Here is a 57184-nt window from a genome sequence, read left to right as displayed (position 1 = left end):
CGCCGACACCGACGACGAGCATGCCGCCGTACGCCGCGCCGAGCGCCCGCCACCGGGCACGGACCCCGAGCACCACGTGGCGGACGAGGATCGGCGCCAGCAGCAGCGCTGCACCGCCGACCGGCTCACGCCAGTCGACGATGGTGTCAAGCAGTAGTAGAACGACAGCGATGATCACGATGAGTAGTGCCGGGCCGCCGACTTCGGCCAGCACCCACCACGACGCGCGCGGCGGCCCAGCGTCCGGCTCGCGCGACCCGGCGGCGGCCGGTGGCCCGGGCGGCGGCTGCGGTCGAGCCGCCACCTGCGGCCGTTGCGGTGCCGGTCCCGGCGCGCTGACCTGCTGCTCGTCGCCCGCCGAGCGGCGGGAGGCAGCACCCGACCGGCCATCGGCACGTGGCCGCCGGCTGCGTTTCGGTGCTTGGTGCCGTCCGCCCATGGGGTCCATCTTGACGGGTACGGCGGGAGCATGGGCGGAGAGGGTAGAACTGGGAGACACAAGGTCGCAGTCAGCTGGCATACTCCGGCGGTATTCATCGCTGCGGGGAGCGCGGAGGTGGCAGGTGCACGTGGGGAGCGCGAAGCGGCACGCGCCGTGCGGGCGGCGGGCCGTCGCACACCCGGCAACGACCCCCGCGGATGCGCTGGCTTGAGGCGTGGGCACTCGACTGGAGCCGATGGACGCGGCTAGCGCGGAACCCGCCGGCGAGATCCCGCGGGCGCTGGCCGACGGCGTCCGCGCGTACCTCGACCACCTAAGCGTCGAGCGCGGGCTCGCGCGGAACACCCTGCAGTCGTACCGGCGCGACCTCAACAGGTACCTGGAGGTGCTCGCGGCCAGGGGAGTGCGCGACCTCCGTTCCGTCGACCGGGAGGACGTCGCCGCGTTCCTCATGGCGCTGCGCGAGGGCGACGACGTGCACCCGGCGCTCGGCGCCAGCTCCGCCGCGCGTGCCGTGGTGGCCGTACGGGGGCTGCACAAGTTCGCGATCGCCGACGGCCTCGCCGACATCGACCCCGCCCGCGAGGTACGCCCGCCGACGCTGCCGAAGCGGTTGCCGAAGGCGATCTCCGTGGCCGACGTGGAGAAGCTGCTCGCCGCCGCCGGCGGGCTCGGCGCCGACACCTCGCAGGCCGACGACCCGCTGCGGCTGCGCGACCGCGCGCTGCTCGAGCTGCTGTACGGCACCGGCGCCCGGATCTCCGAGGCCGTCGGGTTGGACGTCGATGACATCGACGTGGCCGGCGGCTCGGTACTGCTGCGCGGCAAGGGCGGCAAGGAACGGATGGTGCCGATCGGCACCTACGCGGCCGCCGCCATCGAGGCGTACCTGGTGCGCGCACGCCAGGTGCTCGCGGTGCGGGGGCGCGGCACGGGCGCACTGTTCCTCAACGCCCGCGGCGGCCGGCTGAGCCGGCAGAGCGCGTGGACGGTGCTGCAGCGTGCGGCCGAGCGCGCGGCGCTCAGCGGTATCTCGCCGCACACGCTGCGCCACTCGTTCGCGACCCACCTGCTCGACGGCGGCGCGGACATCCGCGTCGTACAGGAGCTGCTCGGACACGCGTCGGTGGCGACGACGCAGGTGTACACCCTGGTCACCGTCGACAAGCTGCGCGAGGTGTACGCACTCGCGCATCCCCGCGCGACCGACTGAGCGCGTCCGGTCTGGCGGTGGCAATTTGTCGACAGGGAAACTTCGCGACACGCCGCGCAACCTTCCCGCTCGAGGCGTGCCGGCTCTCTAGCCTGCTTGCAGGTTGAACACCTAGGCCCCGTCGACGACGACGGTGGGGCCACGCAGGGATCGCCCCCGAAGCACGCGCATCTGGAGGGTGAAGCATCTTGACCGATTCGAGCCGCGCACTCCCTAGCTCGCCGAGCAACGTCGCCGACGACATCCGTCGTGCCGGCCTGCCCGATCCGAGCCAGGTACTGCCGCCAAGCCCGCACCGGCCAGCCGACCCGGTGCTCGACGCACCGGCGATCAAGGCGCCTACGCTTCCGGTCGAGCCGGAGGACGAGGCGTTGATGACGCCCGCCGAGGACGACAAGCCGCACAAGTCCACCCGGACGGGCCCGACCGGCCGGCCGATGCCGAAGTTCCCAGACCCGCCGCCGCTGACCCAGCACGGGCCGGCGCGAATCGTCTCGCTGTGCAACCAGAAGGGCGGCGTCGGGAAGACGACGACGGCGATCAGCCTCGGCGCGACGATCGCCGAGTACGGGCGCAAGGTGCTGCTGGTCGACTTCGACCCGCAGGGCGCGCTGTCCGTCGGCCTCGGCGCGAACCCGATGGAGCTGACCAGCACCGTCTACAACCTGGTGATGGAGCGGCACGTCGCGATCGGCGACATCGTGCGGCCGACGAACATCGCCGGGCTCGACCTGCTGCCGAGCAACATCGACCTGTCCGCGGCCGAGGTGCAGCTGGTCGGCGAGGTCGCGCGGGAGCAGGCGCTGTCCCGCGTACTGGCCGACGCGGTGCCGCACTACGACGTGATCCTGATCGACTGCCAGCCGTCCCTCGGCCTGCTGACGATCAACGCGCTCACCGCCAGCCACAGCGTGATCGTGCCGCTGGAGTGCGAGTTCTTCGCGCTGCGCGGTGTGGCCCTGCTGATGGAGACCATCCAGCGGGTGCAGGAGCGGCTCAACCCCGACCTGGCCATCGAGGGCGTGCTCGGCACCATGTACGACTCGCGCACGCTGCACACCAGGGAGGTGCTCACCCGGTTGGTAGAGGCGTTCGGCGACACCGTCTTCCACACGGTGGTCAACCGCACCGTCCGGTTCCCTGACGCCAGCGTCGCGGGCGAGCCGATCAGCGTCAACGCGCCCAACTCGAACGGCGCGAAGTCGTACCGCAACCTGGCGAAGGAGGTGCTGGCCCGGTGGCACGCCGAGTGAGCCTGCCAGGCGCAGACGAGTTCTTCGGCTGCAACGGCGTCGGCCAGGCCGAGGCCGCAGGCGCCGAGGGCACCGCCCCGGTGCGGCTGGTGCCCGGCACCGAGCGCGCGCCCGACCTGCAGCCGGCCCAGCCGGCGACCAACCGGCGCGGGAGCGGCCGGGAGAAGCACGACGAGAAGATCACCGTCTACGTGTCGTCGGACGAGCTGTTCGACCTCGAGCACGCCCGGCTCGTGCTGCGACGGCACCACGGGCTCACCGCGGACCGCGGCCGCATCGTCCGCGAGGCGGTGGCCGCGCTGCTCGAGGATCTCGAGGAGCACGGCGGCAACAGCGTGCTCGTCCAACGTCTCCGCGACGGCCTCTAGGGCCGTGCCTCCCGGCGGGCGGGCCCCTGGCGGTAGCCACGCCACGGGGCCCGTCGGCGGTGCCCGTACCCTTGCTAGCTGGACGACCGTCCGGCGCCGGGGGAGCTGCCACCGGCGCGGCAGAGCAGAGATCGAGGTCAAGTGTCAGCCGTGACTGACGAGCCAGCCACCTCGGGCGAGATCCCAGGCGACGCCGAGGTGGTGCCTGGCACGCCGTCCGACGACCCCGTCGTGCCGATGGCCAGGCCGCAGTTCGAGGTGCACCTGGACGTCTTCGACGGCCCGTTCGACCTGCTGCTCGGCCTGATCGCGAAGCACAAGCTGGACGTCACCGAGGTGGCGCTGGCCAAGGTCACCGACGACTTCCTCGCGTACATCAACGCGTACGGCTCCGAGTGGGACCTGGAGCAGACCACGCACTTCCTGGTCGTCGCGGCGACGCTGCTCGACCTGAAGGCCGCCAGGCTGCTGCCGCAGGCCGACATCGATGACGAGGACGACCTCGCCCTGCTCGAGGCACGCGACCTGCTGTTCGCCCGGCTGATGCAGTACAAGGCGTACAAGCAGGTGGCCGCGGAGTTCGCCGGCCGGATGGCGGAGGCGAACCGTATCTACCCGCGCAGCGTCACGCTGGAGCCACGGTACGCGGACGTGCTGCCCGAGGTGGTGCTCGCGGTCGGGGCGGAGGACCTCGCCAGGATGGCGGCGGTCGCGCTGGTCCCGAAGGAGCCGGAACGCGTCGGGGTGGAGCACATCCACCACCCGGCGGTGAGCGTCCGCGAGCAGGCGGTGCTGCTGGTCGAGCGGTTGCGCAAGTGCCGGCAGTCGAACTTCCGTACCTTGACCGCCGACTGCGCCAACTCGATCGAGGTGATCGCCAGGTTCCTGGCGCTGCTCGAGCTTTTCCGGGAGTCCGTGGTGTCGTTCGAGCAGGTCACCCCGCTCGGCGAGCTGAACGTCCGCTGGACCGGCAGCGACGACCAGGACGTCCAGGTCAGCGACGAGTACGACCGGCTCGGCCCCACAGCCCCGGCCGGCGGCACCGCTCCGGACGCGGAGGCCGGCGGGCCAGACCCCAGTGACCAACCCAGCGGTGGAGGACAGCAGTGACCGGCATGACACCGGACCACGACCCGGTGACCGAGGCGCCCGCCGACCCGGCCAACCACCCCGACGACCCCACAGCCGACGAGGCCCAGCCCGGCGAGCAGGCCGACCTGACCGCCGCCGACCAACCGGCCGCCGACCCGGACCCCGCCGAGCAGGCCACCGGGGACCCCGCCGCCGAGCAGGCGGAGCCGACCGCTGCCGAACCGGCAGTGGCCGACCAGGAGCCCGGCGAGCAGGCCGACCTGACCGCCGCCGACCAACCGGCCGCCGACGAGGCGCAGCCGACCGACGGAGCCGCGGCCGAGGCGGAGTCCGGCGATGTCGCGGTGCAAGCGGCGGCCGAGGAGCCCGACCTCGCCGAGACCGCCGGGCACGGGCCCACCGACCTGGCCGGGGGCGACTCCGACGACGCGCAAGCCGCCGCCGACACCGAGCCGGCCGTCGAGGCGGGCGAGCACGCCGACATTCCCGCCGGTGGGGAGCCGCACGTCAACGGGAACGCGCCCGTCGATGCCGGTGAGGAGCATGCGGACGGTGGGCCGTCCGGGGTGCCCGATCTGGCCAGCGCCCTGGAGGCGGTGCTGATGGTCGTCGACGAGCCGATTCCTGCGGTGCAGCTGGCGCAGGTGCTCGAGACCCCGCGGGTCGAGGTCGAGGAGACGCTACACCGGCTCGCCGCGGAGTACACCGAGGCCGGGCGCGGCTTCGACCTGCGCGCCGTCGCGGGCGGGTGGCGCTTCTACAGCCGGCCGGAGTGCGCCCCCGTGGTCGAGCGGTTCATCCTCGACGGGCAGCAGGCCCGGCTGACCCAGGCCGCGCTCGAGACGCTCGCCGTCATCGCGTACCGCCAGCCGGTGAGCCGCGCGCGGGTCTCCGCGATCCGCGGCGTGAACTGCGACGGCGTCGTGCGCACCCTCGTCAACCGCGGGCTGATCGCGGAGGCCGGCACCGAGCAGGAGAGCAACGCCCTCCTCTACCGCACGACCACGTACTTCCTGGAGCGGCTCGGCCTGCAGAACCTGGACGACCTGCCGGACATCGCTCCGTACCTCCCCGAGGTGGACGAGCTCGACGACGCCGAGGAAGTCGCGGGTTGACCGACGACACCGGCGCTGCGGTCCGGCTGCAGCGCGTGCTGGCCCAGGCCGGCTTCGGCAGCCGCCGGGCCTGCGAGGACCTGATCGCCGACGGCCGCGTCACCGTCGACGGCGTCGTCGCGGTGCTCGGCGCGAAGGTCGACCCCGGCGCGGTCATCGTGCGGGTGGACGGCCTGCGCATCCCGTCCGCGCCCGACCAGGTCTACCTCGCGCTGAACAAGCCGCCAGGGGTGGTCAGCACGATGGACGACCCGGAGGGCCGCCGCTGCCTGGCCGGCTTCGTCCACGAGGTGCCCGCGCGGCTGTTCCACGTCGGCCGGCTGGACACCCCGACGGAAGGCCTGCTGCTGCTCACCAACGACGGCGACCTCGCGCACCGGTTGGCGCACCCGTCGCACGGGGTGCAGAAGACGTACGTCGCCGAGGTGCGCGGCAACGTGCCCAACCGGCTGGGGGAGCGGCTGCGCGAAGGCGTCGAGCTGGAGGACGGCATGGCGCGCGTGGACGAGTTCACGGTGGTCGAGCGCAACCCCGGGCGTACGCTCGTCGAACTGGTACTGCACGAAGGACGCAACCGGATCGTCCGGCGGCTGCTCGCGGAGGTCGGCCATCCGGTGCAGCGGCTGGTGCGGACGAAGTTCGGCCCGGTCGAGCTCGGCAACCTGCCGCCGGGACGCACCCGCGACCTCACGACCGCGGAAGTGGGTTCCCTCTACCAGGAGGTTGGCCTGTGACCAGCACACCAGGGGACGGCCAGGCCGCGATGCCGTCGCGGCTGCTGGTCGTCGGCACCGGCCTGATGGGCACCTCCGCCGCGCTCGCCGCACGCGCCGCGGGCGCCGAGGTGTTCCTGCACGACACCGACGAGGAGAACCTCGCGTGGGCAAGCCGGCTCGGCGCCGGCGAGGTCTACGCCGACGGCGTCACCGTCGACCTGGTGCTGCTCGCCGTACCGCCGCACCTGGTCGGCGCCGAGCTGGCGCGCTGGCAGGAACGCAAGGTCGGCATCGCGTACACGGACGTCGCGAGCGTGAAGGCCCGGCCGCGCGCCGACGCCGCCCGGCTCGGGTGCGACCTGTCCAGCTACGCCGGTGGGCACCCGCTCGCCGGTCGGGAGCTGTCCGGCCCGCGCGCCGCCGCCGGTGACCTGTTCCTCGGCCGGCCGTGGGCGATCTGCCCGGGCACGGCGAGCCCGGCGGTGCTCGCCACCGTGCGCGCCTTCGCCACGGCCGTCGGGGCGACGCCGCTGCTGATGAGCGAGGACGAGCACGACGCCGCCGTCGCGATCGTGTCGCATGCCCCGCACCTGCTCGCGTCCGTGATGGCCGCGCAGCTCGCCGACGCGGACACCCGGCTGGCCGGGCAGGGCGTCCGCGACGTGACCAGGGTGGCCGACGGCGACCCGCAGCTGTGGACGTCCATCCTCACCGGCAACGCGGCCGCCGTCGCGGACGTGCTCGACGGCGCCGCACACGACGCCAGGCAGGTGGCGGCGGCACTGCGCGCCGTGGCCGCCGGCGACGAGGCCGCGACCACCGAGGTGCACGCGCTGCTCACCCGCGGCGTGGCCGGCCGGCTCGCGCTGCCAGGCAAGCACGGCGGCCCGACCCGCATCTACGCGGTCGTCACCGTCGTGCTGCCGGACGAGCCCGGTCAGCTGGCGCAGCTGTTCCACGACGCCGACGCGGCCGGCGTGAACGTGGAGGACATCTCGCTGGAGCACGCTCCCGGCGCACTGGTCGGCGTGGTCGAGCTGAGCGTCCGTCCGGAGAGCAGGGACGCCCTCGTGGCGGGCCTACGTGCGACCGGTTGGGACGTCTCCGGATAGGCTGCCTGCAGAACGTGGCGACCCGCCGTGGCGCGTACGGACGTTCGGTACATCCCGGGCAAATCGCCCATCCAGCGAAGAGGAGCAGGAGTTGTCCGCGGAACAGGGCAGCGCAGTCGTCGCGGTCGACGGCCCGTCCGGCAGTGGTAAGTCCAGCGTCGCGCGTGCTGTGGCGGCGAAGCTTGGCCTGCGGTATCTCGACACCGGCGCCATGTACCGGGCCGTCACCTGGTGGATGCTCGAGCACGACGTGCCCGTCGACGACGCCGGCGCGGTGACCGCGGCCATCGGCCGCCCGGTGCTCGAGGTGACGGCGGACCCGGCGGAGCCGAGGTTCACCGTGGACGGCGTCGACGTCGACGAGGCGATCCGTACCCGCGAGGTCACCAACGCGGTGAGCGCGGTGTCCGCCGTGCCGGCCACCCGCGAGCGGCTGGTCGCCGAGCAGCGCGCGATCATCGGGGCCGGCGGCATCGTGGTGGAGGGCCGCGACATCGGCACCGTCGTCGCACCCGACGCGACGGTCAAGGTCTACCTGGTGGCCGACGAGGAGGTGCGGGCCGCGCGCCGGGTCGGCGACAGCAACGCCAGGCTCGGCACCGACGTGACGGTGACCCGCACCGAGCAGGCGCGCAGGGACGCGGCCGACGCCGCCAGGAAGTCGTCGCCGCTGGCGAAGGCCGACGACGCCGTCGAGGTCGACTCGACCGAGCTGGGCTTCGCCGAGGTCGTCGACCGGGTGCTCGACCTCGTACGCGAGGCGACCGAGCGGCATGGCTAGCAGCGCAGGCGCCGCCGCTCCGACGCCGCCGAAGCAGACCGCGCACCCGCTGGCGTTGCGTCCAGGCCGGTTGTTCGCCGGCGCACTGTCCGCCGGCCTGTTCAAGCTGCGTGTGCACGGCAAGGAGAACGTCCCCCGTACCGGCCCGGTGCTGCTCGCGATCAACCACCGCGCGTTCCTCGACGGCCCGGTCGTGTACGGCGTCTGCCCGCGACCGGCACGGTTCCTGGTGAAGGCGGAGATGTTCCGCGGCCCGTTCGGCACGCTGCTGCGGCAGGTCGGCCAGATCCCCATCCGCCGCGGCACCCCGGACCGCGGCGCGCTCGCCATGTGCCTGCGCTGGCTGCAGAAGGGCGAGGTGCTCGGCGTCTTCCCCGAGGGCACCAGGGGAGCCGGCGACTTCGGCGAGGTACGGCACGGGCTCACCTGGCTCGCCCTGCGCGGGCGCGCGCCCGTCGTGCCGGTGGCGTGCTTCGGCATCGTCGAGTCGAGCGCCGGCCGGAAGCTGCCGAAGCTGCGTGCGAACGTGGACGTCGTGTTCGGCGAGCCGTTCGACGTGGGCGCGTTCGGCGACCGCGCGTCGCGCCGGGTGCTCGCCGAGGCCGGTGAGCGGGTGAGGGAGCTGCTCGTCGCGCACCACAGGGACGCCGCACGTACCGCAGGGTGGGCATCATGACCGAGTCGGCGACCCAGGCACCACCGTGGACACCGGTCGTGGCCGTCGTCGGCCGGCCGAACGTCGGCAAGTCCACGTTGGTCAACCGCCTCCTCGGCCGGCGGGAGGCGGTCGTCGAGGACGTCCCTGGGGTCACCAGGGACCGCGTCGCGTACGACGCGGAGTGGCGCGGCCGCCGGTTCGTGCTCGTCGACACCGGCGGCTGGCAGCCGGAGGGCCGCGGGCTGGCCGCACAGATCACCGAACAGGCGCAGCTGGCCGTCGAGACGGCCGACGCGGTGCTGTTCGTCGTGGACACCACCGTCGGCGCGACCGACGAGGACGAGGCCGTCGCGCGGCTGCTGCAGCGCTCGAAGAAGCCGGTCGTGCTGGCCGCGAACAAGGTCGACGACCACCGGCTGGAGGCGGACGCCGCGGCGCTGTGGAACGTCGGCCTCGGCGAGCCGGTCCCGGTCAGCGCGCTGCACGGCCGCGGCAGCGGCGACCTGCTCGACCTGCTCTTCGACGCGCTGCCCGCGCCGCCGCCCGAGGAGGCGGAGGAGGAGGGCGGTCCGCGGCGGGTCGCCCTCGTGGGTAAGCCGAACGCCGGCAAGTCGAGCCTGCTCAACCAGCTCGCTGGCACCACCCGGGTGCTCGTCGACGCCGTTGCGGGCACCACGCGGGACCCCGTCGACGAGCTGATCGAGCTCGACGGCCGCACCTGGCAGTTCGTCGACACGGCGGGCATCAGGCGGAGGGTGAAGGAGTCGTCCGGCAGCGAGTACTACTCGTACCTGCGCACCGAGCGGGCCATCGAGGCGGCCGAGGTCGCCGTCGTACTCCTCGACGCCGGCGAGCCGCTGAGCGAGCAGGACCTGCGCATCGTCAGCATGGTCGCGGACGCCGGGCGCGCGCTCGTACTGCTGTTCAACAAGTGGGACCTGCTCGACGAGGAGCGCAGGGAGCGGCTGGACAAGGAGATCGACCGGCAGCTCGTACGGGTTCCTTGGGCGCCCAGGGTGAACGTCTCCGCGCTCACCGGCTGGCACGTGAACCGGCTCACCAGGGCCATCGACACCGCGCTCGAGGGCTGGCAGACCCGCGTCGGCACCGGACGGCTGAACGGCTGGCTGAACGAGGTCATCGCCGCGACCCCGCCGCCCATCCGCGGCGGCCGCCAGACGAAGGTGCTGTTCGCCACCCAGGCCGCCACCGCGCCGCCGCAGATCGTGCTGTTCACCACCGGCACCCTCGAACCCGGCTACCTGAGGTTCCTGGAACGCCGGCTGCGCGAGGAGTTCGGCTTCGTCGGTTCACCGGTGCAGATCTCCGTCCGCGTACGCGAGCGCCGCACGAAACGCTGACCACCGACGGGCGGTAACCGGTGCGCGCCGGCGCACCTCGCTACGGTAAGCTGCGGACGTTCCATCACGGGCTGTGGCGCAGTTTGGTAGCGCACCACACTGGGGGTGTGGGGGTCGTGGGTTCAAATCCCGCCAGCCCGACCAAACATTACTGGATCACGATCGGCGAGCCGCGCACGTGCTGCTGCAACTGTTCTGCCGGGCTTCGGCAGGCGTTTGTTGGTGTGGCCACATCCGCTTCCTAGCGTGAGTGACGACCCCGGGGGGTCACCACCACAGCAGGGAGTCGACATGACGGACACGGACAACGCAACTGGCGAGACGCGTTGCGTCGCCGGGCGTCGCCAGTTCCTCCGTGGCAGCCTGATGACCGCCGCCTCGTTGGTGGCGCTGGGGCCGTTGGAGGCACTCGGTGCCCGTACGGCCGGCGCCGCACCGATGACCAAGCGCCCGAACAGCGCCGGCTACGGGCCGCTGCGTCCGGTGAAGGACCAGACGACCGGGCTGGAGCTGCTCATGCTCCCGCAGGGGTTCGAGTACATCTCGTACGGCTGGACCGGTGACGAGATGTCCGACGGCAAGCCGACGCCGAGCGCCCACGACGGGATGGCGGCGTTCCACCGGCGCGACGGCAAGGTCGCCCTCGTCCGTAACCACGAGCGCGGCACGTTCGACGGCGCCTTCACCGAGCCGGCGTACAACCCGATGGCCGGCGGCGGCACCACGAACGTGGTCTTCGACCCGAGGGCAGGGAAGTTCGTCGAGTCCTGGGCGAGCCTCTCCGGCACGATTCGTAACTGCGCCGGCGGGCCCACACCGTCAGGAAGCTGGCTCACCTGCGAGGAGACAACCGTCGTCGGGGACGACGGCACCCGGCACGGGTACGTCTTCGAGGTGCCGTATGACAAGCCGGGTGACCCGCGTCCGATCAAGGGCATGGGCAGGTACAGCCACGAGGCCGTGGCGGTCGACCCCGGCACCGGCATCGTCTACCTGACCGAGGACGACACTCCGGCCGGCCTTTACCGCTACCTGCCCAAGTCGCGCAACGACCTGAGCGCGGGCGGGACGCTGCAGATGCTGGTCATCGAGACCGAGGACGGATCGTCCTACTCGACGTACGAAGACCCGACGGGTACTGAGTACTCCACGTCGTGGGTCACGATCCCCAACCCGGACTACGCTCCCGGCGAGCAACGGCCGGCCGAGCAGGGACAGTCGCTCGGGGCGGCCGTGTTCCGGCGGCTTGAGGGCGCGTGGTGGGGCAACGACCGCGTGTACGTGGTGTCCACAAGCGGCGGCCCGACCGGTCAGGGCCAGGTCTTCGACTACGACCCGGCGACCGAGCGGATGCGCGTGCTGTTCGCGTCTCCGGACGCGGCCGTGCTGAACAACCCCGACAACATCTGTGTCAGCCCGCGCGGCGGCATCGTGCTGTGCGAGGACGGCAACGAAGGCGAGTACCTGCACGGACTGACCACCGACGGCGAGATCTTCCCGTTCGCCCTCAATCAGGTGGTGATCCCCGACGGCGGCGTGCCAGGCAAGTCCGTGCAGCCCGGCGACTACAGCGGCTCGGAGTGGTGTGGCTCGACGTTCGAGCCACGTAACGGGAACTGGCTGTTCGCCAACGCGCAGAGCCCCGGCATCACGTTCGCGATCACCGGTCCGTGGCAACGCGGGCCACTCTGATACTCACCGCGTAGGGTCCGGCCACAGCTTCGCCGCGAGGACGAGGCCGAGCGCGCTGCCGTAACCGCAGCACCCATTGCTCAATCGCTTCGCGCGTCAGAGCCGCCCCAACGAGTCTGCCGCGATCGAGCCCGTGCACCGTCGAAGACAGCTGGCTCGACAAGGGCGCGAGACCCGCGACCGCGTCGTCGGTCACTTGCCGCAACGGCTCCACTGCAACGCTCACGACCACAACCTACGCGGCCTGCCGTTGGGCTGGGGTCAGTGGAGCAGTGGCGCGGCGGTGTTGGCGACGCGGTCGCCGGCGAGTTTTGCCACGCGTTCCAGCTCGGTGGCTACTGCGGCTACGGCGGGGGAGGAGCGGGCACCGCTGCGGGTGCAGGTGAGGAGCTTGCGGCGCGGGCCGGGGTCGCCGCACAGCGGGACCCGCACCAGGGGCAGGTGCGGGGCGAGGTACGCCAGGCGGGGCACCAGCGCTATGCCGAGGCCGTACGCCACGAGGTGTGCGATCGCATGCCATTCCAGTGCGTGGTGCGCGATCGTCGGGGTGAAGCCGGCGGCCGTGCATGCGGAGACGATCTGTCCGTGGCAGGCGCTCGCCGGCAGCGACATGATCCACGGCTCGTCGGCCGCTTCGGTCAGCGCGATGCCGTCGCGCCCGGCGAGGCGGTGCTCGGCGTTCACGACCAGGTCGAACGGGTCGTCGAGCAGCGGCTGCTGGTCGAAGCGGGTGTCGCCCATGGACGGGTTCGACGTCGTCACCTCGATGATCGCGAGGTCGAGGGTGCCCTCGAAGAGCTGGTCGAAGCCGACGTCGGGCTCCACCTCGCGGACCTCCACCGTCAACCGCGGGTGCGTGGCCTGCGCGGCGGCCACCGCGGGCGCGAGCAGCATGGAGACCGCGGTGGGGAACGCGCCGACCCGCAGCTGGCCGGCCGGCTCGTCACCGGCGGAGCGCAGGTCGATCTCCGCCTGCTCCCACTGCGCCTCGATCGCGTCCGCGTGGGCGAGCAGGCTCCGCGCGGCCGCGGTCAGCTGCACCCGCCGGCCCTGCGGCTCGAGCAGCGTGACGCCGAGCTCGCGGCCGAGCTGCCGGAGCTGTTGGGACGCCGCGGACGGCGTGAAGTGCAGTGCCTTGGCGGCGCCGGTGACCGTGCCGTAGTGCGCGACGGCCCGCAACACGCGGAGGCGACGCAGATCGATCATTAAGCTCACGCTTCACAAGAACGTTCGGAAAGCCAACCTAGACGTGAACGATAGCAGAGCCGAGGCTGTACGTGACAGATCCAACCGAGAGGAACAGCACTCATGTCCGGCCTCGCCATTGTCTTGCTCGTCCTGCTCGCCCAGGTGGTCCTCGGCGTCATCGCCGCGGTCGTCGGCGCGAGGTGGTTCGCCGCCCGGCAGGCACGAAGGGACCACCCCGGCGGTGGCCTGCGCCGGGAGAACCCGCCGCTGCCGCCGTACCCGTCCGACGACCGGGCCGACCGTGAGCTCTACGCGATCGACCGCTGAGCAAGAACGCTCGACACGACCAGGCCGCTGGCCGAGCTGGCAGCCGGCCGTGCCGAGCTCGGCTACTGGACGGTGCCGTACAGCCGGGGGCAAGGCGTCGCCGGCGCCGCCCTCACCGCCGCCAGCGACTGGGCGGCGCACGAGCTGCACGTCGCGCGGCTGCTGCGCAGTCGGCGACGAACGGCGCGACTTCTACGTCTACAGCCGCGTCGCCTGACCCGCGGGCGGGATGTTGTGGATACGCCCGAACACGTTGTCCGGGTCGTGCACCGCCTTCAGCGCACGCAGCCGCCGGTAGTCGGCGGGTGTGTACGCGTCGGCCGTCCGCGACATTTCGTGCAGGAAGTTCAGGAACGAGCCGCCGGTCGCCGCGCCCGCCACCGGCGCTAGCGCGGACACCGGGCCGTGCACGGTCGCGGAGAACGGCACCTCTCGGTGCCCGACGGGGCCCGCGCCCGCTGCCGGCTGCGCCATCGCACCGCCCCAGTACCTGACCTCGACCGCCTCCACCGCGGAGTGCTGCGGCAGCTCGGCGAGTACATCCGGCGGCGAGGTGAACAGCTCGAACTGGCGCGACGGCGTGCCACCGATCTTCGCCACGTCCGCGTACGGCCCCTCGACGAAGGTGTCCGCCAGCGCGCGGCCGGCGACCCGCCGCAGCGGCGCAAGCGCGCCCCGGCCGGCCGCCTCGCTGCCGACGTACGCGCCGCGGATCGCCAGCACCGGGCCGGGCACGTCGACGGGCGGCTGCCGCATCACCACCAGTGACGTGGACAGCTCCGCAGGCTGCGTCGCCGCCCAGCCGCGGTAGTGGTCGAGCACGTCGGCGGCGCGCTCGAGCGGGTAGTACGCGGCGCCGGCGTAGACCCGGGAGACCGGGTGCAGCCGGAACTCCAGCGAGGTGACCACGCCGAAGTTCGCGCCCGCGCCGCGCACCGCCCAGAACAGGTCGGGGTACTCGTCGGCGCTCGCGGTCACCAGCCGGCCGTCGGCCGTGACCAGCTCGACCCGCACGACGTTGTCTCCCGCGAAGCCGAAGCGGCGCGACAGCCAGCCCATCCCGCCGCCGAGGGTGTAGCCGGCCACGCCGACCGAAGAGGAGGTACCGGACACCGGCGCCAGCCCGTACGGTTCCGCGGCCGCGATCACCGCGCTCCACCGGACGCCGGGGCCGACGGTAGCGGTACGCGCGGCGGGGTCGATCCGCACCGCGTCCATGCCGGCCGTCTTCACCAGCACGCCGCCGTCGCACGGCAGGTAGGTGCCGTGGCCGGTGGACTGCACGGCGAACGGCAGGTCGTGGGTCCGCGCCACCAGCACCGCAGTCCGGATGTCCGCAGCCGTCGCCGCGAGCACGACGGCCGCCGGGCGCGGGTCGATCGCGCCGGCCCAGGTGGCCCGCTGCTCGTCGTAGCCGGCGTCGCCGACGGCGAGCACGGGCGCGGCCACCGCGGCCCGCAGGTCTCGCAGGACGGCGGTGGTCGTCGGTGTCGGGAGGGTCTGGATGCCCATCGGTGTCTCCTCTGCCGGTCCGAGACCACCGATGCTCCTCCGGCTACCGCCGGACCACGTCCGTACGACGACGGCACTACCGGTACGCCGCAGGACGTAGCCGCGCCCGCGCCCGTACGGCGGCGGGCGGCCTCAGCCCTCGGCGAGGATCGACGCGTACACGGGCATCGCGATGTTGCGCCCGGACACCACGGCGACCGTGGTGCCGTGCCCGGGCACCTTGCCGGCGAGCACGGCGGCGACCGGTGCGGCGGCCGCCCCCTCGGCGACCACGCCGCGTTCCGTGGCCAGGTGGCGCAGCGCCGACCGCAGCTCCTCCTCGGTCACCGTGACCATGCTGTGCACGTGCTCGGCGACCAGGCCGACCGTCACCGAGCCCCGCTCCAGGTTGCCCTCGAGGCCGTCGGCGAGCGTCTCACCGACGGTCACCTGCACGTCGTGCCCGGCCGCGACGGTCGCGGACATCGCCGTCGACGCGGCCGCCTCCACACCCACCACGCGCACGTCGGCGCGGGTCGAGGCCCACAGCCCCAGGCCGCTCGCGAGCCCGCCGCCGCCGAGGCCGCAGACCACCGTAAGCGGCCCGCTCAGCTGCGCGTCCAGCTCGTGTCCGATGGTGCCCTGGCCGGCGATCACCAGCGGATCGTTGTACGACGACAGGTAGTACGCACCCGTCTCGTCGACCAGCTCAAGGGCACGCGCCTCCGCCTCGTCGTACGACGTGCCCACCTGCACCAGCTCCGCGCCGAGCCGCCGCAGTGCGGCGACCTTCGGCGCGGCCGCCGTCCCCGGCACCACGATGGTGGCGGTGCGGCCCAGCCGGCCGGCGGCGTAGGCGACGCCGAGGCCCGCGTTACCGGCGGACGCCGTGACGACCGGGGTGTCCGCGGGCAGGTTGGACAGCGCGTTGAGCGCGCCCCGAACCTTGAACGCGCCGGTCGGCTGGCACGTCTCCAGCTTCAGCAGCAGCTCGCCGTCGGCTCCCACGACCGGCGTGGGCGGCAGCAGCCCGCCGATCAGGTCGGCGGCGGCCCGCACGTCCTCGGCGCTGGGGGTACGGACGGTGCGCAGCTGAGCGGACACGGGATCCTGCCTTTCTGTGGCGAGCTGGCGTGCGGGAAGCAGCCTCGCACGGCTACGACTCCAACAGCCGCCGCGGGCCCGGACCGTGCTCGGCGAGCTGGTCCTGTGGGTTGGCCAGCCCGCACGCGTCGATGGACAGGCAGCCGCAGCCGATGCAGCCGCTGAACTCGTCGCGCAGCTGCTCCAGGCGGTGGATGCGCTCGTCCAGCCGGTCCCGCCACTGCCGCGACAACCGCTGCCAGTCCTGCCGGTTCGGGGTGCGCCCGTCCGGCAGCTCGGCCAGCGCCACCTTGATCTCGTCCAGCGGGATACCGACGCGCTGTGCGACCCGGATCATCGCGATCCTGCGCAGCATGTGTCTGCGGTACCTACGCTGGTTGCCGGACGTCCGCCGGCTGCTGATCAGGCCCTTGCGTTCGTAGAAGTGCAGCGCAGAGACCGCGACGCCACTGCGGTGCGCCAGCTCACCGACGGTGAGCTCCTTGTGCTCCCATCGGACGGTATCGGACTGCTTGGCCATGTGTGGTTCACCGATCACAGGACAGGTACGGGACGGCGCCCGCATCCTAACTCCGGTGCGGGGACGGCCGAGCCGAGAGACAATGACCTGGTGGACGCACATCTGGTCATCGGTTTCGTACTCGCCGCCGCACTGCTCAGCATCGTGCCCGGCCAGGACATGCTCTTCATCATCTCCAACGCGGTGGTCGGCGGCCGCCGTACGGCCGTCCTGTGTGCGGTGGGAGTGTCGACGGGCATTGCCGTCCACACCGTCGCGGCCGCGTTCGGCCTGAGCGCGCTGATCGCCGCGGCACCTGCCGCGCTCGACGTCATCAGGTGGGCGGGCGCCGCAGTGCTCGTGTACTTCGCGGTGAGCACCTGGCTGGCCAGTCGCCGGCACCTCGCGGCGGTCACCGACGACCAGCCGGTGCCGCCGCCGCGGTCCGCCGCGCGCACGTACGCGATGGCGGTGCTGACGAACGTCGCCAACCCGAAGGTGATCATCTTCTACCTGGCCTTCGTGCCGCAGTTCGTCACCACCGGGGCGAGCAGCTGGCCGGTCGCGACCCAGTTCCTCGCCCTCGGCGGCCTGCTGATCGTGGTCGGGCTGACCGTGGACAGCACCGTCGGGTTGCTCGCCGGTACCGCCGCCGAGCTGATCCGCAAGCACCGCCGGGTGCGCTGCTGGCTGGACCGCGTGTCGGCAGCGGTGTTCGGTGCTCTCGCGGCGCGACTGGTCGCGGACAGCTCGTGACGGCGGAGGCGGGACACCACTGGGTAGGACGGGCGCAATCACCCCGTCACTCGTTAGAGTCAGTAGGGGGCGGCGAGGGACCGGTGGACGAGTGGCCTCGCCCGTCCCGGCCTGGGGACTCGCCGCTAAGCCGGCCAGCGTTCCCGGCCAGGAGATGTTCAGGGGAGGGGCGCATTGGTCGCAGTGGACGGTGAGCCACCGCTGAGGGTACTCACCTGGCCTAACCTGCTATCCGGACTCCGGCTGCTCGGAGTGCCGCTGTTCCTCTGGCTCGTGCTCGGCCCGGAGAGCGACGGCTGGGCGGTCGTCGTGCTCGCCGTCTCGTCCGTCACCGACTACCTGGACGGCTGGCTCGCCAGGGTCCTGAACCAGACCAGCAGGCTCGGTCAGATGCTGGACCCGGTGGCCGACCGGCTGTACATCTTCGCGATCGGCATCGGCCTGATGCTGCGTGACGTGGTGCCCTGGTGGCTGGTGGCCGTCCTGGCGCTCCGCGAGGTCGTGGTCGCCGTCTGGATGCCCGCGCTCTACAGGCACGGTTACGGCCCACTGCAGGTACACATCCTCGGCAAGGCCGGCACGCTCTGCGTGCTCTACGCCTTCCCGGTCCTTTACCTCGGCGTCGCCGTACCTGTCGTGGAAATCTACGCCAACGTCATCGGTTGGGCGTTCGCTCTTTGGGGTATTGCTCTCTACTGGGTGGCCGGGGTGCTGTACGTCGAGCAGGCCCGGCGTCTCATCCGGGACCAACGGCAGGGCCGCGGGCCCGGTAGGCCGGAACTGGATCGGAGCGAGGCAGGTGCCTGACCTGATCGGCCTCGACCGTCGCCAAGCACAGGAGGTGACATGCGTGCAGTAGTGATGGCAGGCGGCGAGGGGACGCGACTGCGACCACTCACCGCGAACACCCCGAAGCCACTGCTCCCCGTCGTCAACCGGCCGATCATGGAACACGTCCTGCGGCTGCTCCGCAGGCACGGCTTCACCGAGACGGTGGTGACCGTGCAGTTCCTGGCGTCGCTGATCCGGAACTACTTCGGCGACGGCGAGGACTTCGGCATGTCCCTGCAGTACGCGACCGAGGAGGCGCCGCTCGGCACCGCGGGCAGCGTGAAGAACGCCGCGGAAGCGCTCACCGACGACACGTTCGTCGTCGTCTCCGGCGACGCGCTCACCGACATCGACCTGGAGAAGCTGGTCGCGTTCCACCAGGAGAACGGCGCGCTCGCGACCGTCTGCCTGGTGCGGGTGCCGAACCCGCTGGAGTTCGGCATCACCATCGTCGACGACGAGGGCAGGATCCAGCGGTTCCTGGAGAAGCCGAGCTGGGGCCAGGTGTTCTCCGACACCGTGAACACCGGCATCTACGTACTCGAGCCCGAGATCCTCGACCACGTGCCCGCCGGCGAGGTCGTGGACTGGTCCGGCGACGTCTTCCCGAAGCTGCTCGAGGCCGGCGCCCCGCTGTTCGGCTACGTCGCGGACGGCTACTGGGAGGACGTCGGCACCCACGACAGCTACCTGAAGGCGCACGCCGACGTGCTCTCCGGCCGCACCGGCATCGAGATCGACGGCTTCGAGATGGCGCCAGGCGTGTGGGTCGGTGAGGACGCCGAGCTGGACCCGGACGCCGTACTCCGCGGCCCGCTCTACATCGGCGACTACGCGAAGGTGGAGAACGGCGTCGAGCTGCGCGACGGCACCGTGCTCGGCAGCAACGTGATCGTCAAGGACGGCGCGTTCTTGCATCGCGCGATCGTGCAGGACAACGCGTTCATCGGCGGCCAGACGAACCTGCGCGGTTGCGTGATCGGCAAGAACACCGACGTGATGCGCAGCGCACGGATCGAGGAAGGCTCGATCGTCGGGGACGAGTGCGTCATCGAGGAGGAGGCGTACGTCTCGTCCGGGGTGAAGGTCTTCCCGTTCAAGACCATCGAGGCCGGCGCCGTGGTGAACACCAGCGTGGTCTGGGAGTCGCGCGGCCACCGGGGGCTGTTCGGCACCCGCGGCGTCAGTGGGCTGATCAACGTGGAGATGACGCCGGAGCTCGCGGTGCGGCTGGCGAGCGCGTATGCCAGCACGTTGCGCAAGGGCGACGCGGTCATCGTCGCGCGCGACCACTCCCGCGCCGCGCGCACGCTGAAGCGCGCCGTGGTGAGCGCGCTCAACGCAGGCGGCATCGAGGTGCGCGACATCGAGCTCAGCCCGGTGCCTGTGGCCAGGTTCGAGACGTCCCGGGGGGACGTGTCGGGTGGCATCCTCATCCGCACGTCACCCGGCGACGCGCAGAGCGTCGACATCATCTTCCTGGACGAGAACGGCGCCGACCTCACCGCCGCCGCACAGCGCAAGCTGGAGCGGCTGTTCTCCCGGCAGGAGTTCCGCCGCGCGTTCCCCGGCGAGATCGCCGACCTCACCTACCCGCCCCGCACGGTCGAGCTCTACGTGCAGGAGCTGCTGTCGTGCGTGGACACCTCCGGCATCAGGGAGGCCGGGCTGAAGGTCGTCGTCGACTGCGCGGGCGGCTCCTCGTCGATCGTGCTGCCGCAGCTGCTCGGCGCCTGCGGCGTCGACGCCCTGACCGTCGGCAGCGGTCTCGACGAGGCCTCGCCGACGGAGACGCTCGCGGACCGGATGCGCGACCTGGAACGGCTGGCGACGCTCGTGTCGTCGTCGCGTGCGGCCTTCGGGGTGCGCTTCGACCCGGTCGGGGAGCGGATCAGCCTGGTGGACGAGCGCGGCTCGCTGGTGCCGGACGACCGGGCGCTACTGGTCTTCCTCGACCTGGTCGCCGCCGAGGTGCGGCAGGGCAAGGTCGCGCTGCCGATCACCACCACGAGGCTCGCCGAGCGGATCGGCCAGACGCACGGCGTCGGCATCGAGTGGACGGCAACCGGCGCGCCCGCGCTCACCGCCGCGTCCAGGGACGGCGTCATCCTCGGTGCGGACGGCAGGGGCGGCTTCGTGATCCCGGCGGTGAGCCCGTCCATCGACGGCGTCGCGGCGTTCGTGCGGTTGCTCGGCCTGGTCGCGCGCGACGACATCACCGTCAGCGAGATCGAGGCGCGCATCCCCGAGATGCACCTGCTCCGCCGCGCGGTGCCGACGCCGTGGGCCGGCAAGGGCCAGGTCATGCGCACGGTGCTCGAGGCCGCGGGCGACCGGCCGGTGGACACCACCGACGGCCTGCGCATCATCGAGGGTGACGACCGGTGGGCGCTGATCCTGCCGGACCCGGCCGAGCCGGTCACCCATATCCTGGCCGAGGCGCCAGACGACGACGCCGTACAGGATCTGCTCGACGAGTGGGCCGAGGTCGTGGAGGCTGCTGCGCCGGTGACCGGCGACTGACACAATGCAGAGCCGACCAGAGTGGACGACGTCGCGGGGGTGACCGATGGCATCGGATCGTCTCAAGGCGGCACCCCAGGGCAAGCAGCCCGAGCGTGCCAAGCGCCTGGACGCGTCCATGTCCATGATCAACGACCTGCTCCAGGAGCGGATCGAGGACGACTACCGCGCGGCCAGGAAGCTGCGGGTGGGGTCGCCGCACGCCGCGCGCCCGCGGCTGTCAGTGCGCGTCGTCAGGCGCACGGCGTTCTTCGCGCTGCTCGTGGTGTGCGCACTGCTGGCCACCTCCGGGGTGCGCCAGCTCGCCGTCGACGCGCCCAAGTCCGCCGTCGACCACGACGCCCTGGTTCAGGAGGCGCGGGACCGGTCGGCGAACGTGGCCGCCCTCGAGCGGAAGCTCGCCAAGACCCGGCAGCAGTACGGCCGCGCGCAGCGGCAGGCCCTGGCCAAGGACACCCGCGGCGCGCAGCAGGTGCAGCAGCTGAAGGGACTGCAGGACATCACCGGGTTCAACGCGGTGCACGGCGACGGTGTGCTGGTCGTCGTGGACGACGCTAGGGGCGACGACCTCGACGACCAGGACGTCGGCGGCAGGGTGCTGGACCGCGATCTCCAGCTCCTCGTCAACGGCTTGTGGGCGGCGGGCGCCCAGGCGATCGCCATCAACGGGGTACGGCTGACCGCGCTGACGGCCATCAGGGAGGCCGGCGACGCAGTGCTGGTGGACTACCGCCCGCTCGCCCGCCCGTACCGGGTGCGGGCGATCGGTGACCCGAACTCCTTGCAGGCGTCGTTCGCCGAAGGTCCTGCGGGCAGCTACTTCAAGACCCTGCAGACCAGCTTCGACATGCGGTTCGAGATGAGCGACCGGCGCGACATGCGGCTGCCGGCCGCGTCTTCCGTGACCCTGCAGTACGCACGCGGTAAGGACAATCCATGATCGCTGTCGTCGCGCTGGCCATCGGGATCGTGCTCGGGCTCGTCCTGCACCCGACGGTGCCCGGCTGGCTGCAGCCGTACCTCCCGATCGCGATCGTCGCGGCGCTCGACGCGGTGTTCGGCGCGTTCCGGTCGATCCTGGAGGGGCTGTTCGACGACAAGGTGTTCGTGGTGTCGTTCGTCTCCAACGTGCTCGTCGCCGCGTTGATCGTCTTCCTCGGCGACCAGCTGGGGGTCGGCGCGCAGCTGTCCACCGGTGTGATCGTCGTGCTCGGCATCCGGATCTTCACCAACGTCGCCGCGATCCGGCGCGGCCTGTTGAAGGCGTGACGATGGTCCCGTCCCATGTCGTCGAGCTCACCGAGGGGGAGTGATGAGCAACCGACCCGACCGTCCGGCCGACGACCGCGACGACGAGCCCGCTGACGACCTCGACGAGCCCACCGAGCCGACAGCGGCGGACGAAGCCGACGCGGCGACCGACGACGAGCCCACCGCGGAGGACGCGGCCAACGGCGACGAGCCCGCCGACGGCGACGAGCCCGCCGAGGACGAGGACGACGAGCCGGCCGACCAGGATGCGGCGGCCCGCGACGACGAGCCAGCCGAAGACGACGCGGCGGCCAGCGACGAGGAGCTCACCGAGGAGAAGGAACCCGCCGACGGCGACGAGCCCGCCGAGGACGAGGACGACGAGCCGGCCGACCAGGATGCGGCGGCCCGCGACGACGAGCCAGCCGAAGACGACGCGGCGAGCGACGACGACGAGCCAGCCGAAGACGACGCGGCGGCCAGCGACGAGGAGCTCACCGAGGAGGAGGAACCCGCCGACGGCGACGAGCCCGCCGAGGACGAGGACGACGAGCCGGCCGACCAGGTCGCGGCGGCGTCCGAGAGCGCGGAACGTCCCTCGCGCGGGCAGCGGCGCGGGGCCCACGCCAGGAAGGTGACCCCGCGGGAGCGGCTGCGGGAGCTGATCGCACCGCAGGCGAACCGCACCCAGGCGCTCATCGCCGTGGCCTGCCTGATCCTCGGCTTCGCGCTGTCCGTGCAGGCCAAGTCCACCTCGCAGGAATCCTCCTTCTCCAGCCTGCGGCAGTCCGAGCTGGTGGGGCTGCTCGACCGGCTGAACAAGCGGCAGGAGGACCTCCGCAAGGAGGTGACCCGGCTGGAGCAGGAGAAGGCCGCACTGGAGAGCGACGACAGCCAGACCGCGCGGAAGGCGGCCCAGGAGCGCCAGCACACGCTGGCGATCCTCGCGGGCACCGAGCCGGCGACCGGCCCCGGCATCGAGCTCGTGGTCAGCGACCCGGACCGCGGGGTCACCGCAAGCGACCTGCTCAACGCCGTGCAGGAGCTGCGCGACGCAGGCGCGGAGGTGCTGCAGATCGGCAACGTGCGGCTGGCCGTGGACAGCTACTTCACCGACGGCAAGGACGGGGTGCTCTTGGACGGCAAACAGCTGGAGGCGCCGTACCGGATCAAGGCCATCGGCGACCCGCACACGCTCGCCACGGCGATGGACATCCCAGGTGGCGTGCTGGAGACGTTGCACCGGGCCGGCGCCGATGGCACGGTGACGAAGAGCCAATCGGTGGCGGTCACCGCGGTACGAAAATCCTGACCGCGCCCGACACCACAGACCGGGCGAAGGCGTCTTCGGGCGGCCGGATACCCTCCGTCTACACAGCGCAGAGCCAACGCGAGGAGGAACCTCCTGTGTACCCGGACGACCTCAAGTACACGTCCGACCACGAGTGGGTCAGCACGCCGGACGGCGACGTCGTACGCGCCGGCATCACGCAGTACGCGCAGGATGCGCTGGGAGACATCGTGTTCGTCTCGTTGCCCGAGGTCGGCGAGGAGGTCGAGCCCGGCCAGGCGATCGGCGAGGTCGAGTCGACGAAGAGCGTCTCGGACATCTTCGCTCCGCTGGCCGGCACGATTGCCGCCCGTAACGAGGCGCTCGACGGCCAGCCGGATCTGGTCAACTCGGATCCCTACGGTGAAGGCTGGATGGTAGAGATTCGGGTGCGCGACCGCAGCGCAGTCGACGCTCTGATGGACGCCGACGCATACGCGAAGACACTGGAGTCATAGCGCGAGCAAGCTGCCAGGTGGCGGCCGCGCTAGCTGAGGAGGGCAACGTCGATGGCCACCGTGTACTGCACCCAGTGCGGGCACGCGAACCCGCAGGAGTCGCGCTTCTGCGCGAACTGCGGCACCGCGTTGACGCATGCCGGTGACCCCGTGGGGGAGCCGGGCGCGACGACGTCCACGTTGACCTGGCGGGTCGCCGACCTCGGCGAAGGTGAGGACGAGGCGCCCACCGAGGACGTGGCGACGGTCGAGGCACTGCGGCCGGGCACGGCCATGCTGGTCGTCCGCCGGGGGCCGAACGCCGGCAGCCGGTTCCTCCTCGACCGCGACGTCACCACCGTCGGCCGGCACGCCGAGAGCGACATCTTCCTCGACGACATCACCGTGTCGCGCCGGCACGCGGAGTTCCGCCGCACCGGTACCGACTTCTCCGTCGCCGACGTGGGCAGCCTCAACGGCACCTACGTGAACAAGGACCGCATCGACACCGCATCGCTGACCGGTGGAGACGAGGTCATGATCGGAAAGTTCCGGATGGTCTTCTTCGAGGCACCGGAGGTTGGTCAGGAGTGAGCTCCGCGCTCCCGAACCGGTCGTACATGACGATCGGCGAGGTTTTGGCCAAGCTCCGTCCTGAGTTCTCCGACATCACGATCTCCAAGATCCGTTTCCTGGAGTCCGAGGGGCTGGTGGAGCCGGACCGCACGCCGTCCGGCTACCGGAAGTTCACCCACACCGACCTGGAGCGCCTGCAGTACATCCTGGCCGCGCAGCGGGACCACTACCTGCCGCTGCGGGTCATCAAGGACCAGCTCGACGCCCTCGACAACGGCCAGCCGGTCACGTCCGCGCCGCAGGGACCGCAGCCGCCGGTCACCGCCGGCCTGCCGGGGGCGAAGCAGTTCGGTGACGAGGCCGGCGCGCAGACCCGGCTGAGCCGGGACGAGCTGCTCACCGCGAGCGGCCTCACCGAGGAGCACCTGGACGTGCTCGAGCAGCACGGCCTCGTGCTGCCGATGCCCGGCACCGTGCGGTACGACGCGGACGCGCTGCTGATCGCACGGACGGTGACCGAGCTCAGCTCGTACGGCATCGAGCCGCGGCACCTCCGCGGGTTCCGCGCCGCGGTGGACCGCGAGGTCGGGTTGGTCGGGCAGGTCCTCACCCCGTTGCGCGGCCAGCGCGAGGCCGACGGCGGCGACACCGCGGACGAGACCGGCCGGGCGATCGCGGCGCTCTTCGTGCGGCTGCACGCGACGCTGGTCAAGTCCCGCCTGGATCGACTCTGATTCGTTATCCGCGCCGCGCCCGGCCAACGGCCGGCATTCACAAGGTCACGCACAGGCGTAGCAGGGCTTTCGCCACCCAAATCGGTCCCCCGAGGCATCCTGACCGCGTCCGTCGAGGCGTGTAGGTTTGGGTAAGGAAGTGATGCCCTCTCCTCGAGAATCGCAGGCGGTGAGCGCACGATGAACCGCATGGCCGTCGTAGGGGTCCGTGTCGAGATGCCCTCGCAGCAGCCCGTACTCCTGCTCAAAGAGGAGGAGGGCGAGCGCTATCTGCCGATCTGGATCGGCCCCGTCGAGGCGAGTGCGATCGCGTACGCGCAGAACGGCATGACGCCGCCGCGGCCGCTCACCCACGACCTGCTCCGCAACCTGCTCGAGGCGTTCCAGGTCAGCCTCGCGGAGGTACGGATCGTCGAGGTGCGCGACGGCACTTTCTACGCCGACCTGGTCTTCTCCAACGGGGTCGAGCTCAGCGCCCGGCCGTCCGACTCGGTCGCGCTCGCGCTGCGCACCGGCGCCACCATCGTGTGCAGTGAGGACGTGCTCGCCGCCGAGGGAGTGGGCATGCCGGGGGAGCAGGAGGACGAGGTGGAGAAGTTCCGCGAGTTCCTCGACACCATCTCGCCGGAGGATTTTGGCCGCCACCTGGGTGACACGCCGCCGGGGTCCGGGTCCGGATAGACCGTCTAGACCCTCGACCTCAACTTCAGGGTGAGATTTCCGAGCGACGCGCCGTCCCGTTGGTTGACCGGCCCACACGAACGGCATACCTTCACAGAAGTGGCTACTACACGCCTGTAGTTACATCGGTGGGTCTGCTCGGTTTCGCCCTAGGTCCGGAGGTCGGAGTGTCAGCAAGCGGCGACAAGGTGGATGGTGTCGTCAGCCCCGAGGCGCGCCGTCGCGCCGCCGAGCAGGGACTGCTGTTCGAGGAGCTCGACACGAGCATCCCCGAGGAGATGGGCTTCCGTGGCCCGGCCGCCTGCAGCGCCGCCGGGATCAGCTACCGACAGCTGGACTACTGGGCGCGTACCGGCCTGGTTCAGCCGACCGTCCGCACGGCCACCGGCTCCGGCAGCCAGCGGCTCTACGGCTTCCGCGACATCGTCGTGCTGAAGGTGATCAAGCGGCTGCTCGACGCGGGCGTGTCACTGCAGCAGATCCGTTCCGCCGTCGAGCACCTGCGCGAGCAGGGCATCGACCACCTCTCCCAGGTGACGTTGATGAGCGACGGCGCGACCGTGTACGAGTGCACCTCGCCCGACGAGGTCGTGGACCTGTTGCAGGGCGGGCAGGGCGTGTTCGGCATCGCGCTCGGCCGGGTACGCAGCGAGGTCGAAGGCACCCTGGCGGAGCTGCCAGGTGAGCTGCCCGTCGAGGAGGACGACGACGGGGCACACCCGCACGACGAGCTCGCCCGCCGGCGGGCCACCAGGCACGCCAGCTGATGACCCGCGGCGCCCGCGACACGCGGGCTGACCCGGGCTGATTACGCCACGCCGCGGCAGTGGCCGACCCGACCGGTCAGGTTGGGTATCGTGGGACCCGGTCAACGACTCCACGTGGGAGAGACTGGCCGGCACCAAGCCAGGTGGGCGGGCGGCGCCGAAGGGGCAACCATCCCCGGAAACTCTCAGGCACCCACGACCACGTGCGAGGGACCGCTCTGGAGCCGTACTAGCTCACCACGGCGGTGGGCGCACGCGGTGACAGATCGGGGACGCCAGGAGATTCGCGCTGGTGACCCCGAGAGTCACTGGGCGCGACCGAGCGGGAGGAGTTCCTCGTGACCGACCGTCCCTCACTCGCCGACCTGCACACCGGTTGGCCGTTCGTGGACCGGCACGTCGGCATCGACGTGGACGCGGAGACCCGGATCCTGAAGGCCCTCGGCTATCCCAGTGCCGACGCCGTCGTGACGGCGACCATCCCCGAGGACATCCGCGACACGACCGGCCTTGACCTGCCGCCGGCGGTCTCCGAGGCGGAGGCGCTGGCCGAGCTGCGGGCGCTGGCCGCACGCAACCAGGTCCGTACCGCCATGCTCGGGCTCGGCTACTACGCCACCATCACGCCGCCGGTGATCCGCAGGAACGTGCTGGAGAACCCGTCCTGGTACACCGCGTACACGCCGTACCAGCCGGAGATCTCGCAGGGCCGGCTGGAGGCACTGCTCAACTTCCAGACCATGGTCGCCGACCTGACGGCGCTGCCGGTCGCGAACGCGTCGCTGCTGGACGAGGCGACCGCGGCCGCGGAGGCGATGTCGCTGGCGAAGCGCAGCGTACGCCGCGGCGACGCCCTGCTCGTGGACGCGGACTGCCTGCCGCAGACCCTCGCGGTCGTGCGCACCCGCGCCGAGGCGGTCGGCATCGACGTGACGGTGGCCGACCTCGCCGGCGGTGAGCTGCCCGAAGGCGACTTCTTCGCCGTGCTGCTGCAGTACCCGGGCGCCACCGGCGGGGTACGCGACTACGCCGCCACGATTGCCGCCGCCCACGACCGCGGCATGCTCGCGATCGTCGCTGCCGACCTGCTCGCGCTGACGCTGGTGCGCGCACCCGGCGACTTCGGCGCGGACATCGCCGTCGGCAGCACCCAGCGGTTCGGCGTGCCGATGGCCGGCGGCGGCCCGCACGCGGGCTACATCGCCGTCCGCGACGGACTGCAGCGGTCGCTGCCCGGCCGGCTGGTCGGCGTCTCCGTGGACGCGGACGGCAACCCGGCGTACCGGCTCGCCCTGCAGACCAGGGAGCAGCACATTCGCAGGGAGAAGGCCACCAGCAACATCTGCACGGCCCAGGTGCTGCCCGCCGTGCTGGCCAGCATGTACGCGGTCTACCACGGCCCCGAAGGGCTGCGCCGGATCGCGCAGCGCGTGCACAGGTACGCGGCGGTGTTCGCGGCCGGGCTCGCCGACATCGGTGTCGAGGTGGTGCACGAGCACTTCTTCGACACCGTGCTGGCCAGGGTGCCTGGACGGGCGGCGGCCGTCGTCGAGCGCGCCGCGGCGCTCGGCGTCAACCTCCGGCTGGTGGACGACGACCACGTCGGCGTCGCCTGCGACGAGGCCACCGTCGCCGCGCACCTGGACGCGGCGTGGCAGGCGTTCGGCGGCACCGGGCTTTCGGTCGAGGCGCTCGACCCGTCCACCGAGGACGCCGTGTCCGCCGCCCTCGCGCGGACGTCCGCGTACCTCACCCACCCGGTCTTCAACAGGTACCACTCGGAGACCGCGATGCTGCGCTACCTGCACCACCTTGCGACGAAGGACTACGCGCTCGACCGCGGGATGATCCCGCTCGGGTCGTGCACCATGAAGCTCAACGCGACCGCGGAGATGGAACCCATCACCTGGCCGGAGTGGGCCGAGATGCACCCGTTCGCGCCCGCCGACCAGCAGGCCGGCTACGCCGAGCTGGTCGAGCAGCTGACCACCTGGCTGGCGGAGATCACCGGCTACGACACCGTGTCGCTGCAGCCGAACGCCGGCAGCCAGGGCGAGCTCGCCGGGCTGCTCGCCATCCGCGGCTACCACCGGGCGGCCGGCGACGACCAGCGCGACGTCTGCCTGATCCCGTCGTCCGCGCACGGCACGAACGCCGCCAGCGCCATCATGGCCGGCATGCGGGTGGTCGTGGTCGGCTGCGACGACGGCGGCAACGTCGACCTCACCGACCTGCAGGCGTTGCTCGACGCGCACGCCGGCCGGGTCGCCGCCATCATGATCACCTACCCGTCCACGCACGGCGTCTACGAGAGCACCGTCGCCGAGCTGTGCGCACTCGTGCACGAGGCCGGCGGCCAGGTGTACGTCGACGGCGCCAACCTGAACGCGCTTCTGGGACTGGCGAAGCCGGGCAAGTTCGGCGGCGACGTGAGCCACCTGAACCTGCACAAGACGTTCTGCATCCCGCACGGTGGTGGAGGTCCCGGGGTCGGACCGGTCGCCGCGCGCAACCACCTCGCGCCCTACCTGCCCGGCGAGGACACCCCGGTCGCCGCCGCCCCGCTGGGGTCGGCCGGCATTCTGCCGATCACCTGGGCGTACATAAGGATGATGAGCGGCGCGGGCCTGACCAGGGCGACGAAGGCCGCAGTGCTCACCGCGAACTACGTGGCCAGGCGGCTGCAGCCGCACTACCCGGTGCTCTACACCGGCCGCGACGGGCTGGTCGCGCACGAGTGCATCGTCGACCTGCGGGAGCTCACGAAGACGAGCGGCGTCACCGTCGACGACGTCGCCAAGCGGCTGATCGACTACGGCTTCCACGCGCCGACCATGTCGTTCCCGGTGGCCGGCACGCTGATGATCGAGCCGACGGAGAGCGAGGACCTCAGCGAGCTGGACCGGTTCTGCGACGCGATGATCGCGATCCGGCAGGAGATCGACAGGGTCGCCGCCGGCGACTGGCCGGCCGACGACAACCCGCTGTGCAACGCGCCGCACACCGCCGTCTGCCTGACGGGGGAGTGGCAGCACCCGTACACACGGGCGGAGGCCGCCTACCCGGCCGCCGGCGCGGGCGCGTCCGCCGAGGCGACCGCGACGAAGTACTGGTCACCCGTACGCCGGATCGACCAGGCGTACGGCGACCGGAACCTGATGTGCTCCTGCCCGCCGATCGAGGAGCTCGCCGAGGCCTGAGGCCGGCGGTGTCGAGATCCGGCCGGCCGTCTCGACCTCTGTGGTGACGGACCCAGTGTGGGTACCGTGCCGGAGAGGAGCGAGATGAAGTACCTGCTGATGATCTACACCAACCAGGAGAACTGGGGGCACCCGTCCTTCCTCGGCACGCCGCAGGCGCTGGCGATGTCCGACGGCGAGCGGGCGGAGCTGAGCGCGCAGTTCGAGGCGCTGCTGACGGAGATCACGGAGTCCGGTGAGCTGGTGGCGGGCGTGCCGCTCGCCGACCCGAGCACGACGAAGACGGCACGCGTGCGCAGTGGGGTGCCGGCAACCACCGACGGCCCGTTCCTCGAGGCGTAGGAAGAGCTCGCGGGCTACTTCGTCGTCGACTGCGAAAGCCAGCAGCGGGCGGTGGAGATCGCGACCCGGTTCCCTGACGCCAGGTTCGCCGGCGTCGAGGTGCGACCGATCATGGGCGACTCCGGCCAGGAGATGTGACCACCCCGGCCGCACTCGAGGACCTGCTGCGCGACCTGGCGCCGCAGGTCCTCGCCGCGCCGCTTCGGCACCGGCACGAGTTCACCGCCGCCGAGGACACCGTGCAGGAGGCGCTGCTCGCCGCCGTGACGCAGTGGCCGGCCGAGGGCGTGCCGGACAGCCCGCGCGGCTGGCTGATCACCGTCGCCAACCGCCGGCTGACCGACCAGCTGCGCAGCGAGCAGCCGAACCGGCGCCGCGAGCCGCGGCTCGCGGCGCAGGAACCGGACCGGCAGGGCGAGGACCCCGCCGACGGCGACCTGGCGGACGCGGACGACACGCTGACGCTGCTGTTCCTGTGCTGCCACCCGTCGCTCACCCCGGCGTCGCAGATCGCGCTGACGTTGCGCGCGGTCGGCGGCCTCACCACCGCCGAGATCGCCAAGGCGTTCCTCGTGCCGGAGACGACCATGGCGCAGCGCATCAGCCGTGCCAAGGCGCGGATCAAGGCTGCCGGCGCTCACTTCCAGCCGCCGCCTGTAGGGGAGCGTCCGGCCCGGCTCGCCGCGGTGTTGCACGTCCTGTACCTGGTCTTCACCGAGGGGCACACGGCCACGTCCGGCGCCGCGCTCTACCGCAGCGACCTGACGGCGGAGGCGATCCGGCTCACCAGGACGTTACGCGCACTGCTGCCCGACGACGGCGAGGTCGCCGGGTTGCTCGCGCTGATGCTGCTGGTGGACGCGCGCCGTGCGGCCCGTACCCGTGCCGACGGCAGCCTGGTACCGCTGGCCGAGCAGGACCGTAGCCGCTGGGACACCGCGGCCATCGCCGAGGGTCTCGCGCTGGTGGGCGACACCCTGACGCGCGCGCCCGTCGGCCCGTACCAGGTGCAGGCCGCCATCGCGGCCGTGCACGCGGAGGCCGCCCGTGCCGAGGACACCGACTGGCCGCAGGTCGTCGGCCTGTACCGGCTGCTCGAACGGCTCGCACCCGGCCCGATGGTCACGCTCAACCACGCGGTGGCCGTCGGCATGGTGGACGGCCCCCGCGCCGGCCTGGCCATGCTGGAGTCGCTCGACGACACGCTCGGCGACCACCACAGGCTCACCGCGGTACGGGCCCACCTGCTGGAGCGGGCCGGCGACGCCGAAGGCGCACTCGCCGGGTACCGGGAGGCGGCCCGGCTGACGACGAGCATCCCGGAACAGCGGTACCTACAGGCACAGGCGGACCGACTCGGCCAGCTGTAGCAGCTATGCCCGGCCAACCCCGGGACCTCGACGGCGACGGCAACCCGGAGCTCGTCGTGCCCGCTGGTCGGCGGCGACCAGCGGGGTGGTTCGGCCCGGGCGACGCCGGTATCGAACCGAAGAAGGCGGAGTTCGGTCGCCGACCGGCCGGGCCACTCAGCGGTTACGCACACGGATGTTGACCGGCGAACTGGTCGACATCCGTTCTCGGGCGCACGAGAACGGCGCTCCTGGGGACGCGTACGACACTGAGGTCGGGGCAGTGTGTGGTTCTCGGGGCTGTTCCCCGCGCAGCTACGCGGCGGGGGCTTTCGGCCCGCCGGTCGGTCGGTGTGGGGCGACGACCTGACCGCTGGGCAGTAGTTCGCCCGTGTCCTCGAAGAGGACGACCCCGTTACAGAGCAGGCTCCATCCCTGCTCGGGGTGGCTGGCCACGGTGCGTGCCGCTTCGCGCTCGGAGGTGTCAGCCTCCGGGCACCGTGGCTGGTGGGCGCACATCGTCGTGTTCCTCCGCAACTGTTTCGGTGCCTGTTGTGACCTTCACAACAGGTCCATTGTGGCGCACTTCACCCTACGCCGGCGGTTATCCTCCGGCGTGTTCAGGGGGTGATCCTCCGTATCCGTCCGATCCGGCATCTGGAAGCGGCAATTGCCTTGCGACATATCGCGTCTCGGGTATAAAGGGTGGTGTGGACAACACCCCAGGTCGAGCCCGACCGGGTACGCCGCCGGCGCCCCGGTACCCGGCACACCACCGGCCGCCGGCGCGGCGCCCCGACGCGGCGATGAGCGCGGACCTGCACGCGGCCCTGGACGCCCGCCGCGAGCTCGGCCCCGAGTACGAGGGCGCGCTGGTCGAGGGCTTCCTCGAACGGCTCGAGCAGACCATCGACGCGCGCATCGACAGTCGGCTCGCGCAGCAGCCGAGCCGCCCGGCACGGCAGGGCATGGACGGTGGCCAGCTCGCGCTCGGCATCGTCACCACGGCCCTGGGCGTCCCGCTGACCGGAATCGCCGTCGTCGCGGGGAACACCGGCGTGGTGGGCCTCATCATCGTCTGGCTGGGCATCCTCGTGGTGAACCTCGCCGCCGCGGTGAGCCGTCGGCGCTGATATAAACAGACCGTGCCGATTGCCAAGCCGTCGCGCCGTGCCGCCGCGCAGGCGCGCGAACAGTACGCCGCCGACCAGCAGCTCGCCGACCAGTTCGACGAGCTGCTCGATGCCGCCGACGACGCGCTCGACCGGCTGCGCCGGGCGACCGCCACCAGCCGCGACGCCAGGCTCGCCGCCGAGCGTGGCCTGCTCGACGCGATCAGGTCCGCCGAGGCCGCGGAGCGCGCGACGGCTGGCCTGCACACGTACGGCGACCGGATCGCGTTCCGCAAGGCCAGGGCCAAGCCCGAGGTGGATGCCTGGGGCCGACGGCTGCTCGACCTGCGGACCCGGCGGGAGGCGCTCAAGCTGCGCAACCAGTCCACCCCGGGCACCTTGGTCCCCCGCGCCGTGCAGGTGCAGTCGACCGAGGCCTACGGCCCGCACGTCTTCGGCCTGGAGGCGCTGCCTGGCACGCTGCGCGCCGGCGTGAACCTGAAGCAGGCCGTCGACCGCTGATCGGTGCCGGTTTCGTCGCCGATCGATCGAAGTGTTACGTGCTGTACCCAGGGTAGGCCGAGGGTAGTGCACGGCGGGCGGGTCCGGCCAACTCGGCCTGTCCGGCGTCCACGAGCGACTAGATTTGGCTCCGAGACCGCTGCCGGCCTGGAGGTGGACCTCGTGGGGCGAGATGTCGACGGCGCAACCTTTTCCCGAGAGGACCGGCAGCAGTATCGGCAGAAGGTACGCCGCTGCCTGGACGTCCTCGCCCGGATGCTGTCGGACTTCCGGTTCGAGCACGAACGGCCGATGACCGGGCTGGAGATCGAGTTCAACCTGGTCGACGCCGCGTACCAGCCGGCGATGCGCAACGAGCGTGTGCTCGAGCTGATCGAGAACCCGTCGTTCCAGACCGAGCTCGGTCAGTTCAACATCGAGACCAACGTCGAGCCGCGGCAGATCGCCGGTGCCGGGTTCACCTCGTACGAGGAGGACGTGCGCGCCAGCCTGAACGCCGCGCAGGACCGGGCGACGAAGGACGACACCCACATCGTCATGGTCGGCATCCTGCCGACGCTGATGACCGAGCACATGGGGCCGGACACGTTCTCAGGTAACCCGCGCTACCGACTGCTCAACGAGCAGATCCTCGCCGCACGCGGGGAGGACGTGCACATCGACATCAGCGGCGCGGAGCGCCTGCAGATGTACTCCGACACGATCCTGCCCGAGGCCGCATGCACCAGCGTGCAGCTGCACCTGCAGGTGTCACCGGAGACGTTCGCCGACTACTGGAACGCGTCCCAGGCGATCGCGTCGATCCAGCTCGCGCTCGGCGCGAACTCGCCGTTCCTGTTCGGTCGGCAGCTGTGGCAGGAGACGAGGATCGCGCTCTTCGAGCAGGCGACGGACACCAGGCCGGAGGAGCTGAAGGCACAGGGCGTACGGCCGCGGGTGTGGTTCGGCGAGCGCTGGGTGACGTCGATCTTCGACCTGTTCGAGGAGAACGTGCGCTACTTCCCTGCGCTGCTGCCGATCTGCGACGACGAGGACCCGGTCGAGGTGCTTGAGCACGGGGACACGCCCGAGCTGTCCGAGCTGCGGCTGCACAACGGCACCATCTACCGGTGGAACCGGCCGGTGTACGACGTGGTGCTCGGGCGCCCGCACCTGCGCGTGGAGAACCGGGTGCTGCCGGCGGGGCCGACCGTCGTCGACATCATCGCCAACGCCGCGTTCTACTTCGGGCTGGTCAACCATCTCGCGCAGGCGGACCGGCCGGTCTGGTCGCAGATGTCGTTCAGCGCGGCGGAGGAGAACTTCCACTCCGCAGCGAGGAACGGCATCGACGCTCGCGTCTACTGGCCCGGTGTGGGCGAGGTGCACGCCACCGAGCTGGTGGTGCGCCGGCTGCTGCCGTGGGCGGCGGAGGGCCTGGACGCGTGGGGTGTGCAGCCGCAGATCAGGGACCGGCTGCTCGGCATCATCGAGCAGCGCTGCCTGACCGGCCGCAACGGCGCGACCTGGCAGCGCGACACGCTGCGGCAGGTCGAAAGGGATCGCAACCTGGACCGGCCGGAGGCGCTGGCGGAGACGCTGCGGCTGTACTCGGCACACATGCACACCAACGAGCCGGTGCACACCTGGCCGGTCGGCGAGTAGACCGCCGGCCGCCACGTTGCGGCACTGCTACCGCAACGTGGCGGGTGGGGTCGGCACCGGGGGCAAGTCAGGCAGGTCAGCTGTGCTTGGCGATCTCGGCGTCGAGGTCGAGTGGGCGGACTGGTGCTTCGCCCTCGTAGGCGCCCCACTGGTCGCGCGGGAGCATCCACATGATCTCGAACTCGTTGCCGTCGGGGTCGACGCCGTAGATGCTCTTCGTCGCGCCGTGGTCGCTCTCCCCGGTGAGGGCGCCGTACGCCCGGAGCGTCTCGCGTGCCTCGGCCAGGTCGCGGATGTCGTCGACCTGCCAGGCGAGGTGGTACAGGCCGGTGCTGCCCCGCGGTGGGTGCGGTGCGCCGGCACCGCGGCCGAACAGCCCCAGGTCGTGGTGGTTGTCACCGCGCCTTGCGCGTAGGAACGCGGCGTTCGCGGCGGGCTCCTGCGCGGCGACCTGCATGTCGAACGCCTCGGTGTAGAACGCGACCGCTCGCTCCAGGTCGCTGACGAAGAGCACCGCATGGTTCAGACGACGGACCGGAATCACGATCGAACGTCCTTTCTCGCTATGTGGTCCCGAGTTGGCCGGCACGTACGACGCCGGCCAACTCGGGTGCCTCGTGCAGGACCGGTACGGGTCAGTTGCCCGCGTCGAGGACGGCCTCGACCTCGATGGCGATCTCGACCTTGTCGCCGAGCAGCGCCTTGTCACCACCGGGCAGCGGGACGTTGAAGTCCACGCCGTAGTCGTCGCGGCTGACCGCGGTCGTCGCGGAGAAGCCGGCGCGGGTGCCGCCCCACGGGTCGGTGCCGGTGCCGTTGAACTCCACCTGCAGGGTCACCGCGCGGGTGACGTCCTTGAGGGTCAGCTCGCCGTCGAGCAGGTAGTCGTCACCGTCGGTACGCAGACCGGTCGAGACGAACTTCAGCGTCGGGTACTGCTCGACGTCGAGGATCTCGGCGGACCGCACGTGACCGTCGCGCTGCTCGTTCCTGGTATCGACGGACGCGGCCTGGATCTCGGCGGTCACCTTGGACTCGCCGACCGTGTCACCGATCACGACGGAACCGCTGAACTCGGTGAAGTTGCCGCGCACCTTGGCCATCAGGTGCCGAATACTGAACGTGACCTCGGAGTGGACCGGGTCGATCGTCCAGGTCCCAGCGGCCAGGCCGGTTGCGGTGGCCACAGCGTTCTCACTCACGAAGAACCTCCTTGACGTTACGTTGTGGTGACCGGGTCGGCCACTGCACAGTTGGTCGAACTATCCTGGCCAACAGTAGTTGACGATTCAATTATTCCCTCGGGGGAGGAAGTTTCGTGGCGACACGCGACTGTCCGGCCGACCCGCCGGAGCCGAAGTGGCTGGACGAGCAGGAGCAACGCGTCTGGCGCCGCTACCTGCTCGGCAGCATGTTGCTGACCGAGCAGCTGGACAAGGACCTCCGCGCCGACCACCACCTGTCGCACGCCGAGTACGAGGTACTGGTCCATCTCTCCGAGGCCGACGACCGGACGCTGCGGATGGCCGAGCTGGCCGAGCTGGCCAACCAGTCCCGCAGCCGGCTGTCGCACACCGTCGACCGGCTGCAGCGCGACGGCCTGGTCGAGCGCGACACCTGCGCCGACGACAAGCGCGGCGTCTGGGCCAACCTCACCGACGAGGGCATGCGGCGGCTGGAGAAGGCCGCCCGTACGCACGTCGCCGGCGTCCGCGAGTACCTGGTGGACGCCGTCGGCCCGGCCGACTACGCCGCCCTCGGCCGGGCGTTCGAGGCGATCATCGACAGGTTCCGCCCCGACCTCGCCACGCCGGACGGCCCGTGACGGTTGTTGACGTACCGGCCCCGATGCCCTGAACTGGTCGCGGGCCGACCGGACGGAGGACAGAAATGGCAGCCGAACCGACGTTTCTCGTGGTCGGGGCGAGCCTGGCCGGGGCCAAGGCGGCGGAACGGATGCGGAAGGGCGGCTTCGACGGCCGGCTGGTGCTCGTCGGCGAGGAGGATGAGCGGCCGTACGAGCGACCACCGCTGTCCAAGGGCTACCTGCTCGGCAACGAGGCCAGGGACGAGGGCTTCGTACACGCGGCGAGCTGGTACGAGGAGAACTCCGTGGAGCTGCTCCTCGGGCAGCGGGCAACCGCCCTGGACGCCGGCGCGCACGAGGTCGAGCTCGCCGACGGCACCCGGCTGGGCTACCAGAAGCTGCTGCTCGCCACCGGCGCCTCACCGCGCCGGCTGGACATCCCGGGCGCCGAGCTCGACAACGTGCTGTACCTGCGCAGCCGCGCGGACTCCGACCGGCTGGCTGCGGCTCTCGACGCCGGCGGCCGGGTGGTGGTCGTCGGCGCCGGGTGGATCGGCCTGGAGACCGCGGTGGCCGCGCGGGCCCGTGACTGCCAGGTCACGGTCGTCGAGCCGCAGCCGGCGCCACTGCTCGGCGCGCTCGGCCCTGAGGTCGGCGGGTTCTTCACCGAGCTGCACAGCGCGCACGGCGTGGAGTTCCTCTTCGGCCAGCAGGTGCAGGAGTTCCGCGGCGACGGCGCGGTCACCGCGGTCGTCACCGACGCCGGCACCGAGGTGCCCGCGGACGTGGTGATCGTGGGCGTCGGCATCCGGCCGAACACCGAGCTCGCCGAGGCCGCCGGGCTCACCGTCGACAACGGGATCGTGGTGGACGAGACGCTGCGCACCTCGAACCCGGACATCTATGCGGCCGGCGACGTCGCCCGCAGCTACGTACCGAGATACGGCACGGAGATCCGGGTCGAGCACTGGGCGAACGCGCTGCGCGGCGGCACGTCGGCGGGTCGCTCGATGATCGATGAACAGGTCAGTTACGACCGGCCGCCGTACTTCTTCTCCGACCAGTACGACGCCGGCCTGGAGTTCGCCGGCTGGTTCGCCCTCGGCAGCTACGACCGCGTGGTGTTCCGCGGCGAGCCGAGCACGGACGGCTTCCAGGCGTTCTGGGTCGCCGGCGGCAAGGTGGTCGCGGGGATGCACGTGAACCGCTGGAAGGACGGCATCAAGCTGATCGAGGCGCTGCTCAAGCTGGACCAGCCGGTCGACCTCGACCGGCTCGCCGACGAGGACGTACCGCTCGCCGAGCTCACCGGCGGCTGACGCCGCCTCCCGCCGCAGCTGCCTGCCGCCGCCTTGTAGCTTGTCCGGGTGACCGAGACGACGAACCGTACCGACGCCCCCGTTGCGAAGCGCGTGCCCACCACCCGGGTCAAGCACGGCGACGAGGTCGTCGACGAGTACGCCTGGCTGCTCGACCGCGACGACCCGGACACCGAGGCGTACCTCAGCGCGGAGAACGAGTACTGCGACGCACGCACCGCCCACCTGGCGGGCCTGCAGGAGACCATCTTCGGCGAGATCAAGAGCCGCACCAAGGAGACCGACCTGTCGGTGCCCGTGCGGCGCGGCGACTGGTGGTACTACTCCCGCACGGAGGAGGGCAAGCAGTACGGCATCCACTGCCGCAGCGAGGCGGAGACCGGCGGCACGGAGCACGTCCTGCTGGACGGGAACGAGCTCGCCGGCGACTCCGACTACTTCGCCGTCGGCGTCTTCTCCGTCACGCCTGACGGCCGGCTTCTCGCGTACGCCACCGACTACGACGGCAGCGAGAAGTACACCCTGCGGTTCCGCGACCTGAGCACGGGGGAGACGCTGCCGGACGTGATCGAGGGCGTCTACTACGGCGGCGCCTGGTCTGCGGACGGCTCGACGTTCTTCTACACCACCCTCGACGACGCGATGCGCCCTTACCGGGTGTGGCGGCACCGGCTCGGCACCGGCCAGGACGACGACCAGCTGGTGCACCAGGAGGACGACGAGCGGTTCTTCGTCGGCGTCACGCTGACCCGCAGCAAGGCGTACCTGCTGCTCTACGCCGGCAGCAAGGTCACCACGGAGGTGCGCTACCTCGCCGCGGACGACCCGATGGGGGAGTTCCAGGTGTTCGAGGAGCGCCGGCAGGGCGTCGAGTACGACGTCCAGCACGCCGGTGACTGGTTCTACGTGATGCACAACGGCGGCGCGGAGAACTTCACCCTCGCCCGCACGCCGGCCGGCGCCACCGGCCGCGCGCACTGGGAGCCGGTCGTCCGGCACCGCGCCGACACCAGGCTGGAGGACGTCGCCGCGTTCCGCAGCCACCTGGTCGTCGGGCTGCGCAAGGACGGCCTCACCGGGCTGCGGGTGTTCCCGATCGAGGGCGGCAAGCTGGGGGAGCCGCACGACGTCGCGTTCGAGGAGCCGGTGTACACGGTGCACGGCGGCGGCAACCCGGAGTTCGACACCAGCACCTTCAGGTACGTCTACGCCTCGATGGTCACCCCGGCGAGCGTGTACGACTACCACGTCGCCAGCCGCGAGCACGAGCTGAAGAAGCGCACCCCCGTGCTCGGCGACTTCGACCCGGACGCGTACGAGAGCGCGCGGGAGTGGGCGACCGCGGCCGACGGCACCCTGGTGCCGATCTCGCTGGTCTGGCGGCAGGGCACGCCGCGCGACGGCACCGCGCCCTGCCTGCTCTACGGCTACGGCTCGTACGAGCACAGCACCGACCCGTACTTCTCCATCCCGCGGCTGTCGCTGCTCGACCGCGGTTTCGTCTTCGCCATCGCGCACATCCGCGGCGGCGGCGAGATGGGCCGGCAGTGGTACGAGCAGGGCAAGCTGGCGCAGAAGCGGAACACGTTCACCGACTTCGTCGCCTGCGCCGACCACCTGGTCGCGCAGCACTGGACCGCGTACGACCGCATCGTGGCACGCGGCGGCAGCGCCGGCGGGCTGCTCGTCGGCGCTGCCGCGAACCTGGCACCCGAGAAGTTCCGCGGCATCCTCGCGCACGTGCCGTTCGTGGACGCGCTGAACACCATCCTCGACCCGTCGCTGCCCCTTACGGTCATCGAGTGGGAGGAGTGGGGGAACCCGGTGGAGAGCGCGGAGATGTACGAGTACATGAAGTCGTACAGCCCGTACGAGAACGTGACCGCGCAGGCGTACCCGGCCATCTTCGCCACCGCGGGGCTGAACGACCCGCGTGTCGGCTACCACGAGCCGGCGAAGTGGGTGGCGCGGCTGCGGACCACGAAGACCGACGACAACGAGCTGCTGCTGAAGACCGAGATGGGGGCCGGCCACGGCGGCAAGTCCGGTCGGTACGACAGCTGGCGCGACGAGGGCCTCTACCTGGCCTGGGCCATCGACCTCGTCGGCGCGAACGGCTAGCTGTCGGCGGCGCCGCGTACGGTTGGCCCATGACCGGCGACGACGCGCTGCCGAGGCTCCGCGAGCTGTGCCTGGCGCTGCCGGAGGCGACCGAGCGGCTCAGCCACGGCGAGCCGACCTGGTTCGTCCGCGGCAAGAAGGTGTTCGTGATGTACGCGGAACACCACCACGACGACCGGGTGGGTTTCTGGTGTCCCGCGCCGCCCGGCGTGCAGGAGGAGATGGTCGACACCGAACCCGACCGGTTCTTCCGGCCGCCGTACGTGGGGTCGTCCGGCTGGCTCGGCGTCTACCTCGACGTGCCGCTCGACTGGGACGAGATCGACGCGATCGTCCGCGACGCGTACCGCAAAGTGGCGCCGAAGAAGCTCGTCGCCGAGCTCGACGCGCAGGAGGGCCAGGGGCGCCCGACGTCCTGACGGTCGCCCGATAGCAACGCGGTCTCGGGCCTGTGCTCGTGGCGCTGATGGTGGGCGTCGCCGGCATGACGCTGCTGGCACCTCAGGCCCGGGCTGACGAGTTCACGGACTTCGACGCCCTGTACGACGCACTGGCGACCTGCAGCAGTCCGTTCGAGGCGACACTTACCGGTGACATCGACGCGCCCGGCGGCACGCTGACCGTCCAGAACATCGTCATCGAATCCGGCCCACGGCTGACGATCGACGACAGCGCCAGCATCGGCGGCGCCCAGAATGCCAAGATCGGCGACATCACCATCACCGGCGCCACGGTCGAAGCAACCGGCGGCGCCTACGCCGCGGGCATCGGCGGCGGCAATTTCAGCCGCGAAGGCGGCAAGATCACGATCGACTCGGCGAAGGTCACCGCCACCGCAGGTAACTGGGCGTCCGGCATCGGTGGTGGGGCGCGCGGCGACGGCGACACGATCAGCATCACAGAAAGCACGGTGGACGTCGTCGGCGGATACGCGGATTCTGGCATCGGAGGTGGCGGCGCCGACGGCACCGCCGCCACGGTCAGCATCAGGGCTGCCACGGTCAACATCACCACGGGCGCGTTCGGCTCCGGGATCGGCGCCGGCTACGCCCTGACCGCCGGCGTCGGAGACGGGGCGACCGTCGACATCGACGCGGGTGCGGTGTGACCATCACCGGACCGGCCAACAGCCGCGTTCGGCGAGCTGACCCTCGCCGGCACCGTGCACCTGGACGGCGTGCCGTTGGAGCTCACCGACACGCCTGACGTCACCGAGGTCACGATCACCGGGACCGGCGAGCTGCTCGGCCCGGCCGGCGACGAGACCAACGCCGACATCACGGGTGCGGCGCCGGGGGGGGAGGTCGAGCTGACTGCGAAGGTGACCTGCCCGTCCGGGGACACACCCACGGGCACGGTGACGTTCCTCGAAGGCGATGCGGAGATCGGTACACCCGAGCTCGGCGAGAACGGCGCCGCGACGCTGACGACGACGAGGCTGAGCGGGGGTGAGCACCGCATCGTTGCGCGTTACCCGGGCTCGTCGAGATGCACTGCCTCGACGACCGCCCCGGTCACCGTCACACCGGAGTCTGAGCCGAGCAGCGACACGTCGCTGACGGTCGACCCGAGCGGGACCGGCCAGTCGAGGATCGGCTCCGCCGAGCTCGGCGAGAACGGCACATTACGGTGGCTCGGACGCGTGTCCCGCGTCCGGCCCGGTCACCCTCACCGTCACCGGCACCACGCCACGCCACCGGACGACGACGCCACTACCGCACCCGGCGACGTGCCGTACACCGGCGCTCCGCTGGGTCTCCTGCTCGCCCTGAGCGGCGCCCTCGTGGGCACCGGTAGCGTGCTGGCCGCCGCGGCCCGCCTGCGACGCTAGCCCGCGGTCCTGACCGGTCAGCTCGCGGGTGCCTCGGCGCAGGCCACCGCCTGGCGCTCGACGTCGGTCCCCGTGGTGCTCTCGCGGTCGGCGTGGTCGGCGTGGAACAGTGCCTGCTCGAGCAGCTGCTGCACGTGCACGTCGGCGGCGGAGTAGTAGACGAACGTGCCCTCCCGCCGGCCGCGGACCAGCCCGGCGAGCCGTAGCTTCGCCAGGTGCTGGCTGACTGCGGTAGGGGCAGCGCCGACCAGGTCAGCCAGGCAGGCGACCGAGGACTCGCCCTGCAGCAGCGCCCACAGGATCTTCATCCTGGTCGGGTCGGCGAGCAGTCGGAACGACTCGGCCGCGAGGTCCACCTGCTCCTCGTTCGGCATCCGGAAGCCGGAGATCGTCGAGTGCATGCGTCCCACCCTACGCCTATCCGCCATTACTTGCGTATCTGCGTGAATGCGCATATAGGATGGTCGTCGTGACGACGGAAACCGCGACCCGTGCCGACCGGGCCGGGGAGGCCCCGCTGCCGGGACCGTCTCGGTTCACGGGGTTCTGGCAGCTGTCCGAGGTGCGGTGGGCGACCGCCGCGACCGTGTTGTTCGCTGCGGGCCTGGTGAGCCAGCTCGCCGGCGCACCGGCGTGGTCGTGGTGGGCGCTCTACCTCGCCTGCTACGCGTGCGGCGGCTGGCAGCCGGGTCTCGCCGGCCTGCAGGCGCTGCGGGAGAAGCGGCTCGACGTGGACCTGTTGATGGTCGCCGCGGCGATCGGCGCGGCCGCGATCGGCCAGGTGCTCGACGGCGCGCTGTTGATCGTCATCTTCGCCACCTCGGGCGCGCTGGAGGCGTACGCGACCCGGTGCACGGAGGACTCCGTACGCAGCCTGCTCGACCTCGCTCCCGAGGTCGCCAGCCGCGTCCGGCCGGACGGGTCCACGGAGACCGTGCCCGCCGCAGAGCTGCGGGCCGGCAACACCATCCTCGTCCGGCCGGGCGAACGGGTCGGTGCGGACGGCCGGGTCGTCGAGGGTGCCAGCGACGTCGACCAGGCCACCATCACCGGCGAGCCGCTGCCGGCGACCAAGGCCGCCGGCGACGGGGTGTTCGCCGGCACCACGAACGGCACCGGCGCGCTGCGGGTGCGCGTAGACCGGGCCGCGACGGACACGGTCGTCGCCCGGATCGTGGCGATGGTGCGGGAGGCCAGCGCCACCAAGGCACGCACCCAGCTGTTCATCGAGAAGGTCGAGCAGCGGTACTCGGTCGGCATGGTGGCCGCGACCGTCGCCCTGCTCGTACTCCCGCTGCTGTTCGGCGCCGCGTTCGAGCCGACCCTGCTGCGGGCGATGACGTTCATGATCGTCGCGTCCCCGTGCGCGGTGGTGCTCGCCACCATGCCGCCGCTGCTTGCGGCGATCACGAACGCCGGGCGGCACGGTGTGCTGGTGAAGTCCGCGGTGGTGATGGAGCGCCTCGGCGCCACCACGCGGGTCGCGTTCGACAAGACCGGCACCCTCACCGAGGGCACGCCCCAGCTCGTCGAGACCCGGGTGCTCGCCGGTGCGACGGCCGATCTGCTCACGCTGGCCGCCGCGGCGGAGCACCCCTCGGAGCACCCGCTGGCGCGCGCGGTGGTGCGGGCCGCGCAGCAGGCCGGGCTGCCGTCGCGCCCCGCGGAGCGGTTCACGTCGCGGCCCGGCCGGGGCGTGTCCGCCCGGGTGGACGGGCAGCTGGTGGAGGTAGGGCGCCCTGACCACCTGCTCGACGGCGCGCAACCGCCGGCGGTCGCGGAGCTGGAGGCCGCGGGACAGACCGCCGTCGTGGTGCGCGTGGACGGACGGGTTGCCGGGGTCCTCGGGTTCGCCGACCGGCCCCGGCCGGACGCCGCGGCAGCCGTCGGCGACCTCACCGCGCTGACCGGACGGCCCCCGGTGCTGCTCACCGGCGACAACCGGCGCGCCGCCGACCGGCTCGCCGCGCAGGTCGGCGTCAACGACGTCCGGGCCGGCCTGCTGCCGCAGGACAAGGTCGCCGCCGTCCGCGCGCTCGAGGACGACGGCCAGCACGTGCTCGCCGTCGGCGACGGGGTGAACGACGCACCCGCGCTGGCCGCCGCACACACCGGCGTGGCGATGGGGCGGGCCGGCTCGGACCTCACCCTCGACACGGCCGACGCCGTCGTGGTGCGCGACGAGCTGACCACCGTCCCCGCCGTCATCGCGCTGTCCAGGCGCGCCCGCCGGGTCGTCGTCGCGAACCTGGTCATCGCCGCGGTGTTCATCACCGGCCTGGTGCTGTGGGACCTGCTCGGACACCTCCCGCTCGCCCTCGGCGTCGCCGGCCACGAAGGCTCCACCGTCATCGTCGGCCTCAACGGCCTCCGGCTGCTCCGCAACGGCGCGTGGCGCCGTGGCTAGCCGACGCGGTCAGAACTGGACGCCTCGGGTGAGGGCGCCGTCGGCGAGCAGGTTCGAGCCGGTGACGAAGCTCGCCGCCGGGCTGGCAACGAACGCCACGCAGCGCGCGATCTCCTCCGGCCTGGCCATCCGGCCGGTCGGGTTCAGCGCGAGCGCCTCGGCGAAGAACTCCGGGTTGTTCGCCTCCATGCCGGCCCAGACCCCGCCGGGGAAGTACGTGTTGCCCGGCGACACGCTGTTCGCGCGGATGCCCTTGGCGGCCAGCTGGTAGGCGAGCCCCTGGGTGTAGTGGATAAGCGCCGCCTTGAACGTGCCGTACGGGCCGGCGGCGAAGTCGATCTCCCGCCCGGAGACGCTGGCGATGGTGACGATCGAGCCGGCGAAGCTGCGCTCCAGGTGCGGCATGGCCGCGTTCACCAGCCGTACGGTGTGCATCATGTCGACGTCGAAGCTCGCCTGCCAGTTCTGCTCCTCGTCGCCGATGGCGAGCGCGCTCACATTCGCGACGAGGATGTCCACGCCGCCGAGTGCGGCGGCACTGTCGTCGACCCAATGGCGGATGCCATCGCCGTCACCGACGTCGACCGCCCGGCCGGCGACGGTGTGCCCGGCCGCGGTCAGCTCGCCGGCGTAGTCGTCGACGTCCGCCTTGGTGCGCGCGCAGAAGGCCACGGCGGCACCCTCGCCGGCGAGTGTCGCCACGGTCGCGCGGCCGATGCCCTTGGTGCCACCGGTCACCAGGGCGCGCAGGCCGGTCAGCTGTAGATCCATGCCGTTCCTCCAGTCGGGTCAGGAGATGGTTGTGGCGAGCTCACGCAGCCGCTGGTGCATCCCGCCGTACACGTCGGCGCGGGGGAGCAGCGCCTTGCGCACCTTCGTCGCGGCGCTGTAGTTGGCGTCCACCACGTTCGCCAGCGGCGCCTCGCTGATCTGCGTCAGCAGCTGGTAGCCGTCCAGCCCGTCCAGCCCGTAGAGCTCGCCGAACCAGCGGATCATGGCGACCTGGCTCGCGCGCCAGGCGTCCTCCAGCGGCCGGCTCGAGCCGATCACCGTCAGGTGCTCGTCGGTCTCCAACCGCGGCCACGCGGGCGCGCCGCCCTTGATCAGGTCGACCAGGACGCTGACGTGCATGGCGCCCTCCACCGCGGTGCCGCAGGCCTCGCCCTCGCCCTGGCGGTAATGGCCGTCGCCGACGGAGAACAGTGCGCCCTCCACGTTGACGCCGAGGTAGCAGGTGACACCGGCGCGCATCTCGGGCGTGTCCATGTTGCCGCCGAAGGTGTCAGGCACAAGCGAAGAACGCACCTCGCCCGCGGCCGGCGCGACGCCGACCGTGCCGAGCATCGGCGCCATCGGCAGCTCCAGCCGCAGGTCGCTGGCCTGGGCGACGAACTCGACCGTGCCCCGGTCGGTGTTCACCTGGTAGATCCAGGTGCGCTCGGCCAGCGGCGGCTGCAGCGTCGCGGTGCGGTCGGTGCTCGTCAGCCCACCGAAGAACGGGATGGTCGACGAAGCACCCCAGTCGCGGGCCGGCGTCAGGTCGACGAAGTGCAGGGCGAGCGTGTCGCCGGGCTCCGCGCCCTCCACGTAGAACGGGCCGGTCTGCGGGTTGACGAACGGCATGTTGAGCGACGTGCTCGGCATGTCCGTCACCTTGCGCAGCCGGCCGCAGAACGCGTCCTCGGTCCACAGCCGCAGCAGCGAGCCTGGGCGTACCCGGTGGGACGGTGCGACCCCGCCGAACGTCCAGGCGTACTGATCCGGCTCGGGGGTGTACTCGATGACATCCATGCGCCTGATGCTGGCACGCATCATGGCGCGGGTCCACCACACGACCGGCGGTCAGCTCTGTGTCGTGCCGTCGATCAGCTCACGGATGATGTCGGCGTGCCCGTTGTGCTGGGCGTACTCCTCGATCATGTGGACCATCACCCAGCGCACGTCGAGGCTGCCGTGTTTCGGGTGCGGCACCGTGTCGTCCAGCGCCAGCTCGGCGAAGACCTTCTGGCTGCGCGTGACCGCGGCTAGGAACCGCTCGACGTCGGCGGCCAGCCCCTCGCTGTGCTCGAGCCGGTAGTCCGCATCGTTGTCGACGCTGCAGTCATAGTGGTTCGGCTCTTCGCTGCCGGCGAGCACCGTGACGAACCAGTAGTGCTCCACCCAGGTCAGGTGCCGCACCAGGCCGTGCAGCGTGGTGAGCGAGCCCACCACCCGCTGCGCGGCCTGGCGTTCGTCGAGACCGGTCAGCTTGTCGAGCAGCTCGACGCGGTGGAACCGCAGCCAGGACGCGAGCGCCTCGCGCTCGCCGGCGACGGTCGGTAGCTCCTCGTGGGTGAGTGGCGACGTGAATCCCATGCCGGCATCATGCCGCACCACCGGCTCAGAGCAAGCTGGCGTACTGCTGGTTGCCCGCCTTCAGCGTGGGGTCGGTGCCGAGGTACGCGTGCTTCGACATGTCCGGGGTGTACACGCTCGCCGGCGTCCAGCGGTCCATCGCCTCGGCGACCGCCCTGATGTGGTGCGGGCCGGCACCGCAGCAGACACCGAGGTACCGCACACCCATCTCGTACGCCTGGCTGGCGAAGTCGCCCATCTCGTACCTGGTGCAGGTGAACGGGTCGAGCGCGGTGGGGAAGGGGCGCTGCTCGGGCAGCAGCGGGTCGGTCAGCGCCTGCATGGTGGGCTGGCTCGGCGTCGTGCGGTACGGCACCGGCAGCGCGGCGACGTGGCACGACACGGCGTCCGTGATGGTGCGGAGCAGCGGCAGCGTGGTGGCCGGGCCGCGGCCACAGTTCACGCCGACGACGTCTGCGCCGGCCTGTTCAAGCGCCTTGGCCGCGTCCGCCGCCGGGTACCCGTCCCTCGTGACGTCCTCGCGGTGGAACACCAGCGTGATCACCGTCGGCAGGCCGGACTCGCGCATCATCTCGACGCACAGCAGTGCCTCGTCGAGGTAGCTGAACGTCTCGCCGATCAGCAGCTCCGCGCCCTCTTCCACGGCCCAGCCGACCTGCTCGGCGAACATGCTCCTGACCGTCGGCCTGGCGTTCTCGTCCGCCCACAGGTTGGTGTTGCACAGGTTGCCGGCGAGCAGGGTGCCAGACTCCTCGGCCACGGCGCGCGCAATCGCGAGCGCATTGCGGTTCAGCGGTTCGAGGATGTCCTCCTTGCCCACCAGCCGGAGCTTCTCACGGTGGCCGTAGTACGTGAACGCCTCGACGATGTCCGACCCCGCGTGGACGAACTCACGATGCAGTGAACTGACGGCCTCGGGATGGTCCAGCACGACCTCGGGCACGAAGGCCCCGGCCTGCACGTAGCCACGACGCTCACACTCGAACAGGTATCCCTCGGCGCACACCGCACCGCCGGCATCGAGGCGTTCGAGCAGGCCAGGTTTGGGATCGGACACGAGAAACAAGTCCCCTCAGCTCGGGTGTGGTGTCCTTCTGCGACCGGACACCACCTACCCGCCAGACAACTCACTTCCCGATGACCGGTCAACGGCGCGTTGCATCGACGACAACCCTCGTTGAGCACGGGCGTGCCCGGGCAACAGAGTGCTGCAGGCGGCTCAGCGGGTGTGGCCGCGGCGCAGGCCGCGACCGGGGAGCGCCCCGGTGTGCGTGCCGCGGTCGAGCACGACCGTGCCGTTGACGATCACGTACTCGATGCCGAGCGACTGGCGGCGAGGTTGGTCGTACGTCGCGACCGCACGAACCCGCTCCGGGTCGAACACCACGACGTCGGCGGCGAACCCGTCGCGGAGCAGGCCGCGGTCGGGCAGACCGAGCCGGCCGGCCGGGAACGAGGTGAACTTCCGCACCGCCTCGGGCAGGCTCAGGTGGCGCTCCTCGCGCACGAACTCGCCGAGGATGCGCGGGAACGAGCCGTACGTACGGGGGCTCGGCTTGTCGCCGATGAACACCGAGTCGGTGCCGACCATGCCGAGCCGGTGCGTGACGAACTTCGCGAGCGTCGACCCGGTCGGCCCCGGCTGCACCTCGTTGATCCGCAGGTTCTCCTCGACCAGCAGGTCGAGGAACGCGTCGACGACGTCCTGCCTGCGCTCGCGCGCGACCGCGGCCATGGTCATGTTCTCGTACCTGCGGTTGTGCGGCTCGCCGAAGTGGCCGAGGCGCACCCACTCGTGCGCCGCACGCCAGGTGTCGTCGGGATCACCGTTCGCCAGCTCCGCCTTGAACCGTTCGCGACAGTCGGGGTCGGCCAGCCGCGCGAGCGTCGGCTCCGGCCCACCGGCCTGGATCCACTGCGGCAGCAGGATGGTGAGCCTGGTGCTGCTCCACTCGTACGGGTAGGCGTCGAAGGTCACGTCGACGCCGAGGCCGACCTCGCGCTCCAGCAGGTCGAACATCACGTCGGAGCCGCGCGGGTACTTCGCCTTGTGGTAGAAGTGCGTCAGGTGCAGCGGGCAGCCGCCCTGCCGGGTGATCTCGAACGCCTCCCGGAACGGGTCGAGGAACTGGTCGCCCATCCAGTACCTGACGTGCGTGTGGTACAGCCCGCCGACTCTCGCCGGCTCCTTGCACAGCTCGCCGAGCTCCTCGGTGGACGCGTAGCTGCCCGGCGGGTAGTCCAGCCCGGTGGACATGCCGAAGGCGCCCTCCTCGAGCGCCTCCCGCAGCATCGCGCGCATGTTCGCGACGGCCCGCTGGTCCGCGGGCACCTGGTCCCAGCCGAGCGCGGCGATCCGCAGCGCGGAGTTGCCGACCAGGCAGCCGATGTTCACCGCGACCTCGTTGTCGAACCTGGTCAGGTAGCTGGCCACGGTGTCCCAGTCGTAGCCGAGGTCGGGGCAGCCGTCCAGGCCGGCGTTGAACGTGACGAACCTGCGCAGCTCGTCCGGGTCGGTGAACGGCGCGTACGAGCAACCGTCCACGCCGATCAGCTCGGTGGTCACGCCCTGCGACACCTTCGGCAGGTGGGTCGGCTCGGCGAAGATCATCAGCCCGGAGTGCGAGTGCATGTCGATGAAGCCGGGCGCCACGACCATCCCCGTGGCGTCGATCACCCGTCCCGCCGGGGGCGGCTCGCCGTTACCCCTGAGGATCCGCACCCGGTCGCCCTCGACCGCCAGCGTCGCCGGGTAGCCGGGGTTGCCGGTGCCGTCCACCACCGTCCCGCCGGTGACGAGCAGGTCAGCCATGCATCACCCCTCGGCCGCATCGCTCGCGGGGACGCTGGCCGGCCGGCGGCCCCAGAAGTCCTGGATCACCTCGCGCGGTGGCGGTGGTGTCAGCAGCGAGACCACCACGTACAGCACGATCGCCACCGGGAGCGCGATCACGACCGCGCCGAGGTCCCCGGTGTCGACCAGCCGGTCGAGGAGCACGTAGACGGGGATGCCGCCGAGCATGGAGGCGAGCGCGCCGTACTTGTTGCCGCGCTTCCAGTAGAGGCCGAAGAGCAGCGGCGCCCAGAACGTCGCGGTGAGGCCGCCGAGCGCGTAGATCACCAGCGTCTCGAGGAAGGCCGGCGGTTCGAGCGTGAGCCACAGGACGATCAGCGTCATCACGATGCCGGCGACGACCGAGACGACCTTCACCTGCTTGATGCTCGCGTTCTTGTTGATGTAGTTGACGTAGATGTCCTTGGCGACCACGGACGTGTTCAGCAGCAGCATCGAGTCGATGGTGGACATCACCGCCGCGAGCGGCGCGGCCAGCACCAGCCCGGCGAGCGCCGACGGCACGTAGGTGAGGATCAGGTTCGGTATCGCCTGGTCCGGGGTGTCCAGGTCGGGGAACAGCCCGCGGGCGATCACGCCGAGGATCATGAACGTCGACGAGAACAGCGTCACCACCAGGACACCGGCGACGACCGCGCGGTACATGTCCTTCGACGTCCGGTAGGCCATCGCCCGCAGCATGATCTGCGGTTGTGCGACGCCGGAGAGCGAGAACGTGACGTAGCCGGTGATGACGATCGCGAACGCGCCGGTACCCAGATGCAACAAGTCCGGGTCGGTCTGCGCGATGTCGCGGTGCACCGGTTCCAGGTCGCCCACCCTGGCGATGATGAACGCCCAGAGCGCGATGGCGCCGGCGGTCATCGCCACGCCCTGCAGGATGTCGGTCATGACGACCGCACGGAACCCGCCGTAGATGGTGTACGCAGAGACCACCACGAGGAAGACGATCAGGGTGGTCGTGTAGGGCAGACCGGTCGCGGACTCGAAGATGCGTGCGCCGCCGACGAACTGCGGGGCGATGTAGACGATCAGGAAGAACACCGTCGCCAGCCCGCCGATGAGCACCACGGGGGTGCTGCGGTACCTGGCGCGGAAGAAGTCCATCGGCGTGATGAACCCGAGCTTCCTCGCGACGATCGCGAACTTCGCGCCGGTCAGCAGGAACAGGATGGCCATGGCGAGGTGTTGTGGCGCGACGGCGAGCGGCCACACGTAACCGGCATCGAACGCGAGTCCTGGCGCGCCGATGAACGTCCCTGCGCTGTAGAAAGTCGCAGCCGTGGTGAACAGCAGGGCGACCCAGCCGAGCTTCCGGCCGGCCAGGTAGTACTCGAGCATGTACGCCCTGGCGGTGGTCGCCTCTTGCCGGTTGGTGGCCCTCCTGGCCACGATGCCGAGGACCAACAGGACCACCAGGTACAGGATCCCGGTGATGAGCAGCGCGGTCATGCGGCCTCGTCCTCCGGCTCGGGCTCACCGGACTCGGTCAGCGGGATGTCGCGGAAGTAAGGGGTGAACCGCACCAGCACGAAGATGATGCCGACCACCACCACCTGCCAGACGATGAGCGTCCAGAACACCCACGAGGGGAAGCCCAGGACGTACGTGATCTCGGCACCCGGCCGGCCGAGGGTGAATCCGAGGGTCATGCTGACCGCACCGATCACCAGGTAGACGACCGCGAACAGCGCGGCCCCCTTCGCGGACAATCGGTACCGGGGATCCTCGTCGAAGGTCTCGTTGCCGCTCATGCCGGTCGTCCTCCTTATCGGGAGCGCCGCACGCAAAGTAAACCGTGACACGCCCACGAAGGGCGGTCAAGATCCACTGCAGCCGCAGTGTGCTGTCAGCGGCGGGGCCTACCGTAGGTGAACAGTGCATCGGGGGAGTGGGAGCGGAGGGAGGGCCATGAGCACACTCGAGAACAGGCCGAACACGGCGCTGCTCGTCGTCGACGTGCAGAACGGCGTCGTCGCAGGCACGCACGGACGTGACGCGGTCGTCGCGAACATCGGGAAGCTGGTCGGCAGGGCGCGGCAGGAGCAGGTGCCTGTGGTCTGGGTCCAGCACTCCGACGAGCAGCTGGCCAAGAACAGCGACGAGTGGCGCATCGTCCCTGAGCTGACACCGGACGACGCCGAGCCGCACGTGGACAAGAGCTACGCCGACTCCTTCGAGGACACCGCTCTCGAGACCGTGCTGGCAGGTCTCGACGTCGGGCGCCTGGTCGTCGTCGGCGCGCAGACCGACGAGTGCATCCGCTCCACCCTGCACGGCGCGCTCGTCCGCGGCTACGACGCGACCTTGGTCAGCGACGCCCACACCACCGAGGACCTGACGGAGCTGGGCGCACCGCCGCCGGACCAGGTCATCACGCACACCAACCTGTACTGGACCTACCACAAGGCCCCAGGCCGCACTGCAGGAACATCAACCACCGAGGCCGTCGACCTCGGCAACACCTCCTGACCCGCAGCCGCGCAGGAGGAGCGGAGACGGCCGCAGGCCGCCGGCGCCGGGCCCGACCACCAGCAACCACGACCGCGGGGGAGACGGCCGCGGGACACAGACACCCACGACCGGCCCCACCCTTGGGCGCGGTCTCAGCGGAAGTCGCGGCTGTGGGTGATGGTGGCTACGGGTAGGCGCTCGACGCGGTGGGCTATCAGGTTCGTCGTGCCTTCGCCGCGTTCCAGGCGGCCGTGGACGATCAGGGCCGCCGCGTCCAGGGCGACCTTGCGGTGCCGTTGCCAGGTGCCGGGCGGGCAGACCACGTTGACCAGGCCGGTCTCGTCCTCCAGGCTCAGGAACACCACGCCGCCCGCGGTCGGCGGTCGCTGCCGGTGGGTGACGACGCCGGCGACGCGCACCTGTGCGCGGTCGGCCAACCGCGGCAACGCCTCCGCCGGCACGACCCGCCGTGCCGCCAGTTCGGCGCGCAGGTGCTGGATCGGGTGGCTGGTCGCCGAAGCGCCCGTCGCCCACAGGTCGGCGAAGGTCTCCTCGATCGGGGTCATGGCAGGCAGCTCGGGCGCGGGCAGGCCGGGAGTGCTGCCGGCGAGCTGCCCGGGCCCGACACCCGCAAGCCCGCCGGCCGCCCACAGCGCCTCCCTGCGGGTGAGCCCGAAACAGCCGAACGCACCCGCTACGGCGAGCGCCTCGAGCGCAGGTACGGACAGCTGCGTGCGCCTGGCCAGGTCCTCCATGTCCGCGTACGGCCGGCCGGCGGCGACCACCTTCGCCTGCTCCTTGCCCAGGTTGCGGACGCTGGCCAACCCCATCCTGATCACCGGCTGCGACTCGACCGGCTGGTGCGGGTGCGCGCACTCCGGCGGGTGGTACTCCTTCTCCAGCGTCACCTCGGCCGCGCTTGCGTTGACGTCCACACCGCGGACCACGACGCCGTGCCTGCGCGCGTCACCGACCAGGGTGTGCGGCCCGTAGAACCCCATCGGCTGGTTGCGCAGCAACGCAGCGGTGAACACCGCGGGGTAGTAGCGCTTCAGGTAGGCGCTGACGTACACCAGGTGCGCGAAGCTCATCGCGTGCGACTCGGGGAAACCGAACCCGGCGAAGCCGTGCAGCTTGTGGTAGATGTCCTCGGCCGTCTGCTCGTCGACGTCGTTCGCCTGCATGCCGGCGAGCAGCCGCGCACGCAGCGCCTCGATCCGCTCCTGGACCGCTTGGAGCCCATCGCCTGCCTGAGCCGGTCGGCCTCCGCGGCCGTGAACCCGGCACAGTCGACGGCGATCTGCATCATCTGCTCCTGGAACAGCGGCACCCCGTAGGTACGCTTCAACGCCCGCTCCATCAGCGGATGCGGCGCGGTGCTCTCCTCCCGGCCGTGCCTGCGGCGCAGGTACGGGTGTACGGAACCGCCCTGGATCGGTCCAGGCCGGATGAGCGAGACCTGCACCACCAGGTCGTAGAACTCCTTCGGCCGCAGCCGCGGCAGCGCCGACATCTGCGCCCTCGACTCCACCTGGAACACGCCGATCGTGTCGGCGTCGCACAGCATCTCGTACACCTTCGGGTCCTCGGCGGGCACGTTCTCCAGCTCGAACGCGACCTGGTGGTAGACGGCCAGCAGGTCGAAGGCGTCGTGCAACGCGCTGAGCATGCCGAGCCCCATTTCGGCCGCAGTCACTGTGTCCTACCCAGGCCATGTCGTGTTCGTCATTGCTCACTACCGAGCGTCCGACCTAGGCCGCCGTCCGGTATGACATTTGTTTCGCTGTCGCGTTCCTGCGTACGTGCGTGACGAGAGTTACAAGGCGTGTTCGAACCCGTCGACGGAGGCAGCGGATGATGTGCCCGCTCCTTGATGACAGCGGTCCATGACTGCGCAGGCCGACGTGGCTCCGCGGACTTGCAGGAAGCAAAGGGCGCCGGCGCAATGGGAGGTCCGCCCGACCTCGTGTCGCACGGAATGTCGTGATCGCTCACACCTCCCCGGTTACCGGTCTGCCGAGCTGCGGCCCCATCGTGCGGCATTCCGACTGGTTCGCTGCTACCCGCGGCGACCCGCCGGCGACCGGTGATCGTGTGTCGTGCTGTCAGGCGCTGCTATAGATGTCGCGGTAGCGGGCCAAGGCGCGGCGTTGAAGGTCGTCTCCTGGTTCGCCGTCGAATCGGTTGGGGTCCAGGAGGTTGATCTGTTCGTTGGTGTCCTGTCCGTCCATCAACGCGACGAGCACTGCGGCGGCTCCCGCCGCGTGCGTGACCCAGATCGCCTCGGCCAGCCAGAGCCCTGACAGTGTGGCATGCGTGCCGAGCAGCGGGAGGTTATCCGGAGTCATCGAGAAGACGCCGTTGAGGCGCTCAGCCGGCTGCCAGCGTTGGTCGTCGGGGAGCAGTCGCATCGCCTTGTCGACGGCTTCGTCGAACAGGGCACCGGGCCAGTCCCGTTCGGCGTGATCAGCGACAGCTGTGATCGGCCAGGGGTGTGGTCATACGTTCCGAGGCCGTCGCGGTCGCCGTGATCCCGCGCGTAGACGTGATACTCGGGCCAGCGGACGAAGGGCGAGGGAGGAAACGGAGCAGTGTGACGGGTGCGGTAGACGTACGGGTGGGCCACTGGCGCGATCGGCGAGCTCGGCCACAGCAGGACCCCAGATCCCGCAGGCGAGCACAACGTCGTCGGCCGGCAGGGTCTGGCCACCTGCACGGACCGAGACGATCCGGTCGCCGCGGATGTCGATCGCGGTGAGCGGAGTGTCGGCGAGGAACCGCACGCCCACCGAGGCGGCCCGAGCACAGAGCTCGGACGTGAGGACGTCGGCCTGCGCTGTCCCGTCGGCGGGAAAATGCAAAGCAGCGGTCACCGACGCGGGATCGACCATGCGGGGCGCCAGCTGTGCGGCCTCGCGTGGCTCCAGCAGCGGGCCGGCAGGCCGGCTGCGGCCGCCGCGTCCGCCCGTTGGGTGAGATTCTGTGCGGCGGCAGGGCTCTGCGCGATTTCCAGCCCGCCCACCAGGTCGAACCCGGCGGCGCCGTCGCGGGGCAGCTCCCGGTAGACGCGGACGCTGTCTCGAGCCAGCTCGGTGAGGACGGACGCTTCGTTGAGGATGCCGACGAATCCCGGGGCGTGACCGGTCGAGCCACGCAGCTCGCCTTCCGGGGCTTGTTCGATGACCGTGACCTCGCCGCGGATGCGGGCGCCCAGCTCGGCCGCCACCGAGGCTCCGACAATTCCCGCCCCCACCACGATCACGCGCCTACTCATGTCCGCCACCCTTCGAGTCGTCAGCGGTGTTCTTGACAATACGGCCGTCCTGGACGACCACTGGGATATTCGCCGGTTCGGTGGGCAGGCCCGATATCGGCCATCGGGTCCCTGGGACCTCGCTCGAGCCACAGACCTCACTGGTAGTGCGTATGCCCGCCACGATGGTCGCCATCGGCGACATGCCGAACTCGACGGGGTGCGCGAGCTCGCGAAGGTTCTGCCCGTGCTGGCTGCGAGGCCGGCGTCCGTCCCCATCGCGACGCGCACACCGGCCTCGATCGCCGCAGGCAGGTTCACCCGCGTTTCCTCCTGCCAGCGCGCTGCCTTCCGATGAGCGTGGTCCCCGATCACCGCCGGTTGCGGCGGCCTCAGGCAGCACGGTGAGAGTCGGTACAAGAAGGGTGCCCAGTTCGGCGATCCGGTCGCCAGCTCACGCGTGACACCGTTTGCCATGTTCGACGCTGTGCACTCCCACCTGCACTGCGTTGGAGATCCCGACGGTACCGATCGCGTGCGCGCGCTCGATGACGTGGCTGCCGCTTCGGAGAGTCGGCAGCGACATGAGGAGATGGCCACGAAGGTGCGCCGCGTCCGGCGCATTGTCAACGCCGACACGACCTTCCGCGGAGAGAACCTCAGGCGCATCGGAGGCAGGGAGACAGCGTTGGCCCGGTGCCTCGCCCGCCGGGCAGGCCTGGACGCCGACGCCGATCGAATGCCGGTACTTGCCGTCGCGGTCTGTGCGGCCGCCAGCCGCATCGGAACCGACGAGTGGATGCTCGAGGACGACCCAGCGTCGACGCCTGGCAGCGGCATGTCGATAGGGCATTTGCCGGCGTCCAAGCTGGCGTGGACCTCCCCGGCACCCCAGGCCAACGCTGACACTGGACCCGCATTGCCGTCGGCAACGCTCAGCGCCGGCGGAGATCCTGAGGTGTGGGCTGGCCTGGGTCTCATGCCGATCTGGACCTGCCCGCCCCTTCGGTGCGGACAGACTCACGCGGGAACGGGTGTGGACCTCGCCTCACGTGGTCCTCCTGTCCCCGCGGGTCCGGGTCTTCGATGCCGATCGCTTGTCGGCACGTAGCCCGTGGCGTACCAGCGTGCGTGCCGTGTGGACGACGTCGTCTACGGAGGTGCGCCGAGGGTTCCACCACTCCGGTGCCCAGTTCAGCGCGCCGACGATGAGCATCCGCGCGGAGAGCAGGTCGACGTCGGGATTGGCAATACCAGCGGCGTGGACGTCGGCGACGAGCTCCTCCCACAGCTTTCCGTACTGCCGCTGCTCGGCGAGCATCCGACGCCGCATCCCCTCGGGGAGCTGGCCGAGGTTGCGGATCGCCGCCATCGTGTAGTCCGACAGTTCGAGCACCACACGCAGGTGCGCTTCGACGGCGGCACAGAGGCGGTCGAGGGGAGGGGTGTCGGCGGGGAGGGCGTCGAGTGCCTCGCGGACGTGTTGCTGGGCGCGTTGCTGGCCGAGCCTGACGACCTCTTCGATCAGCTCGTCGCGGGAGTCGAAGTAGTAGTACAGCGCGGGGGCCTGCAGCTCGGCGACGTCCGCGACGTCGGACAGGCGCGTGCCCGCGTATCCCTTCTGGCACAGCACGGACGCAGTGGCGTCCAGGATTCGTTCGCGCGTGTACCCGGATTTGGTGGCGCCCTGGTCACCCTTCTTGGCCATGCTCGCGATCCTAGACGGCAAGGTGTCGCATTCCGGCGAGTCGTTGCTATTTAATCTGTATTAGATTAAGCTCGCGGTCGAGTCTTGGTCCCACAGCACCCAAGGGAGGGAAAGCTCGTGGCGACATTCACCACGACAGCAGGAGCGGAGGCGCTGGTTGCCTCGCTCAACGAGAACGAGGCGTTCGAACGCGAGACGCGCTGGTTCGACGGCAGTGTGCTGCTGGAGTCGTCGGGCGGGCAGTGCTGGCTGAAGGTCTACCGCGGCAAGGTGATCGACCACCTGCCGTTCATGCCGCCGCTCGGGTACACGTTCAAGGTATCCGGGCCGGACGAGGCGTGGGCGGAGCTGGTGGCGGGACGCCGCCTGTTCGCCGACCTGGTGACCCCGGGACAACGGTACTTCGCCGATGACCCCGAGCTGGCGACACTCGGCGTGATGACGTCCGACCTGAGGGTCGAGGGGAACGTGATGGAGGCGAACCGGCTCACCGAGGCGGTGTACCAGCTCGCTGAGACGTACGCGCGCACAGCGGCAACGAGGAGTTCGTGATGAGCTACGGGATCTGCGACATCACCGGTCACTACATCGACGTCGACGGCACGCTG

55 protein-coding genes, 1 tRNA gene, 3 pseudogenes and 1 riboswitch (2 of these 60 running past the window's edge) are annotated in these 57184 nt (G+C 71.0%); of the genes and pseudogenes, 40 read left to right on the top strand and 19 right to left on the bottom strand.

The window, feature by feature from the left end:
- Window positions 1-439, bottom strand: the 5' portion of a protein-coding gene (locus GEV07_00885) for a hypothetical protein (protein MQA01323.1). It extends 293 nt beyond the left edge of the window; the window shows 439 of its 732 coding nt (coding positions 1-439); it begins with the start codon at window positions 437-439; the stop codon falls past the left edge of the window.
- Window positions 440-677: 238 nt separating this feature from the next.
- Between GEV07_00885 and xerD the strand changes: the two genes are divergently transcribed.
- The 12 genes from xerD to GEV07_00825 all read left to right on the top strand — a co-directional run bounded on the left by xerD (window position 678) and on the right by GEV07_00825 (window position 11803).
- Window positions 678-1655, top strand: a complete 978-nt coding sequence (gene xerD, locus GEV07_00880; GenBank protein ID MQA01322.1) for a site-specific tyrosine recombinase XerD — start codon at window positions 678-680, stop codon at window positions 1653-1655.
- A gap of 374 nt (window positions 1656-2029) precedes the next feature.
- A complete protein-coding gene (locus GEV07_00875; GenBank protein MQA01321.1) occupies window positions 2030-2908 on the top strand; it encodes an AAA family ATPase in 879 nt (292 codons plus the stop codon).
- Window positions 2893-3276 (top strand): hypothetical protein, encoded by a 384-nt coding sequence (locus GEV07_00870; protein MQA01320.1) that lies wholly within the window; start codon window positions 2893-2895, stop codon window positions 3274-3276. Before GEV07_00875 ends, GEV07_00870 begins: the two co-directional genes overlap by 16 nt.
- 237 nt (window positions 3277-3513) lie before the next feature.
- On the top strand, window positions 3514-4386 hold the full coding sequence (locus GEV07_00865) for a segregation/condensation protein A (protein ID MQA01319.1): 873 nt from the start codon (window positions 3514-3516) through the stop codon (window positions 4384-4386).
- A gap of 5 nt (window positions 4387-4391) precedes the next feature.
- Complete coding sequence (scpB, locus tag GEV07_00860) at window positions 4392-5483, top strand: SMC-Scp complex subunit ScpB (protein MQA01318.1); 1092 nt, start codon at window positions 4392-4394, stop codon at window positions 5481-5483.
- Window positions 5480-6217 carry a pseudouridine synthase gene (locus GEV07_00855; protein ID MQA01317.1) on the top strand — a complete coding sequence of 246 codons (738 nt, stop codon included), beginning with the start codon at window positions 5480-5482 and terminating at the stop codon, window positions 6215-6217. The genes scpB and GEV07_00855 overlap by 4 nt, the downstream gene beginning before the upstream one ends.
- A gap of 29 nt (window positions 6218-6246) precedes the next feature.
- The gene (locus GEV07_00850) at window positions 6247-7311 is read left to right on the top strand and encodes a prephenate dehydrogenase (protein MQA01316.1); all 1065 of its coding nucleotides are present in this window, start codon (window positions 6247-6249) and stop codon (window positions 7309-7311) included.
- A gap of 91 nt (window positions 7312-7402) precedes the next feature.
- Window positions 7403-8092, top strand: coding sequence for a (d)CMP kinase (locus GEV07_00845; GenBank protein ID MQA01315.1), 690 nt, complete (start codon window positions 7403-7405; stop codon window positions 8090-8092).
- Window positions 8085-8768 (top strand): 1-acyl-sn-glycerol-3-phosphate acyltransferase, encoded by a 684-nt coding sequence (locus GEV07_00840; protein ID MQA01314.1) that lies wholly within the window; start codon window positions 8085-8087, stop codon window positions 8766-8768. The genes GEV07_00845 and GEV07_00840 overlap by 8 nt, the downstream gene beginning before the upstream one ends.
- Window positions 8765-10111: a ribosome biogenesis GTPase Der gene (locus GEV07_00835; protein MQA01313.1), complete on the top strand. Its 1347-nt coding sequence runs from the start codon at window positions 8765-8767 to the stop codon at window positions 10109-10111. Before GEV07_00840 ends, GEV07_00835 begins: the two co-directional genes overlap by 4 nt.
- A gap of 67 nt (window positions 10112-10178) precedes the next feature.
- Window positions 10179-10255, top strand: a tRNA-Pro gene (locus tag GEV07_00830).
- Window positions 10256-10402: 147 nt separating this feature from the next.
- Window positions 10403-11803 (top strand): DUF839 domain-containing protein, encoded by a 1401-nt coding sequence (locus GEV07_00825; protein ID MQA01312.1) that lies wholly within the window; start codon window positions 10403-10405, stop codon window positions 11801-11803.
- Window positions 11804-12064: 261 nt separating this feature from the next.
- Here the strand turns inward: GEV07_00825 and GEV07_00820 are convergent, their stop codons facing one another.
- Window positions 12065-13009 carry a LysR family transcriptional regulator gene (locus GEV07_00820; protein MQA01311.1) on the bottom strand — a complete coding sequence of 315 codons (945 nt, stop codon included), beginning with the start codon at window positions 13007-13009 and terminating at the stop codon, window positions 12065-12067.
- Window positions 13010-13111: 102 nt separating this feature from the next.
- On the opposite strand from GEV07_00820, the gene GEV07_00815 reads away from it, so the two are divergent.
- Complete coding sequence (locus tag GEV07_00815; GenBank protein MQA01310.1) at window positions 13112-13318, top strand: hypothetical protein; 207 nt, start codon at window positions 13112-13114, stop codon at window positions 13316-13318.
- A gap of 198 nt (window positions 13319-13516) precedes the next feature.
- On the opposite strand, the gene GEV07_00810 is transcribed toward GEV07_00815, so the two are convergent.
- The 3 genes from GEV07_00810 to soxR form a co-directional block, all read right to left on the bottom strand.
- A complete protein-coding gene (locus tag GEV07_00810; GenBank protein ID MQA01309.1) occupies window positions 13517-14830 on the bottom strand; it encodes an FAD-binding protein in 1314 nt (437 codons plus the stop codon).
- Between the two features lie 132 nt (window positions 14831-14962).
- Window positions 14963-15817, bottom strand: coding sequence for a pyridoxal-phosphate dependent enzyme (locus GEV07_00805; protein MQA01308.1), 855 nt, complete (start codon window positions 15815-15817; stop codon window positions 14963-14965).
- A 148-nt stretch (window positions 15818-15965) separates the two neighbouring features.
- Window positions 15966-16433 (bottom strand): redox-sensitive transcriptional activator SoxR, encoded by a 468-nt coding sequence (gene soxR, locus GEV07_00800; GenBank protein MQA01307.1) that lies wholly within the window; start codon window positions 16431-16433, stop codon window positions 15966-15968.
- Between the two features lie 90 nt (window positions 16434-16523).
- Here soxR and GEV07_00795 point away from each other — a divergent pair, with 90 nt between their 5' ends.
- The 14 genes and pseudogenes from GEV07_00795 to GEV07_00730 all read left to right on the top strand — a co-directional run bounded on the left by GEV07_00795 (window position 16524) and on the right by GEV07_00730 (window position 31210).
- A complete protein-coding gene (locus tag GEV07_00795; GenBank protein ID MQA01306.1) occupies window positions 16524-17168 on the top strand; it encodes a LysE family translocator in 645 nt (214 codons plus the stop codon).
- A gap of 183 nt (window positions 17169-17351) precedes the next feature.
- Window positions 17352-17975 carry a CDP-alcohol phosphatidyltransferase family protein gene (locus tag GEV07_00790; GenBank protein ID MQA01305.1) on the top strand — a complete coding sequence of 208 codons (624 nt, stop codon included), beginning with the start codon at window positions 17352-17354 and terminating at the stop codon, window positions 17973-17975.
- A gap of 39 nt (window positions 17976-18014) precedes the next feature.
- Window positions 18015-20522 carry an NTP transferase domain-containing protein gene (locus tag GEV07_00785; GenBank protein ID MQA01304.1) on the top strand — a complete coding sequence of 836 codons (2508 nt, stop codon included), beginning with the start codon at window positions 18015-18017 and terminating at the stop codon, window positions 20520-20522.
- Between the two features lie 46 nt (window positions 20523-20568).
- Window positions 20569-21462, top strand: a complete 894-nt coding sequence (locus GEV07_00780) for a DUF881 domain-containing protein (protein ID MQA01303.1) — start codon at window positions 20569-20571, stop codon at window positions 21460-21462.
- Window positions 21459-21791 carry a DUF1290 domain-containing protein gene (locus GEV07_00775; protein MQA01302.1) on the top strand — a complete coding sequence of 111 codons (333 nt, stop codon included), beginning with the start codon at window positions 21459-21461 and terminating at the stop codon, window positions 21789-21791. Before GEV07_00780 ends, GEV07_00775 begins: the two co-directional genes overlap by 4 nt.
- A gap of 43 nt (window positions 21792-21834) precedes the next feature.
- Window positions 21835-23085: a DUF881 domain-containing protein gene (locus tag GEV07_00770; GenBank protein MQA01301.1), complete on the top strand. Its 1251-nt coding sequence runs from the start codon at window positions 21835-21837 to the stop codon at window positions 23083-23085.
- A gap of 95 nt (window positions 23086-23180) precedes the next feature.
- Window positions 23181-23561: a glycine cleavage system protein GcvH gene (gcvH, locus tag GEV07_00765; protein ID MQA01300.1), complete on the top strand. Its 381-nt coding sequence runs from the start codon at window positions 23181-23183 to the stop codon at window positions 23559-23561.
- 51 nt (window positions 23562-23612) lie between these two features.
- Window positions 23613-24134, top strand: a complete 522-nt coding sequence (locus GEV07_00760) for an FHA domain-containing protein (GenBank protein ID MQA01299.1) — start codon at window positions 23613-23615, stop codon at window positions 24132-24134.
- A gap of 26 nt (window positions 24135-24160) precedes the next feature.
- Entirely contained in the window at window positions 24161-24850 is a 690-nt protein-coding gene (locus tag GEV07_00755; protein ID MQA01298.1) for a MerR family DNA-binding transcriptional regulator, read from the top strand.
- A gap of 180 nt (window positions 24851-25030) precedes the next feature.
- Window positions 25031-25531, top strand: coding sequence for a bifunctional nuclease family protein (locus GEV07_00750; protein MQA01297.1), 501 nt, complete (start codon window positions 25031-25033; stop codon window positions 25529-25531).
- A gap of 278 nt (window positions 25532-25809) precedes the next feature.
- Window positions 25810-26298: a MerR family transcriptional regulator gene (locus GEV07_00745; GenBank protein ID MQA01296.1), complete on the top strand. Its 489-nt coding sequence runs from the start codon at window positions 25810-25812 to the stop codon at window positions 26296-26298.
- Between the two features lie 105 nt (window positions 26299-26403).
- A riboswitch (glycine riboswitch) is annotated at window positions 26404-26510 on the top strand.
- A gap of 126 nt (window positions 26511-26636) precedes the next feature.
- Complete coding sequence (gcvP, locus tag GEV07_00740; protein MQA01295.1) at window positions 26637-29498, top strand: aminomethyl-transferring glycine dehydrogenase; 2862 nt, start codon at window positions 26637-26639, stop codon at window positions 29496-29498.
- A gap of 84 nt (window positions 29499-29582) precedes the next feature.
- Window positions 29583-29978: pseudogene (locus tag GEV07_00735) on the top strand (YciI family protein).
- Complete coding sequence (locus GEV07_00730; protein ID MQA01294.1) at window positions 29975-31210, top strand: sigma-70 family RNA polymerase sigma factor; 1236 nt, start codon at window positions 29975-29977, stop codon at window positions 31208-31210. Before GEV07_00735 ends, GEV07_00730 begins: the two are co-directional and overlap by 4 nt.
- Window positions 31211-31504: 294 nt before the next feature.
- Here the strand turns inward: GEV07_00730 and GEV07_00725 are convergent, their stop codons facing one another.
- Window positions 31505-31708: a hypothetical protein gene (locus GEV07_00725; protein MQA01293.1), complete on the bottom strand. Its 204-nt coding sequence runs from the start codon at window positions 31706-31708 to the stop codon at window positions 31505-31507.
- 287 nt (window positions 31709-31995) lie between these two features.
- On the opposite strand from GEV07_00725, the gene GEV07_00720 reads away from it, so the two are divergent.
- The 3 genes from GEV07_00720 (at window position 31996) to GEV07_00710 (ending at window position 34467) form a co-directional block, all read left to right on the top strand.
- Entirely contained in the window at window positions 31996-32322 is a 327-nt protein-coding gene (locus tag GEV07_00720; protein MQA01292.1) for a hypothetical protein, read from the top strand.
- Window positions 32323-32334: 12 nt separating this feature from the next.
- Complete coding sequence (locus tag GEV07_00715) at window positions 32335-32823, top strand: hypothetical protein (protein ID MQA01291.1); 489 nt, start codon at window positions 32335-32337, stop codon at window positions 32821-32823.
- A 162-nt stretch (window positions 32824-32985) separates the two neighbouring features.
- Window positions 32986-34467 (top strand): glutamate--cysteine ligase, encoded by a 1482-nt coding sequence (locus GEV07_00710; protein MQA01290.1) that lies wholly within the window; start codon window positions 32986-32988, stop codon window positions 34465-34467.
- A gap of 76 nt (window positions 34468-34543) precedes the next feature.
- On the opposite strand, the gene GEV07_00705 is transcribed toward GEV07_00710, so the two are convergent.
- Both GEV07_00705 and GEV07_00700 read right to left on the bottom strand, forming a co-directional pair.
- Window positions 34544-35011 (bottom strand): VOC family protein, encoded by a 468-nt coding sequence (locus GEV07_00705; GenBank protein ID MQA01289.1) that lies wholly within the window; start codon window positions 35009-35011, stop codon window positions 34544-34546.
- Window positions 35012-35102: 91 nt separating this feature from the next.
- The gene (locus GEV07_00700) at window positions 35103-35669 is read right to left on the bottom strand and encodes a polyisoprenoid-binding protein (GenBank protein MQA01288.1); all 567 of its coding nucleotides are present in this window, start codon (window positions 35667-35669) and stop codon (window positions 35103-35105) included.
- A 209-nt stretch (window positions 35670-35878) separates the two neighbouring features.
- Here GEV07_00700 and GEV07_00695 point away from each other — a divergent pair, with 209 nt between their 5' ends.
- The 6 genes from GEV07_00695 (at window position 35879) to GEV07_00670 (ending at window position 41545) form a co-directional block, all read left to right on the top strand.
- Window positions 35879-36292, top strand: coding sequence for a MarR family transcriptional regulator (locus GEV07_00695; protein MQA01287.1), 414 nt, complete (start codon window positions 35879-35881; stop codon window positions 36290-36292).
- A 65-nt stretch (window positions 36293-36357) separates the two neighbouring features.
- Window positions 36358-37593, top strand: coding sequence for an NAD(P)/FAD-dependent oxidoreductase (locus GEV07_00690; GenBank protein MQA01286.1), 1236 nt, complete (start codon window positions 36358-36360; stop codon window positions 37591-37593).
- Between the two features lie 48 nt (window positions 37594-37641).
- Window positions 37642-39714: a prolyl oligopeptidase family serine peptidase gene (locus tag GEV07_00685; GenBank protein MQA01285.1), complete on the top strand. Its 2073-nt coding sequence runs from the start codon at window positions 37642-37644 to the stop codon at window positions 39712-39714.
- Window positions 39715-39743: 29 nt separating this feature from the next.
- The gene (locus GEV07_00680; protein MQA01284.1) at window positions 39744-40133 is read left to right on the top strand and encodes an MmcQ/YjbR family DNA-binding protein; all 390 of its coding nucleotides are present in this window, start codon (window positions 39744-39746) and stop codon (window positions 40131-40133) included.
- A gap of 38 nt (window positions 40134-40171) precedes the next feature.
- On the top strand, window positions 40172-40822 hold the full coding sequence (locus GEV07_00675; protein ID MQA01283.1) for a hypothetical protein: 651 nt from the start codon (window positions 40172-40174) through the stop codon (window positions 40820-40822).
- 36 nt (window positions 40823-40858) lie between these two features.
- Complete coding sequence (locus GEV07_00670) at window positions 40859-41545, top strand: hypothetical protein (protein ID MQA01282.1); 687 nt, start codon at window positions 40859-40861, stop codon at window positions 41543-41545.
- A gap of 17 nt (window positions 41546-41562) precedes the next feature.
- On the opposite strand, the gene GEV07_00665 is transcribed toward GEV07_00670, so the two are convergent.
- Window positions 41563-41946 carry a metalloregulator ArsR/SmtB family transcription factor gene (locus GEV07_00665; protein ID MQA01281.1) on the bottom strand — a complete coding sequence of 128 codons (384 nt, stop codon included), beginning with the start codon at window positions 41944-41946 and terminating at the stop codon, window positions 41563-41565.
- Between the two features lie 59 nt (window positions 41947-42005).
- On the opposite strand from GEV07_00665, the gene cadA reads away from it, so the two are divergent.
- Complete coding sequence (gene cadA, locus GEV07_00660) at window positions 42006-43952, top strand: cadmium-translocating P-type ATPase (protein ID MQA01280.1); 1947 nt, start codon at window positions 42006-42008, stop codon at window positions 43950-43952.
- 9 nt (window positions 43953-43961) lie between these two features.
- On the opposite strand, the gene GEV07_00655 is transcribed toward cadA, so the two are convergent.
- The 7 genes from GEV07_00655 to GEV07_00625 all read right to left on the bottom strand — a co-directional run bounded on the left by GEV07_00655 (window position 43962) and on the right by GEV07_00625 (window position 50915).
- Entirely contained in the window at window positions 43962-44723 is a 762-nt protein-coding gene (locus GEV07_00655; protein ID MQA01279.1) for an SDR family oxidoreductase, read from the bottom strand.
- A gap of 18 nt (window positions 44724-44741) precedes the next feature.
- On the bottom strand, window positions 44742-45743 hold the full coding sequence (locus GEV07_00650; protein ID MQA01278.1) for an acetamidase: 1002 nt from the start codon (window positions 45741-45743) through the stop codon (window positions 44742-44744).
- 51 nt (window positions 45744-45794) lie between these two features.
- Window positions 45795-46307 (bottom strand): DUF664 domain-containing protein, encoded by a 513-nt coding sequence (locus tag GEV07_00645; GenBank protein ID MQA01277.1) that lies wholly within the window; start codon window positions 46305-46307, stop codon window positions 45795-45797.
- 25 nt (window positions 46308-46332) lie between these two features.
- Window positions 46333-47373: a homocysteine S-methyltransferase family protein gene (locus GEV07_00640; protein MQA01276.1), complete on the bottom strand. Its 1041-nt coding sequence runs from the start codon at window positions 47371-47373 to the stop codon at window positions 46333-46335.
- A 153-nt stretch (window positions 47374-47526) separates the two neighbouring features.
- Entirely contained in the window at window positions 47527-49119 is a 1593-nt protein-coding gene (locus GEV07_00635; GenBank protein ID MQA01275.1) for an amidohydrolase family protein, read from the bottom strand.
- A 3-nt stretch (window positions 49120-49122) separates the two neighbouring features.
- Window positions 49123-50613 carry a sodium/panthothenate symporter gene (gene panF, locus GEV07_00630; protein ID MQA01274.1) on the bottom strand — a complete coding sequence of 497 codons (1491 nt, stop codon included), beginning with the start codon at window positions 50611-50613 and terminating at the stop codon, window positions 49123-49125.
- Window positions 50610-50915, bottom strand: coding sequence for a DUF997 family protein (locus GEV07_00625; GenBank protein ID MQA01273.1), 306 nt, complete (start codon window positions 50913-50915; stop codon window positions 50610-50612). The genes panF and GEV07_00625 overlap by 4 nt, the downstream gene beginning before the upstream one ends.
- 157 nt (window positions 50916-51072) lie before the next feature.
- On the opposite strand from GEV07_00625, the gene GEV07_00620 reads away from it, so the two are divergent.
- Window positions 51073-51633, top strand: a complete 561-nt coding sequence (locus GEV07_00620) for an isochorismatase family protein (GenBank protein MQA01272.1) — start codon at window positions 51073-51075, stop codon at window positions 51631-51633.
- Between the two features lie 134 nt (window positions 51634-51767).
- On the opposite strand, the pseudogene GEV07_00615 reads toward GEV07_00620, so the two are convergent.
- The 3 genes and pseudogenes from GEV07_00615 to GEV07_00605 all read right to left on the bottom strand — a co-directional run bounded on the left by GEV07_00615 (window position 51768) and on the right by GEV07_00605 (window position 56576).
- Window positions 51768-53296, bottom strand: a pseudogene (locus tag GEV07_00615) (hypothetical protein).
- A gap of 424 nt (window positions 53297-53720) precedes the next feature.
- Window positions 53721-54889 (bottom strand): annotated as a pseudogene (locus tag GEV07_00610) (FAD-dependent oxidoreductase).
- Between the two features lie 1027 nt (window positions 54890-55916).
- Window positions 55917-56576: a TetR family transcriptional regulator gene (locus GEV07_00605; protein MQA01271.1), complete on the bottom strand. Its 660-nt coding sequence runs from the start codon at window positions 56574-56576 to the stop codon at window positions 55917-55919.
- 117 nt (window positions 56577-56693) lie between these two features.
- On the opposite strand from GEV07_00605, the gene GEV07_00600 reads away from it, so the two are divergent.
- Window positions 56694-57128 carry a hypothetical protein gene (locus GEV07_00600; protein MQA01270.1) on the top strand — a complete coding sequence of 145 codons (435 nt, stop codon included), beginning with the start codon at window positions 56694-56696 and terminating at the stop codon, window positions 57126-57128.
- Window positions 57128-57184: the 5' end (the start) of an alpha/beta fold hydrolase gene (locus GEV07_00595; GenBank protein ID MQA01269.1), read on the top strand. Its footprint extends 777 nt past the window's final position; the window shows 57 of its 834 coding nt (coding positions 1-57); it begins with the start codon at window positions 57128-57130; its stop codon lies beyond the right edge, outside the window. The genes GEV07_00600 and GEV07_00595 overlap by 1 nt, the downstream gene beginning before the upstream one ends.

This window comes from Streptosporangiales bacterium, assembly GCA_009379825.1.
Taxonomy (GTDB): domain Bacteria; phylum Actinomycetota; class Actinomycetes; order Streptosporangiales; family WHST01; genus WHST01.
Note: the sequence above shows the minus strand (reverse complement) of the source record. Positions and strands in the feature narration are given on the sequence as shown.

Coding starts and splice junctions, on each gene's coding strand:
- xerD (MQA01322.1), top strand. CDS start 678: ATGGACGCGGCTAGCGCGGAACCCGCCGGCGAGATCCCGCGGGCGCTG.
- GEV07_00875 (MQA01321.1), top strand. CDS start 2,030: ATGACGCCCGCCGAGGACGACAAGCCGCACAAGTCCACCCGGACGGGC.
- GEV07_00865 (MQA01319.1), top strand. CDS start 3,514: ATGGCCAGGCCGCAGTTCGAGGTGCACCTGGACGTCTTCGACGGCCCG.
- scpB (MQA01318.1), top strand. CDS start 4,392: ATGACACCGGACCACGACCCGGTGACCGAGGCGCCCGCCGACCCGGCC.
- GEV07_00850 (MQA01316.1), top strand. CDS start 6,247: ATGCCGTCGCGGCTGCTGGTCGTCGGCACCGGCCTGATGGGCACCTCC.
- GEV07_00840 (MQA01314.1), top strand. CDS start 8,085: ATGGCTAGCAGCGCAGGCGCCGCCGCTCCGACGCCGCCGAAGCAGACC.
- GEV07_00835 (MQA01313.1), top strand. CDS start 8,765: ATGACCGAGTCGGCGACCCAGGCACCACCGTGGACACCGGTCGTGGCC.
- GEV07_00825 (MQA01312.1), top strand. CDS start 10,403: ATGACGGACACGGACAACGCAACTGGCGAGACGCGTTGCGTCGCCGGG.
- GEV07_00820 (MQA01311.1), bottom strand. CDS start 13,009: ATGATCGATCTGCGTCGCCTCCGCGTGTTGCGGGCCGTCGCGCACTAC.
- GEV07_00815 (MQA01310.1), top strand. CDS start 13,112: ATGTCCGGCCTCGCCATTGTCTTGCTCGTCCTGCTCGCCCAGGTGGTC.
- GEV07_00810 (MQA01309.1), bottom strand. CDS start 14,830: ATGGGCATCCAGACCCTCCCGACACCGACGACCACCGCCGTCCTGCGA.
- soxR (MQA01307.1), bottom strand. CDS start 16,433: ATGGCCAAGCAGTCCGATACCGTCCGATGGGAGCACAAGGAGCTCACC.
- GEV07_00785 (MQA01304.1), top strand. CDS start 18,015: ATGCGTGCAGTAGTGATGGCAGGCGGCGAGGGGACGCGACTGCGACCA.
- GEV07_00780 (MQA01303.1), top strand. CDS start 20,569: ATGGCATCGGATCGTCTCAAGGCGGCACCCCAGGGCAAGCAGCCCGAG.
- GEV07_00775 (MQA01302.1), top strand. CDS start 21,459: ATGATCGCTGTCGTCGCGCTGGCCATCGGGATCGTGCTCGGGCTCGTC.
- GEV07_00770 (MQA01301.1), top strand. CDS start 21,835: ATGAGCAACCGACCCGACCGTCCGGCCGACGACCGCGACGACGAGCCC.
- GEV07_00760 (MQA01299.1), top strand. CDS start 23,613: ATGGCCACCGTGTACTGCACCCAGTGCGGGCACGCGAACCCGCAGGAG.
- GEV07_00755 (MQA01298.1), top strand. CDS start 24,161: ATGACGATCGGCGAGGTTTTGGCCAAGCTCCGTCCTGAGTTCTCCGAC.
- GEV07_00750 (MQA01297.1), top strand. CDS start 25,031: ATGAACCGCATGGCCGTCGTAGGGGTCCGTGTCGAGATGCCCTCGCAG.
- GEV07_00745 (MQA01296.1), top strand. CDS start 25,810: ATGGGCTTCCGTGGCCCGGCCGCCTGCAGCGCCGCCGGGATCAGCTAC.
- GEV07_00725 (MQA01293.1), bottom strand. CDS start 31,708: ATGTGCGCCCACCAGCCACGGTGCCCGGAGGCTGACACCTCCGAGCGC.
- GEV07_00720 (MQA01292.1), top strand. CDS start 31,996: ATGAGCGCGGACCTGCACGCGGCCCTGGACGCCCGCCGCGAGCTCGGC.
- GEV07_00695 (MQA01287.1), top strand. CDS start 35,879: ATGTTGCTGACCGAGCAGCTGGACAAGGACCTCCGCGCCGACCACCAC.
- GEV07_00690 (MQA01286.1), top strand. CDS start 36,358: ATGGCAGCCGAACCGACGTTTCTCGTGGTCGGGGCGAGCCTGGCCGGG.
- GEV07_00680 (MQA01284.1), top strand. CDS start 39,744: ATGACCGGCGACGACGCGCTGCCGAGGCTCCGCGAGCTGTGCCTGGCG.
- GEV07_00665 (MQA01281.1), bottom strand. CDS start 41,946: ATGCACTCGACGATCTCCGGCTTCCGGATGCCGAACGAGGAGCAGGTG.
- cadA (MQA01280.1), top strand. CDS start 42,006: ATGGTCGTCGTGACGACGGAAACCGCGACCCGTGCCGACCGGGCCGGG.
- GEV07_00655 (MQA01279.1), bottom strand. CDS start 44,723: ATGGATCTACAGCTGACCGGCCTGCGCGCCCTGGTGACCGGTGGCACC.
- GEV07_00650 (MQA01278.1), bottom strand. CDS start 45,743: ATGGATGTCATCGAGTACACCCCCGAGCCGGATCAGTACGCCTGGACG.
- GEV07_00645 (MQA01277.1), bottom strand. CDS start 46,307: ATGGGATTCACGTCGCCACTCACCCACGAGGAGCTACCGACCGTCGCC.
- GEV07_00635 (MQA01275.1), bottom strand. CDS start 49,119: ATGGCTGACCTGCTCGTCACCGGCGGGACGGTGGTGGACGGCACCGGC.
- panF (MQA01274.1), bottom strand. CDS start 50,613: ATGACCGCGCTGCTCATCACCGGGATCCTGTACCTGGTGGTCCTGTTG.
- GEV07_00625 (MQA01273.1), bottom strand. CDS start 50,915: ATGAGCGGCAACGAGACCTTCGACGAGGATCCCCGGTACCGATTGTCC.
- GEV07_00620 (MQA01272.1), top strand. CDS start 51,073: ATGAGCACACTCGAGAACAGGCCGAACACGGCGCTGCTCGTCGTCGAC.
- GEV07_00605 (MQA01271.1), bottom strand. CDS start 56,576: ATGGCCAAGAAGGGTGACCAGGGCGCCACCAAATCCGGGTACACGCGC.